General features: G+C 69.6%; 44 protein-coding genes (2 of these 44 running past the window's edge). 20 read left to right on the top strand and 24 right to left on the bottom strand.

What is annotated here, in order from left to right:
* Nucleotides 1-33 precede the first annotated feature (33 nt).
* Together H483_RS30850 and H483_RS30845 are read right to left on the bottom strand one after the other, a co-directional pair.
* Nucleotides 34-525: a DUF6542 domain-containing protein gene (locus H483_RS30850; protein ID WP_017837175.1), complete on the bottom strand. Its 492-nt coding sequence runs from the start codon at nucleotides 523-525 to the stop codon at nucleotides 34-36.
* Between the two features lie 11 nt (nucleotides 526-536).
* The gene (locus H483_RS30845; RefSeq protein WP_017837174.1) at nucleotides 537-2051 is read right to left on the bottom strand and encodes an AI-2E family transporter; all 1515 of its coding nucleotides are present in this window, start codon (nucleotides 2049-2051) and stop codon (nucleotides 537-539) included.
* 99 nt (nucleotides 2052-2150) lie between these two features.
* On the opposite strand from H483_RS30845, the gene ychF reads away from it, so the two are divergent.
* Nucleotides 2151-3230, top strand: a complete 1080-nt coding sequence (gene ychF, locus H483_RS30840; RefSeq protein ID WP_017837173.1) for a redox-regulated ATPase YchF — start codon at nucleotides 2151-2153, stop codon at nucleotides 3228-3230.
* Here the strand turns inward: ychF and H483_RS30835 are convergent.
* On the bottom strand, nucleotides 3182-4261 hold the full coding sequence (locus H483_RS30835) for a methionine synthase (protein WP_017837172.1): 1080 nt from the start codon (nucleotides 4259-4261) through the stop codon (nucleotides 3182-3184). The two genes, ychF and H483_RS30835, sit on opposite strands and share 49 nt — an antisense overlap.
* 20 nt (nucleotides 4262-4281) lie before the next feature.
* A complete protein-coding gene (locus H483_RS30830; protein WP_017837171.1) occupies nucleotides 4282-5274 on the bottom strand; it encodes a putative oxygenase MesX in 993 nt (330 codons plus the stop codon).
* Between the two features lie 125 nt (nucleotides 5275-5399).
* Here H483_RS30830 and H483_RS30825 point away from each other — a divergent pair, with 125 nt between their 5' ends.
* Nucleotides 5400-6347, top strand: coding sequence for a LysR family transcriptional regulator (locus tag H483_RS30825; protein ID WP_017837170.1), 948 nt, complete (start codon nucleotides 5400-5402; stop codon nucleotides 6345-6347).
* A 138-nt stretch (nucleotides 6348-6485) separates the two neighbouring features.
* The gene (locus H483_RS30820) at nucleotides 6486-7013 is read left to right on the top strand and encodes a DUF1877 family protein (protein ID WP_017837169.1); all 528 of its coding nucleotides are present in this window, start codon (nucleotides 6486-6488) and stop codon (nucleotides 7011-7013) included.
* A 163-nt stretch (nucleotides 7014-7176) separates the two neighbouring features.
* Here the strand turns inward: H483_RS30820 and H483_RS30815 are convergent, their stop codons facing one another.
* Nucleotides 7177-7764 carry a YdeI family protein gene (locus H483_RS30815; protein ID WP_017837168.1) on the bottom strand — a complete coding sequence of 196 codons (588 nt, stop codon included), beginning with the start codon at nucleotides 7762-7764 and terminating at the stop codon, nucleotides 7177-7179.
* Nucleotides 7765-7870: 106 nt separating this feature from the next.
* On the opposite strand from H483_RS30815, the gene H483_RS30810 reads away from it, so the two are divergent.
* Complete coding sequence (locus H483_RS30810; RefSeq protein WP_017837167.1) at nucleotides 7871-8539, top strand: mismatch-specific DNA-glycosylase; 669 nt, start codon at nucleotides 7871-7873, stop codon at nucleotides 8537-8539.
* A gap of 32 nt (nucleotides 8540-8571) precedes the next feature.
* Here the strand turns inward: H483_RS30810 and H483_RS30805 are convergent, their stop codons facing one another.
* The 3 genes from H483_RS30805 to H483_RS30795 all read right to left on the bottom strand — a co-directional run bounded on the left by H483_RS30805 (nucleotide 8572) and on the right by H483_RS30795 (nucleotide 11800).
* Entirely contained in the window at nucleotides 8572-9093 is a 522-nt protein-coding gene (locus H483_RS30805) for a nucleoside deaminase (protein ID WP_017837166.1), read from the bottom strand.
* 85 nt (nucleotides 9094-9178) lie between these two features.
* Entirely contained in the window at nucleotides 9179-9385 is a 207-nt protein-coding gene (locus H483_RS30800; RefSeq protein ID WP_017837165.1) for a dodecin, read from the bottom strand.
* Between the two features lie 180 nt (nucleotides 9386-9565).
* Nucleotides 9566-11800: an NADP-dependent isocitrate dehydrogenase gene (locus H483_RS30795; RefSeq protein ID WP_017837164.1), complete on the bottom strand. Its 2235-nt coding sequence runs from the start codon at nucleotides 11798-11800 to the stop codon at nucleotides 9566-9568.
* A gap of 294 nt (nucleotides 11801-12094) precedes the next feature.
* On the opposite strand from H483_RS30795, the gene H483_RS30790 reads away from it, so the two are divergent.
* Nucleotides 12095-12871, top strand: a complete 777-nt coding sequence (locus tag H483_RS30790; protein ID WP_017837162.1) for an isocitrate lyase/phosphoenolpyruvate mutase family protein — start codon at nucleotides 12095-12097, stop codon at nucleotides 12869-12871.
* A 25-nt stretch (nucleotides 12872-12896) separates the two neighbouring features.
* On the opposite strand, the gene arfB is transcribed toward H483_RS30790, so the two are convergent.
* Entirely contained in the window at nucleotides 12897-13340 is a 444-nt protein-coding gene (gene arfB, locus H483_RS30785; RefSeq protein WP_031264928.1) for an alternative ribosome rescue aminoacyl-tRNA hydrolase ArfB, read from the bottom strand.
* Between the two features lie 126 nt (nucleotides 13341-13466).
* Between arfB and H483_RS30780 the strand changes: the two genes are divergently transcribed.
* The 3 genes from H483_RS30780 (at nucleotide 13467) to H483_RS30770 (ending at nucleotide 16851) form a co-directional block, all read left to right on the top strand.
* On the top strand, nucleotides 13467-15230 hold the full coding sequence (locus tag H483_RS30780) for a lipase family protein (protein WP_238556299.1): 1764 nt from the start codon (nucleotides 13467-13469) through the stop codon (nucleotides 15228-15230).
* Nucleotides 15231-15337: 107 nt separating this feature from the next.
* Entirely contained in the window at nucleotides 15338-16234 is an 897-nt protein-coding gene (locus tag H483_RS30775) for an endonuclease/exonuclease/phosphatase family protein (protein ID WP_017837159.1), read from the top strand.
* Nucleotides 16231-16851: a hypothetical protein gene (locus H483_RS30770; RefSeq protein WP_017837158.1), complete on the top strand. Its 621-nt coding sequence runs from the start codon at nucleotides 16231-16233 to the stop codon at nucleotides 16849-16851. Before H483_RS30775 ends, H483_RS30770 begins: the two co-directional genes overlap by 4 nt.
* Here the strand turns inward: H483_RS30770 and H483_RS30765 are convergent.
* Nucleotides 16848-18098, bottom strand: a complete 1251-nt coding sequence (locus tag H483_RS30765; protein ID WP_017837157.1) for a cation:proton antiporter — start codon at nucleotides 18096-18098, stop codon at nucleotides 16848-16850. The genes H483_RS30770 and H483_RS30765 overlap by 4 nt on opposite strands.
* 77 nt (nucleotides 18099-18175) lie before the next feature.
* Here H483_RS30765 and H483_RS30760 point away from each other — a divergent pair, with 77 nt between their 5' ends.
* The 4 genes from H483_RS30760 to ilvD all read left to right on the top strand — a co-directional run bounded on the left by H483_RS30760 (nucleotide 18176) and on the right by ilvD (nucleotide 23689).
* A complete protein-coding gene (locus tag H483_RS30760) occupies nucleotides 18176-19192 on the top strand; it encodes an LLM class oxidoreductase (protein ID WP_042329835.1) in 1017 nt (338 codons plus the stop codon).
* Nucleotides 19193-19337: 145 nt separating this feature from the next.
* A complete protein-coding gene (locus tag H483_RS30755) occupies nucleotides 19338-20711 on the top strand; it encodes a deoxyribodipyrimidine photo-lyase (protein ID WP_202959118.1) in 1374 nt (457 codons plus the stop codon).
* Nucleotides 20712-20747: 36 nt separating this feature from the next.
* Nucleotides 20748-21890, top strand: a complete 1143-nt coding sequence (locus H483_RS30750; protein WP_031264926.1) for a PQQ-dependent sugar dehydrogenase — start codon at nucleotides 20748-20750, stop codon at nucleotides 21888-21890.
* A 50-nt stretch (nucleotides 21891-21940) separates the two neighbouring features.
* A complete protein-coding gene (gene ilvD / locus H483_RS30745; protein ID WP_017837153.1) occupies nucleotides 21941-23689 on the top strand; it encodes a dihydroxy-acid dehydratase in 1749 nt (582 codons plus the stop codon).
* 86 nt (nucleotides 23690-23775) lie between these two features.
* On the opposite strand, the gene H483_RS30740 is transcribed toward ilvD, so the two are convergent.
* The 8 genes from H483_RS30740 to H483_RS30705 all read right to left on the bottom strand — a co-directional run bounded on the left by H483_RS30740 (nucleotide 23776) and on the right by H483_RS30705 (nucleotide 28895).
* The gene (locus H483_RS30740; RefSeq protein WP_017837152.1) at nucleotides 23776-24171 is read right to left on the bottom strand and encodes a VOC family protein; all 396 of its coding nucleotides are present in this window, start codon (nucleotides 24169-24171) and stop codon (nucleotides 23776-23778) included.
* A 32-nt stretch (nucleotides 24172-24203) separates the two neighbouring features.
* Nucleotides 24204-24890, bottom strand: coding sequence for a PhoU domain-containing protein (locus tag H483_RS30735; protein ID WP_017837151.1), 687 nt, complete (start codon nucleotides 24888-24890; stop codon nucleotides 24204-24206).
* 71 nt (nucleotides 24891-24961) lie between these two features.
* Nucleotides 24962-25240 carry a Rho termination factor N-terminal domain-containing protein gene (locus H483_RS30730; protein ID WP_017837150.1) on the bottom strand — a complete coding sequence of 93 codons (279 nt, stop codon included), beginning with the start codon at nucleotides 25238-25240 and terminating at the stop codon, nucleotides 24962-24964.
* A 112-nt stretch (nucleotides 25241-25352) separates the two neighbouring features.
* Nucleotides 25353-25829 carry an FABP family protein gene (locus tag H483_RS30725; protein ID WP_193746874.1) on the bottom strand — a complete coding sequence of 159 codons (477 nt, stop codon included), beginning with the start codon at nucleotides 25827-25829 and terminating at the stop codon, nucleotides 25353-25355.
* A gap of 4 nt (nucleotides 25830-25833) precedes the next feature.
* On the bottom strand, nucleotides 25834-26370 hold the full coding sequence (locus tag H483_RS30720) for a DUF488 family protein (RefSeq protein WP_017837148.1): 537 nt from the start codon (nucleotides 26368-26370) through the stop codon (nucleotides 25834-25836).
* On the bottom strand, nucleotides 26370-27350 hold the full coding sequence (locus H483_RS30715) for a DUF808 domain-containing protein (RefSeq protein WP_017837147.1): 981 nt from the start codon (nucleotides 27348-27350) through the stop codon (nucleotides 26370-26372). The genes H483_RS30720 and H483_RS30715 overlap by 1 nt, the downstream gene beginning before the upstream one ends.
* A 90-nt stretch (nucleotides 27351-27440) precedes the next feature.
* On the bottom strand, nucleotides 27441-28319 hold the full coding sequence (locus tag H483_RS30710; protein WP_017837146.1) for an oxygenase MpaB family protein: 879 nt from the start codon (nucleotides 28317-28319) through the stop codon (nucleotides 27441-27443).
* Between the two features lie 66 nt (nucleotides 28320-28385).
* The gene (locus tag H483_RS30705) at nucleotides 28386-28895 is read right to left on the bottom strand and encodes an LGFP repeat-containing protein (protein WP_017837145.1); all 510 of its coding nucleotides are present in this window, start codon (nucleotides 28893-28895) and stop codon (nucleotides 28386-28388) included.
* Nucleotides 28896-29032: 137 nt separating this feature from the next.
* Here H483_RS30705 and H483_RS30700 point away from each other — a divergent pair, with 137 nt between their 5' ends.
* Complete coding sequence (locus H483_RS30700) at nucleotides 29033-29512, top strand: VOC family protein (RefSeq protein WP_017837144.1); 480 nt, start codon at nucleotides 29033-29035, stop codon at nucleotides 29510-29512.
* A gap of 32 nt (nucleotides 29513-29544) precedes the next feature.
* On the opposite strand, the gene H483_RS30695 is transcribed toward H483_RS30700, so the two are convergent.
* Complete coding sequence (locus tag H483_RS30695; protein WP_017837143.1) at nucleotides 29545-31242, bottom strand: fumarate hydratase; 1698 nt, start codon at nucleotides 31240-31242, stop codon at nucleotides 29545-29547.
* 65 nt (nucleotides 31243-31307) lie between these two features.
* The gene (locus H483_RS30690) at nucleotides 31308-31874 is read right to left on the bottom strand and encodes a protein-L-isoaspartate O-methyltransferase (protein ID WP_017837142.1); all 567 of its coding nucleotides are present in this window, start codon (nucleotides 31872-31874) and stop codon (nucleotides 31308-31310) included.
* Between the two features lie 130 nt (nucleotides 31875-32004).
* Here H483_RS30690 and H483_RS30685 point away from each other — a divergent pair, with 130 nt between their 5' ends.
* From H483_RS30685 to H483_RS38210, 3 genes are all read left to right on the top strand, one after another.
* Nucleotides 32005-32991 (top strand): LLM class F420-dependent oxidoreductase, encoded by a 987-nt coding sequence (locus tag H483_RS30685; RefSeq protein WP_017837141.1) that lies wholly within the window; start codon nucleotides 32005-32007, stop codon nucleotides 32989-32991.
* Between the two features lie 55 nt (nucleotides 32992-33046).
* Nucleotides 33047-34339: an acetyl-CoA hydrolase/transferase family protein gene (locus H483_RS30680; RefSeq protein WP_017837140.1), complete on the top strand. Its 1293-nt coding sequence runs from the start codon at nucleotides 33047-33049 to the stop codon at nucleotides 34337-34339.
* 104 nt (nucleotides 34340-34443) lie between these two features.
* The gene (locus H483_RS38210; RefSeq protein ID WP_017837139.1) at nucleotides 34444-35115 is read left to right on the top strand and encodes a twin-arginine translocase TatA/TatE family subunit; all 672 of its coding nucleotides are present in this window, start codon (nucleotides 34444-34446) and stop codon (nucleotides 35113-35115) included.
* Nucleotides 35116-35200: 85 nt separating this feature from the next.
* On the opposite strand, the gene aqpZ is transcribed toward H483_RS38210, so the two are convergent.
* The 3 genes from aqpZ to H483_RS30660 form a co-directional block, all read right to left on the bottom strand.
* Nucleotides 35201-35923 carry an aquaporin Z gene (aqpZ, locus tag H483_RS30670; RefSeq protein ID WP_017837138.1) on the bottom strand — a complete coding sequence of 241 codons (723 nt, stop codon included), beginning with the start codon at nucleotides 35921-35923 and terminating at the stop codon, nucleotides 35201-35203.
* Between the two features lie 223 nt (nucleotides 35924-36146).
* Entirely contained in the window at nucleotides 36147-36932 is a 786-nt protein-coding gene (locus H483_RS30665) for an NAD-dependent deacylase (protein WP_017837137.1), read from the bottom strand.
* Nucleotides 36929-37609 carry a hypothetical protein gene (locus H483_RS30660; RefSeq protein WP_017837136.1) on the bottom strand — a complete coding sequence of 227 codons (681 nt, stop codon included), beginning with the start codon at nucleotides 37607-37609 and terminating at the stop codon, nucleotides 36929-36931. The genes H483_RS30665 and H483_RS30660 overlap by 4 nt, the downstream gene beginning before the upstream one ends.
* 351 nt (nucleotides 37610-37960) lie before the next feature.
* Here H483_RS30660 and typA point away from each other — a divergent pair, with 351 nt between their 5' ends.
* The 4 genes in view from typA to H483_RS30640 are tightly spaced (at most 11 nt apart) and all read left to right on the top strand, a layout consistent with a single transcriptional unit that may run on beyond the window.
* Nucleotides 37961-39883: a translational GTPase TypA gene (gene typA / locus H483_RS30655; protein WP_017837135.1), complete on the top strand. Its 1923-nt coding sequence runs from the start codon at nucleotides 37961-37963 to the stop codon at nucleotides 39881-39883.
* Between the two features lie 11 nt (nucleotides 39884-39894).
* The gene (locus H483_RS30650; protein WP_017837134.1) at nucleotides 39895-41736 is read left to right on the top strand and encodes an ABC transporter family substrate-binding protein; all 1842 of its coding nucleotides are present in this window, start codon (nucleotides 39895-39897) and stop codon (nucleotides 41734-41736) included.
* A complete protein-coding gene (mshB, locus tag H483_RS30645) occupies nucleotides 41733-42629 on the top strand; it encodes an N-acetyl-1-D-myo-inositol-2-amino-2-deoxy-alpha-D-glucopyranoside deacetylase (RefSeq protein WP_017837133.1) in 897 nt (298 codons plus the stop codon). The genes H483_RS30650 and mshB overlap by 4 nt, the downstream gene beginning before the upstream one ends.
* A protein-coding gene (locus H483_RS30640; RefSeq protein ID WP_017837132.1) for a hypothetical protein crosses the window boundary here: on the top strand, nucleotides 42626-42951 show its 5' portion. It continues 76 nt past the right edge of the window; 326 of the gene's 402 nt are visible here — the first part of the coding sequence; it begins with the start codon at nucleotides 42626-42628; its stop codon lies off the right edge, out of view. The genes mshB and H483_RS30640 overlap by 4 nt, the downstream gene beginning before the upstream one ends.
* Nucleotides 42947-42951: the final stretch of a PH domain-containing protein gene (locus H483_RS30635; protein WP_017837131.1), read on the bottom strand. 1672 nt of this gene lie beyond the right edge of the window; only the last 5 of its 1677 coding nucleotides appear in the window; the start codon falls outside the window, past its right edge — the gene reads right to left on this strand; it ends in the stop codon at nucleotides 42947-42949. The two genes, H483_RS30640 and H483_RS30635, sit on opposite strands and share 81 nt — an antisense overlap.

Genomic DNA, 42951 nt, shown 5'->3' with positions numbered 1-42951 from the left:
CTTGTTCAGCAGTCTCCTAGAGCGACAGGCGCCTCACCGGCGAGCGTGCGCCGGGGCCGCCCGCCGCCGGTGGGCCGGCGCCGGGCGGGTGCGGCGGGGCTCAAGGACGAACGCCCGGATCAGCGCGATCGCGACCACCACGAGAGTGGTGGTGAGCATCAGTGGGAACCTGGTCGCCAACGGCAGGACCATCGAGAGCATCTGGGACCGGGAGAAGGCCGCCGCGGTCAGGCCCGCCCCCGCGATCACCGAGGCCAGCGGGACGAGCACCGCCATGATGATCGGCGGTTGGATTCCGGCGACGAACAACGCGCGCCGCGAGACCGCCAGCACCGCGATCAGGCACCCGAGGAAGTAACCCACGGTGAAGCCGGTCCCGAGGCCCCCGGAGAGCGAGTCGATCGCCACGCCGGTGAGCGTGACGGCGACCGCGAGCAGGACCGCCGACCAGGCGGGGAGGCCTCGGACGGTCGAGACGACGGACCTCTCGTCCGCCGGGACCCGTCCGCTCCTGCGTGTGTTCACGGGATGAGACTCTAACTGTCGAGACGGCGAGCGAGGAATCTGCCGAACCGCCGGAGGGCGTTGGGCTTGCTCTCCGACGGCGAGGGCCGGTTGCCGTACACGGCGTCGGGATCGACCGGACCCGTCGGTGGATTCGCGTGGTCGGTCGACGGGTCCTCAGCATCCGGGTCGGGCGGGACCACCTCGTCGTCGTCGATCGGCAGGGTTCCCACCACCGACGTGCCCTCACCTGTCGCCTCGACCGACCCGCTGTCGGGAGCCCCGTGGACGTATCCCGGCCGGGTGTCCTTGATCCCCGCCATGATGGCGCTGCTGCTCTTGCGCAGAGGCGCGAACCTCGAACTCGACATCTCGCCGAGCCAGGCCGTCAGGCGACCTTCGTCGGTGGCGGACGCGAGGTCGGAGGCGGTCACGTCCCCGGTCCGCAAGTCGATCTGCTCGCCCAGGTATCGGAGCATCACGGCGGCCACCGCCAGGATCGGCACCGCGAGGAACGCCCCGATGATGCCGAACAGGGTGCCACCGGCGGCCACGCCGAGCAGGATCACCACGGGGTGCAGGTTCATCGCCTTCGACTGGAGGATCGGCTGGAGGATGTTGCTCTCGAGTTGCTGCACCGCGATGATCACGACCAGCACGATGATCGCTGTGGTCAGGCCGTTGGCCACCAGAGCGATGAGCACCGCCAGTGCGCCGGCTGTGAACGCACCGACGATCGGGATGAACCCGGCCAGGAACGTGATGACCGCGAGCGCCCACGCCAGCGGCACACCCAGGATGACCAGTGCCAGGCCGATGAAGAAGGCGTCGACGAACGAGACGATGGCCTGTGCGCGGATGTACCCGCCGAGGGTGTTCCAGCTGCGGGTGAGGACCTCGGTGAGGTGGCGTCCGGCGTTGCGGCCGGCGATCCGGCGCACGAACGGCAGGAACCGGGGGCCGTCCTTGATGAAGAAGAACGTGAGCACCAGGACCAGGACGAAGGTGATGAGGAGCGAACCCACCGCGGTGACGCCGGTGAACACACCGTTGGCGATCTGGTCGCCCCGATCCTGCAGCGTCGAACTGAGCTGGCCCAGCACGCTGTCGAGCTGTTCGTCCCGGATGTTCAGGGGCGGGCCCCGGAGCCAGTCCTGGACCTCGACGATCGCCTCCGAGGCCTGGTCCGCCAGCTGGACGCTCTGATCGATGATCGACGGGGCGATCAGCGCGAGAACGCCCGCGACGGCCCCGAGGGATCCGAGGAGTGAGATGAGCGCGGCAAGCGCTTTGGGGACGCCGTGGCGGGTCATCCAGCCCGTCGGGGGCCAGAGGACCGTCGCCACGATGAGCGCGAGCAGGATCGGCAGGATGCCCACCCACAGCGCGCCACCGATCCGGCTGAGCAACCATCCCGCGATGAGCAGGATGGCCAGACGCAGCGCCCAGTCGGTGACCCAGCGCCCGCCGAGGCCGATGAGGACGGACCGGTCGACGTGCTCCTCTTCTGTCCCGACTGGGTGAGGCGGTTTCGGCTCGTCGCTCATGGCACACATCCTGTCAGAGGTCACGCCGACGCGCTCCCTGTGACCGCCAGGGGTGGCGGACAGCGGGGACGCGGGGTGTGGGCCGTAGACTCTGGCCTCGTGAGTCTCACCCTCGGAATCGTCGGACTGCCCAATGTCGGTAAGTCGACCCTGTTCAACGCCCTGACGAACAACGACGCGCTGGCCGCGAACTACCCGTTCGCGACGATCGAGCCGAACATCGGGGTCGTGGATCTGCCGGACCCCCGGCTGGCCCGCCTGGCCGAGATCTTCGGCTCCGAGCGGATCCTGCCCGCGGTCGTGTCCTTCGTGGACATCGCCGGGATCGTCAAGGGCGCCAGCACCGGTGAGGGGATGGGCAACAAGTTCCTCGCCAACATCCGCGAGGCCGAGGCCATCTGTCAGGTCGTGCGGGTCTTCGACGACCCGGATGTGATCCACGTCGACGGCCGGGTCGACCCGATGGCCGACATCGAGGTGATCGCCACCGAGCTGATCCTCGCGGACATGGAGACGCTCGAGAAGGCCGTCCCGCGCCTGGAGAAGGAGTCCCGCAAGGACAAGTCCCTCGTGCCGCAGCTCGAGGAGATCCGCAAGGCCCAGGCCGTGCTCGAGGACGGACGGACCCTGTTCCAGGCGCAGGACGAGGTGGACCGCACGCTACTGCGGGACCTGCACCTGATGACCGCGAAGCCCTTTCTCTACGTCTTCAACGCCGACGAGTCCGTGCTCACCGACGCCGGGCGTCAGGCCGAGCTGCGCGCCGCGGTGGCCCCCGCCGACTGCGTGTTCCTCGACGCCAAGGTCGAGTCCGAGCTCCGCGAGCTGGACGAGGCCGACGCCATGGAGCTGCTCGAGTCGATCGGCCAGGAGGAGCCGGGCCTGAACGCGCTCGCCCGCGCCGGCTTCCACACCCTGGGCCTGCAGACCTACCTCACCGCCGGGCCCAAGGAGTCGCGCGCCTGGACGATCCGCAAGGGCGACACCGCGCCCAAGGCCGCCGGCGTGATCCACACCGACTTCGAGAAGGGTTTCATCAAGGCCGAGATCGTGTCCTTTGACGACCTCGACGCCGCCGGGTCCATGGCCGCCGCCAAGGCCGCCGGCAAGGTGCGCATGGAGGGCAAGGACTACGTGATGGCCGACGGGGACGTGGTGGAGTTCAGGTTCAACGTCTGAGTCGCGGGCGAGAGCTCCTCACGGACAATGCGGGCACCCGCGCTGAGCGAGCTCAACTTCGCCAGAGCGAGGTCCCGGGAGAAGGGCGCCATGCCGCAGTTGGTGCTGGGCAGGAGTTTGTCCTCGTCGACGAACTGCAGGGCGTTGCGGAGCGTGGCGGCGACCTCCTCCGGAGTCTCGACCTTCTCGCTGGCCACGTCTATCGCCCCGAGCATGACCTTCTTGCCGCGGACCAGTCCGACGAGGTCTATCGGCACACGGGAGTTGTGGCACTCCAGGGAGATGATGTCGATGCTGGACTGCTGCAGGAGGGGGAACGACTCCTCGTACTGGCGCCATTCCGAACCGAGGGTGGCCTTCCAGTCGGTGTTCGCCTTGATCCCGTAGCCGTAGCAGATGTGCACCGCGGTCTCCGCGCGCAATCCCGCTGTCGCCCTTTCGAGCGTCGCCACGCCCCAGTCCTTCATCTCATCGAAGTAGACGTTGAACGCGGGCTCGTCGAACTGGATGATGTCGACCCCCGCCGCCTCGAGGTCTCGTGCCTCCTGGTTGAGGATCGTCGCGAACTCCCACGCCAGCTTCTCGCGGCTGGCGTAGTGGCCGTCGTAGAGCGTGTCGATCATCGTCATGGGGCCGGGTAGTGCCCACTTGATCGGTTGATCGGTCTGCTGTCGAAGGAATCTGGCGTCGTCGACGAAAATCGGCTTCGATCGGCGCACGTCACCGACCACGGTGGGCACACTGGCGTCGTAACGATCGCGGATCCGAACCGTCGCGCGCTGCTCGAAGTCGACCCCGTCGAGATGCTCGATGAACGTCGTCACGAAGTGCTGGCGGGTCTGCTCGCCGTCACTGACGATGTCGATCCCGCGATCGCTCTGCTCCTTCACGACGATACGCAGCGCGTCCTGCTTTCCCTCGACCAACTCATCGCCCTGCAACCTCCAGGGAGCCCAGAGGGTTTCAGGCTGGGCGAGCCACGAGGGCTTGGGCAGGCTGCCGACGATGGACGTGGGCAGGATGTGGTTCATGGTCGACTCTCCTCCGGTGGTCATCCGACGAGAACGGGGTAGCGGGCGGCCCACCGCTCGAGGAGTTCGCGGTGGGGCTTCACCAGGTGATCCTCCGTGTACTTGCCCTGCTTCGTCGCGAGCTGAGTGCGCTCGACCCGGTCGTAGATGATCGGGGTGGGCGAATAGTCCTGCTCTTCCAGGGTTGGTCGGTAGATCTCTGCGGCGGGGGAGGTCGCGTTGTAGATCTCCGGCCGATAGATCCGCTGGAAGGTCTCCATCACGCTCACCGTCCCGATGAGCTGCAGGTCGGTGTAGTCACTGAGCAGATCGCCGCGGAAGTAGAACGCGAGCGGGGCGACACCGCCGGGCGGCAGGAAGAACCTGACACGGAGCCCCATCTTGCGGAAGTACTCGTCGGTCAACGAATAGTCGTCCTGCTGGTACTCGACGCCGAGGGTCGGATGGTGGTGTCCGGTCCGGTGGTAGGTCCGGCTCGTGGAGACGCTGATGCAGATCACGGGATCCATCTCGAAGCGCTCCCGGTAGGCCTCGGAGTCGAGGAAGTGCTGGAACAATTTGCCGTGCAGGTCGCCGAAGTCGCCGGGCACGGAGAACTGGGAGCGTCCCTCGTTGACCGCGGGCAGCCGAACGCTGAAGTCGAAATCGCGGACGTAGGACGAGAAGTTGTTCCCGACGATCCCGGGGATGCGGGCTCCGGTGTCCCGGTCGACGATCTGGATATCCAGTACCTCGATCAGGGGGAACCGGTGGTCCGCGCCCTCCGAGGTGAACTGCAGCTCGGCGGAGACGATCTCGAGCTCGACGGAGTAGCGGTCCCCGGTCGGATTGTCCCGGCGTGCGAGGTCATTGAACCGATGGGTGATCATCGACAGGGTTCGGCGGAGATTCTGCTGACGGTGCTCGCCTCGGGCCAGGTTCGCGAAGTTCGTGGTGGTTCGAGAATTCTCCGACGGTGAGTAGTTCTCGTCGAAGCGGGTGGTGGTGATGCGATACGTGAGTTCGTTCGACATGTGCGTCCCATTCGGGTCGTGATCGGCCGGGCTCGGCGCTGCGAAAAGTCTGTGCCCCCATCCTGCAGTCGCAGCTCAGTTATCGGGTAACTACCATTTGTGATGGATTTGTATAGCCTGAGGCTATGCGTCGAGAATCCAGGGGAATCACCCTCCAGCAGCTGCACTACTACATCGAGGTCGCGGCGGAAGGGTCGATCACCGGCGCCGCGGAACTGCTCTACGTCGCCCAGCCGACCATGTCCGCCTCCATGAAGGACCTGGAGAACCGAGTGGGTCGCACCCTCCTCGTCCGATCCGCCCGGGGAGTGACGCTGACCGATGAGGGTGCGGAGTTCCTCGGTTACGCCAGGCAGGTGGTCGAGCAGATGTCGCTACTGGAGCAGCGCTACCTCGGTCAACCGCCGTCCCGCCGACTGCTCGGGGTGTCAGCGCAGCACTACTCGTTCGTGGTCGAGGCGTTCATCCGGATGGTGCGATCCGGCGAGGCGGAACAGTACGAGTTCTCGCTTCGTGAGACGCGAACCTGGGACATCATCGAGGACGTCCGGACCCTCCGCAGCGAGGTGGGTGTGCTCTACCGGAACGACTTCAACCGGAAGGTCATCGACAAGCTCCTGCGTGATTCCGGCCTGGTCTTCCACCCGCTCTTCGCCGCGGTGCCGCACATCTTCGTCTCCAGACAGAACCCGTTGGCATCCCGGGAACGCGTCACCCTCGACGACCTCGCCGACCTGCCCAGGCTCACCTTCGACCAGGGAGCGAACAATTCGTTCTACTTCGCCGAGGAGATCCTCTCCACCCGGTCGAGCAAGAGAGAGATCAGGGTGTCCGACCGCGCCACCATCTTCAACCTCATGATCGGTCTCGACGGGTACACGATCTCCACCGGGATCATCAGCGACGACCTCGACCCGGAGATCGTCGCCATCCCGCTCGACGTGGACGAGAGCATCGAGATCGGCTGGATCAGCCATTCCGGAATTCCGCTCACTGCACAGGCGCAGCGCTACCTCTCCGAGGTGCGGGCCGTCGTCGCCGACTACGGAATCGAACTGCTCGAGTCCACGTGAATCGGGCCGACGCCATGCCCTACACCGTCTCCGACGAACTTTCGAGGTTTCGCACAGGCGAGGATCATCCGCCATCGTTGTCCACAGATCGACTTGGAGGGCTTACCGGATCCCACGTTGCGGTTGAATGCTGGACGCATGGGAATCCGCTATTACGCATACGCCTTCGACGCCGAGGTCACACAGGCGGTGCTCTCCGACCCACGGGCCTACATCAGTCCGGACCCGTTCGCGGACGCCGTCGGTCTGCCCCACGGCTTCACCATGGGTACGACCGACTTTCAGCAGGGGCCTGCGGAGGAAGACATGCTCTACCTCGACAAGGCGTGGAGAAATCTCCAGAGGATGTCGGAGCCGTCCGACCCGGCCAGAGAGCCCAGGCCGGCGTACCGGATGTTCGAAGGAGAGGTGACACCTCTCGGCGGCTGGGAGGCGTGGCTGCCGTGGGTGCGAGCCATCCCGCCCGGAGACATCGCCGCGATAGCCGACGATCTGGACGCGATCACCCGCGCGGACTTCGTCCCCTGGTTCACCCGCCACAACTGCGACTCGGTCGAAGAAGTGGAATCGGAAACGCAGTACGTGGAGCTCCACCTGGGCCGGGCGAGACGTTTCCTCCGCGGACTGGAGAAATCGGGCCGGGGTTTCGCCTACATGATCGGCTAGCGAGAGTCCGAGCGTCATCGGCTGCAACGATCGGCCGTCCCCGAACACTGGGAGTGGAGATGCTCCCAGATCCCTGCGGAGAGGGAATGCGTCCCATGCGCGGGACGTCTCGCCGTGGCGACTGCCGTCGTCGTTGTCACATCACGTCGCGTGGGGGACCTGATCACGGTGACGTGAAGCGCGCGATCAGCCGTCCGACCCGTCGGGTGAGTGTGGCCTCATCCGGGGCAATGAGTAGAGGGTGAATCGCGCTGTAGCGCTCCGCGCGGGTGAGTCGGGCAAAGGCGGCCCCAGCGGCCGGCGTCGCCTCGAGCGCGGTCACGAGGACCTCCGGGAGCTCCGCGGTCGCTGAGCCGGCATACGCGCGGTCCCAGCGCCCGTCGGACTGCGCCCGCTCGATCTCGGCGACGCCTCGCGGTCGGAGCCTCTGCTCCTCGGCGAGGCGGGTGACGATCTCAACGTTCCGCAGCGACCAGATGGAACGCGCGCGGCGGGGGGTGAACCGTTGCACGAACGTCTTCTCGTCGTGCGACCTTCGCTGCCCGTCGATCCATCCGCTGCACAGTGCCTCCTCGAGCGCCCCCTGATAGGGGAGCGAGGTGGGGGAGGTGATCCCCTTCTTCGCGAGCATCAACCAGATCCCGTCGGAGGTGTCGTCGTTCGTCGCGAGCCACTGCCGCCAGTGGTCGACGTCCGCGACGATCAGGGGCGAGTCGGGGCTGTCCGTCGCGGGGCTGTCGGTCGTGCTCATGGCTCCAGCCTGACAGGAGGAGAGGTCAGAATATGTCCTCATCCCGGAAACCAGCGCCCACTCGTCCCGACGGCGCGCGCATGTCGTCCCGCGCTAGCCTCGCAGCATGGCTCAGTTGGTCGTGGCCGGCATCCCGCGGCGCCCCTCACCGATGGGCGGAAGTCGCCCGAAGCGCGACGAGCTCGCCCGGTTCGCCACCGACGACCCGCACGCGGTCGACGACGTCCTGCCCGCCGACGCCGAGCAGCTGAGACTGCTCATCGTCGGGGTCAATCCGGGCTTGTGGACCGCGGCCGTCAACGCGCCCTTCGCGCGGCCGGGGAACCGGTTCTGGCCGTCGTTGCACCGGGCGGGGCTGACAGATCATGTCGTCGATGCCGCCGCCGGGCTCTCGATAGAGGACGAGCAACAACTGCTCTCGCGGGGCATCGGCATGACCAATCTCGTCGGTCGGGCGACCGTGAGGGCAGACGAACTCACCCGCGACGAACTGCGGGCGGGTGCGGAGCGCGTGACCGCGCTCGCCGAACAACTGAAGCCTCAGGTCGTGGCCGTCGCGGGGATCACGGCCTTCCGGACCGCGTTCGCGCGACCCAAGGCCGGCTACGGGGAGCAGGACACCTCGGAGGTCGCGGGGTGGCCCGGCGAGGTGACGCTGTGGGTGCTGCCCCAGCCCAGCGGGTTGAACGCGCACGAGACCCTCGACTCCCTGGCCGCGCACTGGCGTGAGGTCTGGAGCGCGGTGGAGAGGACGGGGGACTCCGGCGCACGCTGAACCGGCCCGCCGTCACCCGGCTTCCGGCGACGTCAGCCGTCGTTTCCAAGTCGACCGGAGCGGACGGACTTCTCGACCAGAACCCGGACCTCCTCCGCCAGGGCGGGGACCGGACCGGACACGGGGATCCCCGGGGCCACGTCCCTGATGCCGAGCGGAGCGAGCGGCCCGGGCTCCATGCCGAGTTCGGATTTCCAGCTCGCATACTGAGCACCGCTGGAGGCGAAGACGATGCGCCCGAGCCCGACGAAGGCATGGGCGGCGCTGCACATCGCGCAGTGCTCGCCGGAGGTGTACACGACGCTGGCCGCGCGTTCCTCCGGCTGCATGTTCTCCGCCGCCCATTTCGCGATCGCGAGCTCCGGATGCCGGGTGGCGTCCCCGCTCGATTCGCGGTTGCGGTCCTCGAAGCGCACCGTCCCCGCTTCGTCCACCAACACCGACCCGAACGGCTTGTCTCCGGCCTCCAGCGCCTGCCTCGCGAGGTCGACACAGCTGCGCAGGTGGACGAGGTCGTCGGCCCCCACAGGGCGGGACTCGACCGTGGTGCTCACTTGGCCTCCTTGCATGGTTGCTCCGCGCGACGGTAGCAGGGCGCGACGGTGACAAGGGATGTGAGGGAGTCGGGTCCTACAGGGCTCAGGACTCGTGCCGGAACCCGACCTTGATGGTCACCTGCCAGTGCGCGACCCGGTCCCCGTCCAGCTTGCCGCGCACGGACTGCACCTCGAACCACTCGAGATTGCGCAGCGTCTTGGACGCCTCGGCGATGGCATTGGCGATGGCGGCGTCGGTTCCCTCGGGGGAGGAGCCGACGATCTCGGTGACGCTGTAGACGTGGTTCATGGTGCCCTCCAGGTTGTGTGACCTGGCTCACACTATCGCGATCGGCGTCCTCGCCGCGCCGGATCCCATCGCGCCCCACGACACCGCCCCGTATGACACCGCCATGTACAACACCGCCCCCGTCGGCGCGCGGCCGGCGGGGGCGGTCAGGTCATGCAGTCGTGCAGCCGAGCTGTCGGGTCAGCCGCCGAGGCTCTCGAGGGCGGCGTTGAAGGTCGCGCTGGGCCGCATGACCTCGCGCAGCTTGTCGACTGAGGGCTGGAAGTACCCTCCCAGGTCGACCTCCTTGCCCTGGACGTCGAGCAGTTCGCCGAGGATCGTGTCCTTTTCGGCCGTGAGCTTCTCGGCCAGCGGGGCGAAGTGAGCGGCGAGGTCCGAGTCGTCGGTCTGTTCGGCGAGCTCCTGGGCCCAGTACAGCGCGAGCCAGAACTGGCTGCCCCGGTTGTCGAGCTCGCCGGTGACGCGCGACGGCGACTTGCGGTTCTCCAGCAGCTTGCCGGTGGCGGTGTCGAGCGTCTTGGCCAGGATCGTGGCCTTGGGGTTGTCGTCCTTCCGGCCTAGGTCGTCCAGGCTCGCCCCGAGGGCGAGGAACTCACCGAGCGAGTCCCACCGCAGGTGGTTTTCCTCCACCAGCTGCTGGACGTGCTTCGGCGCCGACCCGCCCGCGCCGGTCTCATACAGCCCGCCGCCCGCCATGAGCGGCACGATCGACAGCATCTTGGCACTGGTGCCCAGCTCGAGGATCGGGAACAGGTCGGTGAGGTAGTCGCGCAGGATGTTGCCGGTCACCGAGATGGTGTCCAGACCCCGCCACGCGCGCTCGAGGGTGTACCGCATCGCACGCACCTGCGACATGATCTGGATGTCCAGGCCCTCGGTGTCGTGGTCCTGGAGGTACTTCTTGACCAGCGTGATGAGGTTGTTCTCGTGCGGCCGGTACGGGTCCAGCCAGAAGACCGCGGGCATCTCGGACGCGCGGGCGCGGTCCACGGCGAGCTTGACCCAGTCGCGGATCGGCGCGTCCTTGACGGTGCACATGCGCCAGATGTCGCCGGCCTCGACGTCCTGGGACAACAGCACCTCACCGGTGGCGGCGTCGACGATGTTCGCGACCCCGTCGTACTGCACCTCGAAGGTCTTGTCGTGGCTTCCGTACTCCTCGGCCTTCTGGGCCATGAGTCCGACGTTCGGGACGGTGCCCATCGTGGTGGGGTCGAACGCCCCGTTGGTCTTGCAGAAGTTGATGATCTCCTGGTAGATCCGCGCGAACGTGGACTCGGGGATCACCGCCTTGGTGTCCTTCTTGCGGCCGTCGGCACCGTACATCTTCCCACCGACGCGGATCATCGCGGGCATGGACGCGTCGACGATGATGTCCGAGGGGGAGTGGAAGTTGGTGATGCCGCGCGCCGAGTCGACCATCGCGAGCTCCGGCCGGTACTCGTGGCAACGGTGCAGATCCTCGATGATCTCCTCCTTCTTGGAGGAGGGAAGTGAGTCGATCTTGTTGTACAGGTCGACCATGCCGTTGTTGACATTGATGCCGAGCTCCTCGAACAGGTCGTGGTGCTTGGCGAAGGCCTCCTTGTAGAAGACCCTCACGGCGTGACCGAACACGATCGGGTGGCTGACCTTCATCATGGTGGCCTTGACGTGGAGCGAGAACATGACGCCGGTCTCCTTGGCATCATTGAGCTGCTCTTCGTAGAACTCGAGCAGCGCCTTCTTGCTCATGAACATCGAGTCGACGACCTCGCCCTCCTCAAGGGGGACCGTCTTGAGGACGTGGGTCTCGCCGTCCGGGGTCACGACCTCCATGCGCGCATCGCAGGCGCGGTCGAGGATGATCGACTTCTCGCCGGCGTAGAAGTCGCCGTGCGTCATGTGCGCGACGTGGGTCTGCGACGCCATCGACCACTTGCCCATCGAGTGCGGGTTGGCCCTGGCGTACTCCTTGACCGCCTTCGGGGCGCGGCGGTCCGAGTTGCCCTGGCGGAGCACCGGGTTCACGGCGCTACCCAGACATGCCGAGAGCCGCTCGGCGGCCTCGGCCTCCTCCGGGGTCTTGGGATCGTACGGGTACTTGGGGATGTCGTAACCCTTGGCCTGGAGCTCCGCGATCGCGGTGTTCAGCTGCGGAACCGAGGCGCTGATGTTGGGGAGCTTGATGATGTTGGTGCCGGGCTCCTGGGTCAGCTCACCCAGCTCGGCCAGGTTATCGGGCACCTTCTGCTCGTCGGTCAACCGGTCGGGGAACGCGGCCAGGATGCGGGCGGCCACCGAGATGTCGCTCGTCGTGACGTCTATGTCGGCGGCGTCCACAAAGGTGCGGACGACCGGGAGGAAGGCCTCCGTGGCCAGTCGTGGTGCCTCATCGGTGAGGGTGTAGATGATCTTCTGTCTGCCTTGGGTCATGTCGGCTCTCTTCGTTTCAGGCTGATCGTGTTCTTGTGGAACGGCATCAGCACGCCTGCACCATCATCACCCGAGCCGGGTCGGCGTCGCCATAACCCCCGGTGTGGTCGATCGGTGCACATGCGCGTTCGGTGATCGTCTCGGCGTCACCCTGCACTGTGACCGACAGCGCACGCCTTCGCGGCGTTTTCCGGAGTTGGGGACCCCGACCGGGGCGTGCCGTCCGGGTCCGAAACGCAGCGTGCCGAACAGGCCTAGGCTCGTGGGACAGCTACAACCGAGGAGGCGTCGACGATGACGAATGTGGATCAACGGGCACGGGAACTGGCCGCTCTGCACGAGTCGGGTGACCTGATAGTCCTCCCCACCGTCTGGGACACCTGGAGCGCCCGGACCGCCGCGGCCGTGGGGTTCGACGGGCTCACCGTGGGGAGCCACCCGGTTGCCGACGCCATCGGGAGCGCCGACGGCGAACAGATGGATCTCGGTGATTACCTCGAGGTGGTGCGCCGGATCGCGGGATCGGTCGACCTCCCGGTGAGCGCGGACGTGGAATCCGGCTACGGACTCGCCCCGGACGAGCTGATCTCGCGGTTGCTCGACGCCGGCGCGGCTGGCGCCAACATCGAGGACGTGGTCCACGGTGAGGGCGACCGGGTCCGCGACAAGCACGAGCACGCCGACTACATCGCCGCCGCCCGCCGGGCGGCCGACGACGCCGGAGTGCCCTTCGTGATCAACGGCCGCACCGACGCGGTCAAGTTGGGCGGAGAGGTCTTCTCCGACCCGCTCGCCGAGGCGGCCGAGCGCATCGTGCTGATGGAGCAGGCGGGTGCGCGCTCGGTCTACCCGGTGGGCCTCACCTCCGCGGATCAGGTGACCAGGCTCGTCCGGGCGGTCTCGATCCCGGTCAACGTCACCGCTCATCCCGTGAAGGGCCACGGCGCCGGTGACCTGGCCGTCCTCAGGAACCTGGGGGTGCGGAGGGTCTCGTTCGGCCCGCTGTGGCAGATGTGGCTCACGAAGGTCTCCACCGAGCAACTCTCGTACTGGGCCGACCCCGACCGGTAGCGGGTTCCCACCCCAGGAAAGGGCGTCAGTCCGAGGCGCTCGGGCGTCTCCGGGCCGCTTTGGCCTGCGAGCGTCGACTCTTCGCATCCAGTCGACGTAGGCGCGACCCGTAGATCGGCCGTGTGGGCCGCCGGACGGTGTCGGGGGCGAGCGCCTCACGGAGCAGGGTCGTGAGCCGGTCCCGCGCGGCCCGCCGGTTCTGCCTCTGGGACCGGTGCTCCGACGCGGCGACGGTGAGGACGGTGCCCGCGAGGGACGGCGCGAGCCGGTCGAGCGCGCGGGCGCGTTGGGTGTCGCCCAGCGCCGTCGTCGTGGCGAGGTCCAGACTCAACTGCACGCGGGAATCCGTCGTATTGACACCCTGACCGCCGGGACCCGAGGACCGGGAGAACTGCTCGACGAGTTCGCCCGCGGGCACGTGGAGACCGTGGGGGAGGCCCGGACCGGGCATCACTCGCAGATCGTCCATGACGTCCAGTGTGCCGCTGCTGCGTTTCCCGGCATAACCCATGACCCACGCTGGTAAGGGATATCTTCACATCTGGCGATCCGTGCCGTCGGCACGAGGATCCGAGCCGGGCGCGAGGGGATGACGATGGTCGAGCAGGTCGGCGAACGAGCCGGGGGTAACAGGCGGGTCGTCGGGGTGGTCCTGGCGCTCGCGTCGATCGCCCTGGGGGCGCTGGTGATCCTGGCCCCTCTCGACCTCCCGGAGATCGTGAGGTTGGCGGGAGTCGGCCTCGTCGTCGTCGGACTCGCGACGGTGATCGGCGTCGACGGCGCCGGACACTCACGGCGCTGGGTGCGGATCCTCACCGGTGCGGCCATGGCCGCGGCGGGAATCGTGGTGCTGGTGTGGCAGTCCGCCAGCATTCGCAGTCTGCTGTGGGTCATGGTCACCGCGCTGATCGTGCACGGTCTCCACACGCTCGTGGCGGCGGTCCGGAGCGAGACCGACCGTCGGGTGGCGGGACTGTTCAGCGGCACCGCCGCCGTCTTGTTGGGGCTGTTGTGCCTGGTCTGGCCGGTCCTCGCGATCGAGTTGATCAAGTACGCGGTGGGCGCGTGGTTGGTGTTCGTGGGGCTGCGCGGGCTCCTGGATCCGTGGCTCCACCGACGTAGGGAGCGCGCGGCCGAGAGGGCGCAGCCGGGACTCCTCCGCCGATGGGGACGGACCATCCTCGCGGTGACGGTGTCCCTGGTGGTGGCCGCGCTCGCGATCGGCAGCGCGTTGTTGCTCCGCGGGGACGAGCGCCCGGCACCCGACGACTTCTACACCTCCTCCGAGCCCCTACCCGCCGAGGCCGGGGTACTGCTCAAGGCCGAGACCCTCACCGTGGGCGTTCCCCCCGGGGCCGATGCCTGGCGCATCCTCTACACCAGCACAGCGCCGGACGACACCGTGGTGGCCGTCAGCGGCATCGTCATCGCACCGAGCGACCGGACCCAGGATGCGCTCCCGCTGCTCAGTGTGGCGCACGGGACCACCGGGATCGTCCCGCGCTGCGCGCCGTCGCTGAGCCCCACACCGTTCGCCGACGGCGCGGGAGAGGCGCTCACGCAGATGGTGACCGAGCACGGCTGGGCAGGGGTGATCTCGGACTACGCGGGTCTGGGCACGCCGGGGATGCACCCGTACCTGGTCGGCCAGGTGGAGGCACGCAACGTCCACGACGCCTCCCTCGCCGCGCAGCAACTCGGCGGACTCAGTCTGAGCAGCGACACCGTGGTCTGGGGACACTCCCAGGGCGGTCACGGTGCGTTGTGGACCGGCCAGATCGCCGAGGACTACGCCCCCGGACTCACCGTGTTGGGCATCGCGGGGATGGCCCCCGCCACCGATCTCTACACCCTCGCCGAGATGAGCAAGGGCGAGGTGGGCGGCAAGACGGTCTCCGCCTACATCGCCCACTCGTGGAACGTGGTCTTCCCGGATTTGGATCTGGCCGGGCGGCTCAACCCGGGCACCGCGCACGGCGTGGAGAAGATCGGCGACCTGTGCTTCAACGAGCAGGACGCGATCGCAGCGCTGGTCCGGGGGACCCAGATCCCGGAGCAGGTGTTCCCCGATTCGGTGCTCGACGGCGATCTGGGTGAGAAGCTGCGGGAGAACTCGCCGACCGGCCCGTGGCCGGCGCCCGTGCTGATCGCCCAGGGGCTGGCCGACTCGCTGGTCAAACCGGCGATGCAGCAGGACTGGGTGGACGCCAGATGCGCGGACGGCGAACCACTCGACTACCGGACCTTCCCGGGCCGCGATCACAACGGAGTGGTCGCCGCGGACTCCCCGCTGACCCCGCAACTCGTCTCCTGGACCCTCGACCGCTGGAACCGGGTGGCGCCCACGCCCACCTGCTGAGTGGGCGGCTCGGGACCGTCGAGAGGGGCGACGGCGGCGGCGCGACCGCCATCCTCCCCAATAGACTGGTAATCACCACCCGCTTCTCGGATTCGAGGGACCGCACGATGGCACCGCACGACCCCGGCGTCGCCCAGGCCGCGCGGCGCGAGCCGTCGGCACTCGTCGGTCGGGTGCCCGAACCGCAGATCCACGTGATGAGTTGGAACATCCGCCGACCGGTGCCGGCCGTCATGGCACGGCCCGCCGACCGGTGGGATCGACGCGCGCCCGCGCTCCGGTCGCTCCTGGCTGCCGAGCGCCCGACGCTGCTCGGCGCGCAAGAGGTGCTGCCCGAACAGGCCGCGGTGATGCTGGACGCCCTGGGCCCCGGGTTCCAGGTCATCGGCCGGGGACGGGGCGCCGACGGGCGCGGGGAGGCCTCGCCGATCTTCTACGACTCGGCGAGACTGGAGCTGCTGGACTGGGACCAGATCGCGCTGTCGGACACTCCCACCCGCGCGGGTTCGGTGTCCTGGGGAAACCTCATCCCCCGGGTCACGGTGTCGGCGACGTTCCGCGATCGTCGGACCTCGCGCCACCTCCTGATGATCAACACCCACCTCGACCCGTTCTCCGCGCGCTCGCGGCTCCGATCGGCGCGCGCGATCGGAGACCTGGTGGCCGCCGCCGGCCCGTCGTCCGCTCGGGACACCCCGGCCGTGGTGACCGGTGACCTCAACACGCGCCCGGGGGGTGCGGCGGTGAGCGAGTTAATGCGCGACGGGATTCTGGTCGACACGTGGCACGGTGCGCGGACCCGCGTGAGCGAGGAGTGGGGAACGTACTCCGGCTACCGCGCCCCCCGCAGGAACGGCTCGCGCATCGACTGGATCCTCGCCTCGTCAGCGTTCAGGGTCACCCACGCCGCGATCAACCCGGTGCGGCCCGGCGGCGTGTGGGCGTCGGACCATCTGCCCGTCCACGCCGTGCTGAGTCTCGACGAAGGAGGTGTCGACGCGTGATCGACAACTTCCTGCGACCGGCGGAGAACCGTGCGCGGATGGGGGCGGACGCCCTGCGGATCCTCGGAACCCTCAGCGTCCTGGTGGCGCTGCTCCTCCACGGGCTGACCGACGCGGCCATCGTCGCGTTCGCGCTGCCGGGCCTGATGCTCCCGCGCTTCGTGGGAATGAGGCCGTGGGCGGATAGCGCTGTGTCGGTCACGTTGCTGGTGGCGGCGTGGAGCAACGTCTTCGACCTGTACACCCGTATCTGGTGGTGGGACATCGTGGTCCACTTCGTGTGCGCCGGAGCGCTCGCGGTGGTGACCTACCTCTTCCTCGCCCACCGCGGGATCGTCCCGGCGACCGCGGACGGTGGCGTCCCGGCCGTGGCGGCGGTGGTTCTCACCACCGCGTTCGGCCTGGCCCTCGGTGCGTTGTGGGAGATGGTGGAGTGGTTCGGCTACACCTACCTGACCGACCGGATCTACGTCACCCTCGACGACACGATCGGGGACATGGCCGCGGGTGGCCTCGGCGCGCTGGCGGCCGGCCTGCTCCTGGCGTACGGGCCCCGACTGTGGGACCCGACCGCCCTGCCCACCCGTCGGTCCCCGGACGCGGCCTCGCATTGCTAGGGACGTGACGCCGGAGCACCGGCCCGCACCACCTCCGCCAGGAGGGGGAAGAGCAGGACGGTGACCGCCCCCGCCGCCACCAACACGGAGGAGATCTCGCCCGTCATCAGGCCGTTGTTCACGGCGACCTCCGTGACCGCCACGATGATCGGCAGGCCCGTCGCCGCGTACAGGCCCACCCTCGCCCGCTCCCGCGGCCCGTCGAGACCGGGGCTCGCGTGGGTGACGGTCTCGCCCAGCCACACCCCTCCGCCACGGATGACGAGCATGCTCACGACTGCGGCCACCAGCACCCAGGGCGAGGCCGCCACCGCACCCAGGTCGATGCTCATGCCCGACACCACGAAGAAGGCGGGGATGAACACGGTGTAGCCGACGGTCTCCAGCTGGCGGAGCAGGACCGCGGCCAGGCCCCGGTCCGGGGACTGGCCACCCTCGCGCAGCTGGGCACCCAGGGAGTCGACCAGCCGACGCAGGATCATCCCGGCGGCGAAGGCGCCGAGCACCACGTCGAGGCCGAACACCGTGGCCACCACCATCATGGTGGCCAGGAGCAGGATCACCGTGCGCATGGCCAACTGGCCGGTGGAGGTGGTACCTCTCAGCAATGCCCGGCCGAGCGCGGGGATGTGCAGCAGGCGGGCGGGCACCGCCAGGATGACGAGGGCGGCTAGCAGGAACAATCCGACCGCCGCGATCGACGACTCGATGCTGCGGGTGCCGAGCAGCACCGCCATCACCAGGATCGGTCCCAGTTCCCCGACCGCTCCGTGGGTGAGGACGGCCCGGCCGACGGGGGTGCTGTCGTGACCCGACCCCTTGAGGATGGGCAGGAGCGTGCCGATGGCGGTGGAGGTGAGAAGGAGCCCGATCGCCACCGCGGTCTCCCAGCGTCCCGAGACCATCCACCCCACCCCGGCCGCGAGGACGAGACTCACGACCCAGGTCCCGGCCGCCCGGCGTCCGCTGCGCCCGGTGAGGGTGGAGACCTCGAGCTCGAACCCGGCAAGGAGGAACAGCATCCCCAGACCGAGCTCGGACAGGAGCGCGACCCCGCCGGATTCCACCGCGAGACCCAGACCGTGGGGGCCGATCACCATGCCGCCCACCAGGAGCAGCACCACACCGGGGATGAACGAGCGGGTGAACCCGGACAGCACCGGGGCCGCCCAGACGGCCAGGACGATCCAGAACAACGAGACGAGTTCGGTGGGGGATGCCTCGGAGGCCAGGATGGTGGTGGTCACGTCCGGCCTCTCGCTCGATCAATCAACGCGAGCTTAGTTGATTCGCCCGTGCGCGAGGTCGTGCGAGGGTGGGGAACATGACCACCTCGCCGCTCGACGTGTCCGACGGAGACCCCCGGTTGCTCCCCGGCTACAGGCGGACCTTCGGAGCGGGTCACCTGACACTCGGTCTGGGCTTCCCGCTGCGCACGCGTGCCGATCGGGGCGACGGCTCGGACCTCACCGAACAGATCGAGGTCGCCAGGGCCGCGGAGGCCGGGGGGTTCTCCGCCCTCTACGCCCGCGACATCCCACTGCGGGTCCCGTCATTCGGCGACGTGGGCCAGATCTACGACCCGTGGGTGTTCCTCACGTACGTGGCCGCGCACACCAGCCGGATCGCCCTCGGGACGGCGGCCGTCGTCCTCCCCGTCCGCCACCCCCTGCACGTGGCCAAGTCCGCGGCCAGCCTGGACCGCCTCTCCGGTGGCCGGTTCCTGCTCGGGGTGGCCTCCGGCGACCGGCCGGAGGAGTTCCGCGCGTTCGGCCTCGAACAGGGGCGGCGAGGGGAGAGCTTCCGCGAGAACCTGACCGTGATGACCCACGCCCTGACCACCGAGATGCGGGGGATCCGCTGGTCCGGGGGATGGATGCACAGCGCGGACGTGGTCCCCAAGCCCACGGCCTCCACGGTGCCGGTGATCATGACCGGCTCGTGCCAACAGAGCATCTCCTACCTCGCCGCCCACGGGCACGGGTGGCTGACCTACCCGCGCGACTTCGATGTCCAGCGACGGACCGTCGCGCGGTGGCGCGAGGTGGTGGCGCAAAGCCAGGAGACGGAGTCCGACGACGACGAGGTGTTCAGTCCCTTCGCGCCCTTCGCGCAATCGCTCCAGATCGACCTGGCCGACGACCCGGACGAGGCGGCGTCGCCGATCAGCTTCGGTTTCCGGATCGGCCACCGGCGTCTGGTCGAGCACCTGACGGACCTGCGGGGGATCGGGGTCAACCACGTCCTGCTGGGGCTCGCGGCCTCCCGCCGGCCGATCCGGGACGTCGTGGCCGAACTCGTCGACCACGTCGTGCCCCATTTTCCCGCGCTCGCACCCTAGCTGTGCTGACACCTGGTCCCGACGGCGCTGAGCTCGGTGTCTGCGTCCGGCACCGCGCGTCTGCCACACTCGAGCCACGGAGGCGGGAGACCGGACGGACCCGGGGAACGGCCACCGCCCGAACAGATCCGGAGGCGACGTGACCATCTCGATCCTGTGGTTCCGCCGCGATCTGCGGCTGTCGGACCACCCCGCGCTCCTCGCGGCCGTCGACTCCGCGGACGAGGTCCTGCCGGTGTTCGTCCGCGATCCGGCGCTGCACGACCGCGGAGCCGTCCGCACCGGACGGCTGGAGGCGTCGCTCGCCGCGCTGTCAGCCGACACCGGCGGCGCCCTCGTTCTCCGAACCGGTGACCCGGCCGAGGTGATCGCGGAACTCGCGGAGTCGGTGAACGCCGACCAGGTGCACGTGAGTCGTGAGTCCACCCCGTACGGCCGGCGCCGAGATGACCGGGTGCGCGAGCATCTGGCGCGCGAGGGCCGGGAGCTCGTCGAGACCGGGTCGCCCTACGCGGTCGGCCCGGGTCGGGTCCTCAACAAGACCGGCGAGCCGTACCGGGTCTTCACGCCTTTCTCCAAGGCCTGGCGCGACCACGGCTGGCCCGAGCCCGGCGCCCGTCCTGACGACATCGCGTGGGCCGCAGATCCCGATCCCGACGAGTCGCACGATCCCGACCCCGGGTCCCGCGATGCGGGAGACGGGGCCGAGGCGGGCGAGCAGGCGGCCCTGGAACGGTGGAGGGAATTCCTGCGTGACGACCTGATCTCGTACGGCGACCAGCGGGACCGGCCGGACCTGGACACCACGAGCCGACTGTCGGTGCATCTGAAGTACGGGGAGATCCACCCGCGGACGATCCTGGCCGAGCTCGCCGACGACTCCGCCGCGGACACCGAGGGGGCGCGGCGGTTCGTCACCGAGCTCGCGTGGCGCGAGTTCTACGCCGACGTGCTGTGGCACTGGCCCCGCTCGGCCTGGCGCGACCTGCGCGACACGCTGTCGGGCATGGAGTACGACGAGGGCCCCGAGACCGCCGTGCTGGTCGAGGCGTGGCAACAGGGGGTGACCGGTTACCCGTTCGTCGACGCGGGGATGCGGCAGCTGCGGGCGGAGGGGTGGATGCACAATCGGGTGCGCATGGTCACCGCGAGTTTCCTGGTCAAGGATCTGCACGTGTGGTGGCCGTCCGGCGCCCGGTACTTCCTCGACCACCTGAGGGACGGCGACCTGGCGTCCAACAACCACGGATGGCAGTGGGTGGCCGGGACCGGGACCGACGCCTCCCCGTACTTCCGGGTGTTCAACCCCGTCACCCAGGGGGTCAAGTTCGACCCCGACGGGGACTATGTCCGTCGGTGGATCCCCGAACTCGCGCATCTGACCGGCGCCGCGGCGCACGAACCGTGGCGGTCGGCGGACGGGTACGACCACGGGTACCCCGAGCGAATCGTGGATCACGCCGAGGAGCGCCGCGAGACCCTTCGCCGCTATGACCGCGCCAAGGGCGACGACGACTGAGGCGACGGGCCACCAGAGGAGTCGATACCGTGGAGTATGCGACGATTTCTTGTCCCGGTGGCGGCAGCGGCCCTCGTCCTGACCGGGTGCACCGGCGGAACCACTTCCGTCGACCCCGACGTCAGGGCGGGGCAGGCGCCGACCACCGCCGACACCTCCGAGGACTTCCAGGTGACCGAACACGGTGAGTTCGATCAGGGGTGGGCGATGAGTTTCCTCCCCGGGTCCGACCACCTGCTCATCACCCAGCGCGGGGGCGAGCTCCTGCTCCGCGACCAGTCCACGGGTGAGGTCACGGAGGTCGACGGGGTCCCGCCGGTGAACGACGGCGGACAGGGGGGCCTGCACGACGTGGCCCCGGGCGCCACCTACGCCGAGGACGGCACCGTCTACCTCAGCTGGGTGCGGGACCATCCCGCCGGCGCCCAGGGAGTGGTGGGCCGCGGGACCCTCGAGGCGGACCGCGCCGAGCTGACGGATCTCGAGGTGATCTGGGAGCAGGACCCCGCGGCCGGCAACGGACACTTCGCCCTGCGCCTGCTCGTCCACGACGACCATCTCTACGTGACCTCGGGGGACCGCCAGGAGCAGACCCCCGCCCAGGACACCGCCGACAACATGGGCGCAGTGGTGCGCCTGACCCCGGACGGGGATCCCGCGCCCGGTAACCCGTGGGCCGATGCGGGAGGGTCCGCCGCGCAACTGTGGACTATCGGCCACCGCAACCCCCTGGGGATCGCCGAGGACCCGCAGGGTCGGATCTGGGTGTCCGAGATGGGGCCCCGGCACGGTGACGAGCTCAACCTGCTCGCCGAGGGTGGCAACTACGGGTGGCCGGAGGCCTCGATGGGCAGGCACTACGACGGCGGCGACATCCCGGAACACGGTGACGACGACGGGTTCGTGCCGCCCGCCGCCTACTGGGTGCCCGCGATCTCCCCGGCCAACCTCCTGATCTACGGCGGGGACCGCTTCGACGGCTGGAACGGCAGCGCGCTCGTGGGCGGACTGTCCGGCCAGGTGCTGGTCCGCGCGGAGCTGCACGACCAGACCGCGACGGTCGTCCAGGAATGGGACATGGGCGCGCGGGTCCGCGCCCTCGCCGAGGCACCCGACGGGGCGATCTGGGTCCTCGAGGACGGGCAGGGCGGCCGACTGTTGGAGTTGACCCCGGTCTGACGTGCCGAGTCTGCTGTGGCCCGCGACCCGCCACCGCCTAGGGTGGCGGTATGACGCAGCAGACGGACAAGGCGCACGCGCACGACGGTGACGAGGCACACGCGCCCGACGGCGTGGACATCAAGCCCCGCAGCCGGGACGTCACCGACGGCCTCGAGAAGACCGCGGCGCGGGGAATGCTCCGTGCGGTGGGGATGGGCGACGACGACTGGGTCAAGCCCCAGATCGGAGTGGCCTCCTCGTGGAACGAGATCACCCCGTGCAACCTCTCGCTCGACCGCCTGGCCAAGGCGGTCAAGGAGGGCGTGCACTCGGGCGGCGGGTACCCGCTCGAGTTCGGCACCATCTCGGTGTCCGACGGCATCTCGATGGGGCACGAGGGCATGCACTTCTCGCTCGTGTCCCGCGAGGTGATCGCCGACAGTGTGGAAACGGTGATGAGCGCTGAGCGGCTCGACGGGTCGGTGCTGCTCGCCGGTTGCGACAAGTCGCTGCCGGGGATGCTCATGGCCGCCGCGCGGCTCGACCTCGCCGGCGTCTTCCTCTACGCGGGGTCCACGCTGCCGGGCTTCGCGACCCTCTCCGACGGCACGGAGAAGCAGGTCACCATCATTGACGCGTTCGAGGCCGTCGGGGCGTGCTCGCGCGGTCTGATGAGCCGTGAGGACGTCGACACCATCGAACGGGCCATCTGCCCCGGAGAGGGTGCGTGCGGCGGCATGTACACCGCCAACACCATGGCGAGCGCGGCCGAGGCCCTCGGCATGTCCCTCCCGGGGAGCGCGTCCCCGCCCGCCCCGGATCGCCGTCGCGACGACTACGCTAAAGCGAGCGGAGAGGCGGTCGTCGAACTCCTGCGTCGGGGGATCACCGCCCGCGACATCATGACCAAGGAGGCGTTCGAGAACGCCATCGCCGTCGTCATGGCCTTCGGTGGATCGACCAACGCCGTGCTGCACCTGCTCGCGATCGCCAGTGAGGCGGAGGTCGATCTGACCCTCGACGACTTCGCCCGCATCGGCGCGAAGGTGCCACACCTCGCGGACGTCAAGCCGTTCGGCGCCCACGTGATGACCGATGTCGACCGGATCGGCGGGGTGCCGGTGGTCATGAGGGCCCTGTTCGACGCGGGCCTGCTGCACGGCGACTGCCTCACCGTCACCGGACGCACCGTCGCCGAGAACCTCGCGGACATCGCCCCGCCGGACCCGGACGGGTTGGTGCTGCGTGCGATGGCGGAGCCGATCCACCCGACCGGCGGCATCACGATCCTGCGCGGGTCACTCGCCCCGGAGGGCGCCGTGGTCAAGTCCGCCGGCTTCGACTCCGACGTCTTCGAGGGAACGGCCCGGGTCTTCGAGCGGGAACGCTCCGCGATGGACGCGCTGGAGGACGGCACGATCACCTCCGGGGACGTGGTGGTGATCCGCTACGAGGGGCCCAAGGGCGGCCCGGGCATGCGCGAGATGCTCGCGATCACCGGCGCCATCAAGGGCGCCGGCCTCGGCAAGGACGTCCTGTTGATGACGGACGGACGGTTCTCCGGCGGGACCACCGGTCTGTGTGTCGGCCACATCGCTCCCGAGGCGGTGGACGGCGGGCCGATCGCGTTCGTGCGAGACGGTGACCGTATCCGCCTCGACGTCTCCCGCGGGACGCTCGATCTCCTGGTCGACGAGGCCGAGCTGGCGCAGCGGCGCGCGGGATGGGAGCCGCTCCCTCCCCGGTACACCCGAGGCGTACTGGCCAAGTACTCCAAGCTCGTGCAGTCGGCCTCGACGGGCGCGATCTGCCGGTGAGACCCCGCGGCAGCAGGTGACCCGCGACGGTGGGTACGCCCACCGGTGCATGGCCCGGGCGCTCACGCCCGGGTCATGCGTTCGCCCTATCTCGCATCGGGGTCCGGCTGGTGGATGCCGAACACGTTCCCCTCGGTATCGAGGAAGTAGCCCTGCCACGCCATACCCGGCAGGGCGTGCTTGTCCATGGCCACCGTCCCGCCGGCCTCGAGGATCGCGCGGGCGGTGGCGTCGAAGTCCCCGCACCCCATCGTGAGCACCGCGCCGGTGACGGGCGATCCTGTCGCGGGGGCGTCGCCGCGGCGCTGCATGATCGCGCCGTTGATGCCCGGTTCGTCCTCGGGGCCGGAGGTCACGCCGAAGTACGGTGACCCGGCGAAGTCGCTCCAGTCCTGGTAAGTCCAACCGAAGACGGCTGCGTAGAACGCACACGCCCGGGCAGGATCGGACGCGTGGATCTCGAAGTGGATGGGACGGGACACGGCGGGCTCCTCACATCGGAGATCTGGTCGGGTCAGTCGAGTACGGTGCCGTCGTCGAGGTGCGACAGCGAGCCGCCCCCGGGGCGCTCACCGGTGGCGAGGTAGATCACGCGGTTGGCGATGCTCACCGTGTGATCGGCGAACCGCTCGTAGTAGCGGGCGAGCAGGGCCAGGTCCACGGCCGCGACCGAGCCGTGCGGCCAGTCCTCGGCGGAGATCTGCCTCATGAGCTCCGCGTGGAGTGAATCGACGGCGTCGTCCTCCGAGTCGAGCGATCGAGCGAGGCGGACGTCCTTGGTGGGCAGCAGCCGCCCGAGGTTCCGGGCCATGGCCGAATCCCGCTCGGCGAACTCACGGATAGTCGGGACGACCGGGCCGGGCACGACCGGCTTGGGGTGCCGGCGGCGGGCGACGCGAGCGATGTGTCCGGTGAGGGCGGCCATCCGGGTGAAGTGCTCGACGATGTAGATGCCGGAGACCACCTGACGCAGATCGCGGGCCACGGGCGCTTCGAGCAACAGCAGGTCGAAGGCGTGCTGCTCGCTGTCCTCCCGGAGATCCTCCACCTCGGCCGCGCCGTCGATCACCTCGGTGGCCGCGACCTCGTCCCCCTCGAGAAGCGCCACGGTGGCGAGGTCGAGGAGTCGATTGTTCATCTCGCAGAACCGGACCAGCTGGTCGGAGAAGTCATCGAGCTTGGTGTGCAGGACGGTGCGCATCCCACGACTCTAGTGGCGGGGCGCGATCACCGCGATCGGTCGCGGGACCGTCGATAGTCCGAACGCCCGGGTCAGTGGTCCCGCAGAGCCTCGATCAACTCGTCCTTGTTCATGGACGAGCGCCCCTCGATCCCGATCTCCCTGGCCCGGTCGCGGAGATCATCGACGGTCCAGTCCTCGTACGAACCGGCCTTGCCGCCCTTGTGTCCGACCTCGGACCGGGATTCCTTGGCCGAGGCGTTGGCGATCCGGGCAGCCTTCTCCTTGCTCGCCCCGTCGTCTCGCAGTGCCTGGTAGACCCTCTCGTCCTTGATGTTCGACGATTGCTGGTCGTTCTTCTTCTGGGCCACGATCCCTCCCCGGTCGCCTGCGGAACTGTGTGTGGGCTCCCATGGTCACCTCGACCGCACCCGGGAGCCACCGCTCGGACCCTATCGCGGCGTCCGGACCCGGCGCAGGCCCTCAGACCCGGCGCAGCTCGGAAGACAGGTGGTGGGTCATGGGTACCCCGACCGCGGCCATGGCGAACGACGTGACCAGCCTGTCCCCGGTGAGCTCGTACCGGCGCGTGGTGGCGTCCACCTGCTTGGCGGTGGCGCTGCTGGACACCCGGGCCGTCAGTTCCAGGACGAGCCTGTCCGCCTCGGCGACGACCGTCCCCTCCGCGAGCTCGGTCTGCCCCATAGGCTGCGCCAGGATCATCTCCGCGGTTCCGACAACGGGAATGCGCAGGTATCCCGTCTCGGTGTGCATGGGCGTGCCGTCCGGGCTCCACGACCGCTGGACGTAGTGCAGGAACGGCTTTCCGACATCCGTGAAGACCACCTCGTCGGTATAGGTGAAGTCCTCGATGGTGGGATACTCGCCCGCGCCGTCGCCTCTCCACGTCCCGAGTAGTGCGGCGACGGGGGCGAGCGACGGGACCAGTTCCATGCCCACGAGACTAGGCGACGCCGGCGTCCCACACCGGTTGACCGTGGCCGTCGAGCCGGATTCCCTCGCTCGGACTGTGCCCGGTGATCGTGCCGGTGTGCATGAGGTGTCCAACGGCCACTCCGTGGACCGTGGTGGTCACATCGGCCACGATCCTGCGATGGCAACGCCACCACACGGATTCCGAACACATGACCACTGTGCGACGGGCCCGGGCGTCCTCGACGACCAGCCCCAGCGCGTCACAGAACTCTGGGGTGCGGGTCCACTCGGAGTAGGCGCGAAACGCTTCCACGCGCCACCAGGTGTCCGGTGAGTCGCGGCGCTGCTCAGCCGTGAGGGTGCGGCGGCCCCCGAGGTGCTCTTCCCAGCGGTAGTCGATGCCGACGGCCCTGGTGAGCTCCCGGACCGCCCCCGTCGCGGCGGCGGGGTTGGCCCGGCTTCCGGGGAACCGGCGGATGTCCACCAGGAGTTCGATCCCGGCGCCGGTGAGCAACGCGCCGAGGTCGTCCCCGGCCAGCCGACCGTGCCCCACGGTGAGGAGCATCAGAGCTCCGCGCCCCCGGTCCCGGACCCCTCGGCGGGTGCGGAGCCGGACTCAGGCTCTCCCCGCCGTCGGGGGACCACGTGGGCGACGGCCACCACCACGGCACCGACGACCAGCCCGAACACCAGCGAGCAGAGGGTGTTGACCAGCCATCCGAGAACGCCCCCGACTCCCGCGACCGCGGCGGCGGGCTCCTCGAGGAGGTGGACCAGATGGTAGGGAGCGGTCGCCCCGAGCTCGTCCATTCCCACCAGCAGTATGTGTCCGCCGACCCACAGCATCGCGAGCATCCCGACGAACGAGATCACCTCGAGGACCGTCGGCATCGCCTTGACCAGGCCGTTCCCGAACCGCTGGGTACCGGGGGACGGCTTGCCGGCGAGATGCAGCCCGATGTCGTCCATCTTGACGATCACCGCGACCACCCCGTAGACGAGCGCGGTGATGAGTACCCCCACCACGACCAGGATCGCCGCGCGGATCCAGAAGGGCTCGTCGGCCACCTCGTTGAGCGCGATCATCATGATCTCGGCGCTGAGGATGAAGTCGGTGGTCACCGCGCCACGGACCATCCGCTTCTCCGCGTCCGGGCCCTTCTCCACGACCGGCGTGGCCTCCTCGTGGTGTCCTGAGATCCGCTCCCACACCTTCTCGGCGCCCTCGTAGCAGAGGTACGCACCGCCCAGCATGAGCAACGGGGTGAGGATCCACGGTACGAACTGGCTGAGGATGAGGGCGAAGACGATGATGATCGCCTTGTTGCCCAACGAGCCCATGGCGATCCGACGGATGATGGGCAGTTCCCGTGACGGCTCCACGTCGCGGACGTACTGCGGCGTCACCGCGGTGTCATCGACCACCACTCCGGCGGCCTTGATGCTGGCGCGTCCGGAGGCGGCCGCGATGTCGTCGGTGCTGGCCGCGGCCATCCGGGCCAGGACGGCGACGTCGTCGAGCAGGGCGGCGAGACCACCGGCCATGATCACCTCACTGGGGCGGGCGGGAGAAGTCCCCGCCGACGGGACTAGCCGAACCGCGGGCGGGTCGGATCGTCACAGGGTAGCCCCGAATCAGCCCTCCACGGCGTCCAGGACCCACCTGAGTGTCGACACTCCGGCCCGTCCGAGGAGCAGGGCCGCATTCCGGGAGCCGAAGGGGCCGTCTGGCAGGCCGAGCGACCCGCGTGCCCAGGCAGGTAGCGCCGCGACCGCGCCCTCACGGAGCATCGCGTAGGCGGGTCTCGCGGTCCATCCCACGGGCGGCTCGTCCAGCAGGAAGTGCCGGGCGTCGAGCGCGGCCGGGGACGCCTCGAGCTCGGGCCGGTACTCCTCGAGTGCTGCGGCGAGTTCAGCGACGGTCGTCGGGACGCTCCTCGCCCCAAGCATGATCCCGGTACGTGACGCCTGCCGCACGTACTCGTCCTGCCGCCCCGGCGTGAGAGGGGCGCGACCGTACAGGCGATGGCACTCGAGGAAGCTCCAGATCTCGGCCACGTGGACCCACCTCAAGAGGTGTGGGTCGCGGGCGTCATAGGGACGACCGCGATGGTCGACGCCGACCACGGACCGGTGCATGCCGTTGATCGCCCGGATGAGGTCGGTCGCGTCGGAGATCGTCCCGAACGTCGTCGTGGCGATGAACTGGGACGTGCGCTGGAGCCTGCCCCAGGGGTCCCCGCGGTAGTCACTGTGGTCCGCCACCCCTGCCATGGCCAACGGGTGCAGCGACTGCAGCAGCAGAGCCGTCAGTCCGGCGGCGAACATGGAGGCGTCGCCGTGCACCGCGTAGATCGCGTCCCCGGGAGAGTTCCAGCGATCGCCCTCGGAGTGCCAGATCCGTTGCCGTTGCTCGGCGGCGTCATCCCCGGCGATCCGGGAGCGCACCATCAGCCCGGCCCGGCGACGGGCAGCGGTCAGCAGTCGGGACGCCGTGGTCGTCGTCACCGGCATGTCGGGCACCACCTCGGGGGTCGGGCGTGAGGGCCACCCTACGCCCGGTGCGGCCGACGCCGACCGCTAGTCGAACTGCACCTCGGTGACCCCGTCGATGTAGGTGATGACCCCGCCCTCGAAGGTGGAGATCCATCCGCCATCGGTGGTGGCCTCGTCCGCGGTGGGGAAGCCCAACTCGCTGCCAGGCCCGCCTTCCTCGAGGTACGCGGCGAGAATCTCACCCTGCACCACGAAGGCGCGCCCCGTCGGGGTGAGGACGACCGCCCCGCGTTCGAAGTCCGTGATCGAACCTCCCTCTACATCTGAGGCGGGGCCGGTCGCCCGGCCCAGCTCGCCGGTCTCACCGCCGAGGTCGCGCCAGCGGTCCGCCACCGGCGCGGGGATGTCGATCATGGACTCGGCGGGCCCGGGAACAGGGGCGGAGGGCGTCGTGGTCAGTACCGCGGACGTGGTCGGTGACGCCCCCGCCGGCCCGGTCTGATCCTGCTGATCGTCCGACCCGCAGGCGGAGAGCCCGGCGGTGGCGGCGCCGGCGACAGCGACTGTGGCGAGGGCGCGCGTGATCATGTTCATGCACGCAGATCTTAGTCGCTGGCGGGTCGAGGCGGTTTTCGTTGCCGGATCGCGACGAGCCAGGGTGTTCCGCGAGGCGCGCGGCGGGTGGACACTGGATCCGGGCCACGCCCGCGCGGGCTGGAGGAAGGATCGAGATGACGACATTCGTCACGTGCCTGTGGTTGGACGGCCAGGCGGAAGAGGCTGCGGAGTTCTACTGCTCGGTCTTCCCGAACTCGCGCGTCATCGCGGTCGACGAGACGCCCATCGACACCCCGGGACCGAAGGCCGGCGAGGTCCTGACCGTGGAGTTCGAGCTCGACGGACGGGCATTCCTCGCGCTCAACGGCGGCCCGGGGGTCGAGTTCACCGACGCGATCTCGCTGGAGATCAGGTGCTCCGACCAGGCCGAGATCGACCACTACTGGGACGGCCTCCTCGCTGGAGGCGGACGAGAGATGCAGTGCGGGTGGCTCATCGACCGCTTCGGCGTGCGGTGGCAGGTCGCACCACACTCGCTGTACGAACTGTGGCGGTCGGGGGACCAGGCCGCCGCCGCACGGGCCTTCACCGTGATGATGGACATGGTCAGACTCGACGTGGCGGCTCTGGAGAGGGCTGCCCGGGGAGCCTGACGAGGTCGTCGGGGCGCGGACGCGCGCGCCGGTCAGAGCCCGGGGCGTTTACCGATCGTCAGCGTGACCTCGCCGGTGTGGGCGAAGAAGTCCTCGCCCTTGTCGTCGACGACGATGAACGCGGGGAAGTCCTCCACGTCGATCTTCCACACCGCCTCCATGCCGAGCTCCTCGTACTCGATCACCTCGACGTGCTTGATGCAGTCCTGCGCCAGCCGCGCCGCGGGGCCGCCGATCGAACCGAGGTAGAACCCGCCGTGGGTCGCGCAGGCATCGGTGACCTGCTTCGAACGGTTCCCCTTGGCCAGCATGACCATGGATCCGCCCGCCGCCTGGAACTGCTCGACGTAGGAGTCCATTCTGCCGGCGGTGGTGGGACCGAACGACCCGGACGGCATGCCCTCCGGGGTCTTGGCGGGGCCCGCGTAGTAGACCGGGTGGTCCTTGAGGTACTGGGGCATCTCCTCGCCGGCGTCGAGCCGCTCCTTGATCTTGGAGTGGGCGATGTCGCGGGCGACGACCAGGGGACCGGTGAGAGACAACCGCGTCTTGACCGGATGCTTGCTGAGCTCGGCGAGGATCTCGGGCATGGGCTTGCTGAGGTCGATCTTCACCGCGGCACCCTTGCCGGTACCGGACACGCCGTGGGTCGCGGCGTCGAGCTCCGCGTCGGTGGTCGCGGGCAGGAACCGGCCGGGGTCGAACTCGAGCTTCTCGAGGAACACGCCCTCCGGCGTGATCTTGGCCTTGGCCTGACGATCGGCGCTGCAGGACACGGCGATCGCGACGGGGAGCGACGCCCCGTGGCGGGGGAGCCGCACCACGCGCACGTCGTGGCAGAAGTACTTGCCGCCGAACTGCGCTCCGATCCCGATCTGCTGGGTCAGTTCGAAGACCTTCTCCTCCAGCTCCACGTCGCGGAACCCGCGGCCCGACATGGCGCCCTCACGGGGGAGTTCGTCAAGGTAGTGGGCCGAGGCGAGCTTGGCGGTCTTGACCGCGAACTCGGCCGAGGTCCCGCCCACCACGATGGCCAGGTGGTAGGGCGGGCAGGCCGCGGTGCCGATGGAGCGGATCTTCTCCTCGATGAAATGCATCATCCGCTCGGGATTGAGGATCGCCTTGGTCTCCTGGTACAGGAAGGACTTGTTGGCCGATCCGCCGCCCTTGGCCATGAACAGGAACTTGTAGCTGTTCTCGTGGCCGGGAGTGGTGTCCGCGCCGATCTCGATCTGGGCCGGGAGGTTGCTCCCGGTGTTCTTCTCGTCCCACATGGTCAGGGGGGCGTTCTGCGAGTAGCGCAGGTTGAGGCGGGTGAACGCGTCGTACACACCGCGAGCGACCGCCTGCTCATCCGGGCCCGGGGTCAACACGTGCTGACCGCGCTCGCCTTTGACGATCGCGGTGCCCGTGTCCTGGCACATCGGCAGCACCCCGCCGGCGGCGATGTTGGCGTTCTTGAGCAGATCCAGAGCGACGAACTTGTCGTTGTCACTGGCCTCGGGGTCGTCGAGGATCTTGGCGACCTGGGCGAGGTGGTCCGGGCGCAGGTAGTGCGAGATGTCGTGCATCGCCGTCTCGGTGAGCAACCGGATCGCCTCGGGGTCCACGCGCAGGAACGTCGTGCCGTCCGGGCCCTCGACCGTGGACACGCCCTCGGTGGTCAGGAGGCGGTACTCGGTGGTGTCCGCACCGACCGGGAGGAGGTCCTCATAGACGAACTCGGGCATTGACGCTCCTGATTCCTGAGACGCGGCTAACACTCCGGTCCAGGGTAATCGCCCGATCGCGCAGGTCAGAATCGGGTGTCCCGCAGGGGGACGAAGCGGTATCCGCCGTGGTCGGTGACCTCGAGGTCCCCTGTACCGCGCCGTACCCGGTGCATGACGTCCCCCCAGGGCGCGACCATCACGCCGCCGTCGGCGAGCTGATCCACCAGATCCCGCGGGAGGGCATCGCCCATGGCCGAGACGAGGATCCGGTCGAACGGGCCGTGCTCCGGCAGACCCAGCACGCCCGGCCGGGCCTGGTGAACCGACACCCAGGACTGGGGGATCGCCGCCCGCGAGCGCTCGACCAGCTCAGGCACCAACTCGACCGCGAACACAGCAGACTCCGGGCCGCCGAGCTCTCCGAGGATCGCCGAGGTCCAGCCGCTGCCGGAACCGACGTCGAGGACCCTCATCCCGGGGAAGGGTTCGAGAAGGGTCAGCATGTCCGCCACGGTGGAGGGCTGGGAGTTGGTCTGCCCGAAGCCGATGGGCAGCGGCGCGTCGCGGTGGTGCTCGCCCGCGACCTCCGGCGGAAGGAACCGGCGACGGTCCTGGGCGCGCATCGCCCGGCGGATCTCCGAGGTGGGCATGACGGCCTCCGTTCACCGGGGGTGTGGGTCCGAGGGTAGACCTCTGCGGGGTCCTGACGACGACGACACCGGGGCCCCGGGCGCGGGTGAACGGCTCTCCGCGCTCCGTAGGCGGCACTAGTGTCGTGGCATGCGCTTCGGACTCTTTCTCCCCCAGGGCTGGCGTCTCGACCTGGTGGACGTTCCTCCCGCCCGTCACTGGCCGGTCATCACCGACCTCGCCTCCCGTGCGGACGCGGGCCCGTGGGAGTCGGTGTGGGTGTACGACCACATGCACACCGCGCCGCTCACCACGGGTGAGGCCACCCACGAGGCCTGGACGCTGATGTCCGCGCTGGGCGCGGCGACCACCCGGGTCCGGCTCGGTCAGATGTGCACCTGCATGGGGTACCGCAATCCCGCGCTGCTGGCCAAGATGGCGTCGACAGTCGACCACATCTCCGGCGGTCGGGTCGAGATGGGGATCGGCGCCGGGTGGTACGAGCACGAGTGGCGGGCATACGGCTACGGCTTCCCCTCCGCGGGCGAGCGGATCGCGATGCTCGACGAGGGCGTGCGCATCATGCGCGACGCCTGGGCCGACGGCATCGTCTCGCTCGAGGGTGATCAGTACCGGGTCGACGGCGCCATCGTGCAGCCCCGACCACTGCAGGACGGCGGCATCCCGATGTGGATCGCGGGCGGCGGCGAGCGCAAGACGCTGCGGATAGCCGCCCGCCACGCCGACTACACCAACTTCGACGGCAGCCCCGAGGGGTTCGCCCACAAGTCGCAGGTCCTCGCACGGCACTGTGCCGACCTGGGTCGGGACCCGTCCGAGATCACGCGCACCGCGAACTACAACGTGGCGGTGGGGGAGACGGAGGAGGACGTCGCCGACAGACTCGGGTTCCTCCGCGACCGCATGGCCCGCCACGTCGGGCAGGACGAGGCGGACCGTCAGCTCGGCGCGTACCGCGGCCTGCCCGCGGTGGGCACGCCCGAGCAGATCGTGGACAAGCTCCGCGAACTCGAGTCGCTGGGGATGACCTACGGCGTCTTCTACTTCCCCGAGATCGCCACCGACACCTCCGGCCTCGAGCTGTTCGAACGAGAGGTCATCCCGGCCCTGGCGTGACCCGCGGCCCGAGCCGACGTCCCCATCATTCCTGACGACCGGAGTGTGACCCGCGATGAAGGACATCCACTACGAGGAACTGCCGCCCGAGGCGGTTCTCGATCACGTCACGCCGGGGATGCACATCATCTCGCCGATCCAGAACGCGGCGCCCCCGGCTCTGCTGCGCGCCCTCGACGCGGGCGCGGAGGCACTCGAGAACGTCACCGTCCACCACATGGACCCCTGGGAGTCGCTGCCGTTCATGGAGGGTGCGTACCCCGGAAAGCTCAGGCACGTGGACTACTTCCTCGGCCCGGGGTCTCGGAAGAACTTCCACGAGGGCAGGTGCGATCTGGTGCCGGTCGACTTCGCCCAGGTCCCCGCGACACTGCGGGAGTTCAGCCCACCCGGGCTCGCGATCACCACGGTGTCCGAGATCGACGAACACGGGTTCTTCTCGATGGGCACCAACGCCGATTACGTGGCGTCCTTCATCGGGCAGGTGCCGTTCTTCGTCGAGGTCAACGCCGCCATGCCGCGGACCTTCGGGCGGAATCACATCCACATCTCCCAGGTCGTGGGGGTGACCCGGAACGACGCGCCGATGATCACCATCGACCCGCCGGTGCCCGGTGAGATCGAGCACGCGATCGCTGATGTCATCGCCGAGCGGGTACCCGACGGGGCCTGCCTGCAGCTCGGCGTCGGCAAACTCCCCAACGCCGTGCTGTCCCGTCTCACGGGACACGAGAACCTGGGGATCCACACCGAGGCGCTGTCGGACGGGGTGATGGACCTCGTGGACGCCGGCGTCATCGACGGTTCGCGGAAGACCGGTAGGCCGTACAAGCACGTCACCACCTTCGCGGTGGGGTCACAGAAACTCATGGACTGGTTGCACAACAACCCCTCGGTCGCCATGTTGCCGGTGGACATCGTCAATGACCCGCGGGTGATCGGTCAGGAGCACAATCTCCACTCGATCAACGCGACGAGCGAGGTCGATCTCTACGGTCAGGCGGCATCGGAGACCATCGGGGGTCGGTACTGGTCCGGCGCCGGTGGGCAGGCGGACTTCGCGAGGGGGTGCAGGTTCTCGCCCGGTGGCCACGGGTTCATCGTCACCCCGTCCCAGACCTCCCGGGGGATCAGCCGCATCACCCTCTCGCTGACGCCCGGCAGTCCCGTGACGACCCACAAGAACATCATTGACAGCGTGGTCACCGAGTACGGGATCGCCACGCTCAGGGGTCGGTCGGTGTCCGACCGGGCGGCCGCGCTGATCGCGATCGCCCACCCGGATCACCGCGATCGTCTGAGTCGGGAAGCCCGCGAGGTCGGCCTGGTGTCGCGAACCCTGCATTGACAGGGGCCGGACCACCTCCGGCGTCCGCGCGCCCACCGGTGGCAGGTGGTCAGGCGGGGGGCTACGTTCCGGGTGGAATGTGACCCCTGGAATCGGAGGCTGTTATGGACCCCATCATCTGGATCGTCATCGGGGTGGTCGCCCTGGTCGTGATCATCGCACTCATCGCGCTGGCTACGAAGAACAGCAACCGCAAGAAGCTGGGCGAGGCCGCCGAACTGCGGAAGGACGCGCGCGAGCGGGAGCAGCAGCTCGAACGCCAGCACTCCGTCGCCCGTGAACAGGAGCACCGCGCGGGCGCGGCGGAGCAGGAGGCGAAGGCGAAGGCCGCGGAGGCGGACCGGCTCCGCGCGGAGGCCGAGCAGCATCGTTCCGTGCTCGACGAGCAGCGTCAGGACGTGCGGCGCATGGAGGAGCACGCCGACAAGCTCGACCCCAAGCACCGCGCCGACGCGCCGGTCGGTGACGCCGGCCCGGACCGGGCCGCGGACCGCGAGTCCGTCGGGCACGACAGTCGGACCGACGCCCGGAGCACGGGCCAGGCCGACGCCCGGACCACGGGCCGTACCGACGGCCTCGGGGTCGCTACGCCGACCGGGACCGCCGGCTCCGACACCGGTGGTCGGCACGCTCAGCCCGAGGAGCTCCACGGCCTCGACAAAGGCCCGGCCGGGCGTCACCCACAGGACGTGGACCCGGCCGCCCGCCCGGACGACGAGCCGGGAGTCGTGGACAAGATGCTCGGTCGGACCGGCCGGGACGACCAGACGCGCTGACCCCTCGGGGTCTTCAGCGGAGCTCGGGCCCGCGGGACGTGGTCCCGCGGGCCCGTCGCGTCCCGGTGCTCAGGTCTCGGTGGGGTCAGACCCGGTCCCCCGGAGCCGAGGCGATCTTGACCCGCTCGCCGAACAGCGGACCGTACAGGGCCCCGGCGATGAGCGCGCCGAGGATCGGGGCCACCCAGAAGAGCCACAGCTGGCCGACAGCCCCGTCGCCGTTGAAAAACGCGACGGCGGTGGAGCGGGCCGGGTTCACCGAGGTGTTGGTGATCGGGATCGAGATGAGGTGGATGAGCGTCAGCGTCAGACCGATCGCCAGCGGCGCGAATCCGGCGGGTGCCCGGCGATCCGTGGCGCCGAGGATCACCCAGATGAAGATCGCGGTCAGCACGACCTCGATGATCAGGGCCGACAGCAGACCGTAACCATCCGGTGAGTTCGCCCCGTAGCCGTTCGCGGCCATGTGCCCCGTCGCCTCGAAGCCCGCCTTGCCCGACGCCACCACGAGAATCAGTGCGCCCGCGGCGAGGCCACCGACGAGCTGGCTGACGATGTAGACGGGTGCCTTGGACCAGGGCAGGCGTCCCGCGGTCGCCGCGCCGATGGTTACGGCAGGGTTGAAGTGGCCTCCCGAGAGGTGGCCGAGGGCGTACACCCCGGTCAGGACGGTCAAACCGAAGGCCAGGGAGACCCCGAGGTACCCGACGCCCACGGGGACGTCCCCGGTGTCGGCGGTGGCCACCTGGACGGCAGCGAACACCGCGGTGCCGCACCCGCCCAGTACGAGCCAGAAGGTGCCTATCATCCCGCCGCGATCACGGCCGTCCCGGGAGGCGTGGCGGGGGAAGCGTCGGGTGGAGTACTCGGGGACGTGTCGGACATGAGCTGACCTCCGGTCGTGATCTCCCGGGGACGGGAGGCGGGACCGCGATGTTGACGACCCTCGCGGGAAAGACGCTAGCGCGGCGGTGAGGATCCCGCGCCGATTTCGCGACCCCTCGCATCGCCCAGGCGATGTGACGCCGCGGTCAGGGCGCCAGGAGAGACGGCAACGCCTGCCCGGCGGTGGCGCGCAGGTGTACGGTCGCCTGATGCGGAAAGCCCGGAGGCCCGGGGTTCACCTCGACCAGCGGTACTCCCCGGTCAGCGGCGAGGCCGGGGAGCGACGCGGCGGGGTGGACGAGGCCGGAGGTTCCGACGACGAGGACCGCGGATGCGGTCGAGATCGCGGAGACGGCGGCGTCCCAGGGCTGCCGGGGGAGCATCTCCCCGAACCAGACCACGCCCGGTCGTGCCCGCCCACCACACCGGGAGCACGACGGCGGGGCGAGCCGGTCCACGGGCTCTGACGGCGCGGGGCCCACCTCGATCGCCGTGCCACACACGTCGCACCGGTGGGCGAAGAGGCTGCCGTGGAGATGGTGGACATCGGCGGTCCCGGCCCGTTCGTGCAGGTCGTCCACGTTCTGCGTCACCACGGTCACGCGGCGCTCCCCGGCGGCCCGCGTGATCGCGAGATGTCCGGCATTCGGCTCGGCGGAACCGACGAGGTGCTCGCGCCAGCGGTACCAGGCCCACACCGCCTCCGGGTCGCGGTCCCAGGCCTCCGGTGTGGCGAGCGCGGCGGGGTCGTGGTGTGCCCACAATCCCGTCTGCGCGTCCCGGAAGGTGGGAACTCCGCTCTCCGCGCTCATCCCGGCGCCCGTGAGAACGACGAGAGGCCCGCCGCCGGCGAGGGTGAGACGGGCCTTGGTCGTCGTGTCGGGGTCCACGTCAGGGTGGGGCAGGTCGGGCCCCACGCCGCCGGGGGTCACGGGACGAACGCGGAACCCACCAGCGGCAGGGAGACACAGTTGGAGGTCCCTCCACCGGGGAGGGTGGTCGTGACGCCACCCTGCAGGAGCATCAGCACCTGGCCCGGGCCGGTGTCGGCGACGCCGTTGAGGGTCGCCGGACCACCCTCGTTGATCCCGTTGTAGGTGAGCACCGTGGTGCCCCGTCGACCGTTGTTGATGTTGAACCAGTCCACCGTCATGGGCTGCACCTGCTGCGGCGCGACCCCCTCGGTGCCGAGAGCGGTGAAGACGAAGCCGAGCTGGCCGCCCGGGATGCCGGGTAGGGGGAGACCGGCGGGGCCCGGCACGGCGGTCGCGGCGCCGACCGCGGTCTGCTCCCCGTCGATGCAGTTCTGCATGATCGTCGGATAGGCGAACTGGGCGATCACCGGCCCGTTCTCGGGGATCGGGGTGCCCGGCTCACCGGACCCCCGGAAGAATCCGACCAGTCGGGCGATGGTGCCCCGAGTCTCCTCCGGGATCCACTGCTGCGCGGAGAGGTTCTCGATGGCCTGCAGTACCGGCTCGGTCGGCCGCCCCAGCTCGTCCAGTGACTGAGCGCTCGCGGAGGCGGGGACGGCGAGCGACACCGCCATGGCGGCGGCGGCACCGAGACCGAGGGTCTTGAACGAGTTCCTGAGCGAGTGGCGGATCACTGGCGAGTCCATTCTTCGGATGAGGCGGACGGATCGGTCGGCGGGCCGACCGATCTACGGCTCGATGCTCTCACAACGGTGACAGGTGCAATACCGGAGGCCCGATTGCTGTGGCTTCTGAGGCCAGTGTGACAGATGGGGGCTGTGATGTAAATAACACTGGGCTGCCTGGCGGGTTCCCCGCGTGCTCACGATGTCGGCTCGGCGACCGATACGGGTAATGTGGATGCGCACGCGCGCCCGACCGGCCGCGCTTGTGGATCACGCGGGCGTCCCGCAGATTCCCACCACGCGCCCCGCGGCCACACAGTCGTTCGTGGCGCCGAAAGCCTCTGAGGGAGAACACACCGTATGGCCCTGACCGAGTTCCGCAACGTCGCCATAGTCGCGCACGTCGACCACGGTAAGACGACACTCGTCGACGCGATGCTGCGCCAGTCCGGAGCGTTCGACGAACGCGCGGAGCTCGTGGACCGGGTTATGGATTCTGGTGACCTCGAGCGCGAGAAGGGCATCACGATCCTCGCGAAGAACACCGCCGTGCGTCGACCGGGCGCCGGGGCGGGTGGCGCGGACCTGGTCCTCAACATCATCGACACCCCCGGTCACGCGGACTTCGGCGGGGAGGTCGAGCGTGGCCTCAACATGGTTGACGGGGTGGTCCTGCTCATCGACTCCTCCGAGGGGCCGCTCCCGCAGACCCGTTTCGTGTTGCGCAAGGCGCTCGCCGCGTCCCTTCCCGTCATCATCGTCGTCAACAAGACCGACCGGCCGGACGCCCGCATCGACGAGGTGGTCGAGGAGGCCCAGGACCTGCTGATCGACCTGGCCTCGGACCTGGAGGACCCCGCCGCCCAGGCGGCCGCGGAACATGCTCTCGAACTCCCCGTGGTCTTCGCGTCCGGTCGCGCGGGCAAGGCGTCGACCACCCAGCCCGCGAACGGCCAGGAGCCGGACGCGGAGAACCTCGACGACTTCTTCAAGCTCCTCTACGAGGTGATCCCCGCCCCCCGCGGCGATGCCGACGCGCCGCTCCAGGCCCACGTCACCAACCTGGACGCCTCCAACTTCCTGGGCCGGATCGGCCTGGTGCGCATCCACAACGGGCGTCTGCGCAAGGGCCAGCAGGTCGCGTGGATCCACCACCTCGTCAACGGCGAGACGGAGACGAAGTCGGTCCGCATCTCGGAGCTGCTGGCGACCAAGGGCGTCGAGCGCGTGCCCACCGAGGAGGCCGTGGCCGGTGACATCGTGGCGGTGGCCGGGATCAGCGACATCATGATCGGGGACACCCTCGCCGATCCGGAGAACCCGGTCGCCCTCCCCAAGATCACGGTCGACGAACCGGCGATCTCGATGACCATCGGCGTCAACACCTCGCCGCTCGCTGGGCGGAACGGCGGCAAGAAGCTCACGGCCCGGATGGTCAAAGCGCGGCTGGACCAGGAACTGGTGGGCAACGTCTCGCTCAAGGTCATCGACACCGAGCGTCCCGACGACTGGGAGGTGCAGGGCCGCGGGGAGATGGCGCTGTCGATCCTCGTCGAGACCATGCGCCGCGAGGGCTTCGAGCTCACCGTCGGCAAACCCCAGGTGGTCACCCGCCGGATCGACGGCAAGGTCCACGAGCCGATGGAGCACATGACCATCGACGTGCCGGAGGAGTACCTCGGTGCGGTCACCCAGCTCATGGCCGCCCGCAAGGGTCGCATGGAGCAGATGAGCAACCACGGCACCGGATGGGTCCGGATGGAGTTCACCGTCCCGGCCAGGGGCCTGATCGGGTTCCGCACGACCTTCATGACCGAGACGAGGGGAGCCGGCATCGCCAACTCCGTGTCGGCCGGGTACGAGCCCTGGGTCGGGGAGATCCGCTCGCGGCACACCGGCTCCCTCGTTGCGGACCGCGCCGGCAAGGCCACCGCGTTCGCCCTGCTGGGTCTGGCCGATCGCGGCGACTTCTTCATCGAACCCGGTTCCGAGGTGTACGAGGGGGTCGTCGTGGGTGAGAACCCGCGCTCCGAGGACATGGACGTCAACATCACCAAGGAGAAGAAGCTCACCAACATGCGTGCGGCGTCCTCCGACGCGACCGAGACGTTGTCCAAGCACCGTAACCTCTCGCTGGAGGAGGCCATGGAGTTCTGCGCCGGCGACGAGTGTGTCGAGGTCGGACCGGAGGCCATCCGCGTGCGCAAGGTGCTGCTCACCGCCAACGAGCGGGCCAAGGCCCGCAGCAAGTCCAAGTCCCGCGAGCAGCAGTCGGTCAGCTGACGAGGGCCCTGGTGGCGACGAAGGGGGCGTCGGGCCGTCGACGCGGCACCGCCGTGCTGGCCGGCGTGCTCTCCCTCGTCGTCGCCGCGGGGTGTGTGGCCGACCCGCCCCCGCCCACCGTGGTGGGGGAGGACCGTGCCGACGGGGAGGCCGTCAGCCTGTCGAGCAGCGGGGTCCTGCTGGCTCTCGACCGCATCGACCCGGGATTCAACCCACATCTGCTCGCCGACCAGGGGGTCGACACCGATCTGGTGGCCTCGCTGGTGCTGCCGAGCGCCTTCGTCCCCGGTCCGGATGGGGACCCGGTGCTCAACCGTGACCTCCTGGTGTCCGCCGAGCCCCGGCCCGCGGATCCCCGGACCATCCGGTACACCATCGATCCGCAGGCCCAGTGGACCGACGGTGTCCCGGTCGCGGCCGAGGACTTCGAGTACCTGTGGCGACAGATGACCACCCAGCCCGGGGTCGTCGACCCCGCCGGGTACGAGCAGATCGTCGAGGTCCGTTCGGGCGCCGGGGGCAAGGTCGTGGACGTGGTCTTCGACTCCCCGCCGGAGGACTGGCACACCCTGTTCGCCGACCTGCTGCCCGGGCACATCCTCAAGGACGCCCCGGATGGTTTCCAGGGTGCGATGGCCCGACTCCCCGCGATGAGCGCGGGGCCGTACATGATCCGCGTCGCCGACATCGGCCGCGGCGAGATCGAGTTCGTCCGCAACGACCGGTACTGGGCCAGCGCACCGGAACTGGATCAGATTCTCGTGCGACGGGCGACCGGGGCCGGGCAGTTCGGGGCGGCGTTGCGCGGCGGCCCGGGGTCGCTCGCGGTGGTCGCGGCAACGCCGCTGGCCGCGGACGTGTCGGCCACCGTCCCCGGGGTCCGCTCGGTGACCGTGGACTCCTCGGCCCAGCTCGAGTTGGGCTTCAACACCGTCGCCCCGGCGGTACGCGACCCGGCGGTCCGGCGCGGCCTCGCGGCGGCGTTGGACCCCGAGGTGGTCGGTCGGGTCGTCACGGGGGAGTCCGACCCGGGTGTCACGTCGTACCCGTTCCCGCCGGAGGCCGGTGCCACCGCGACCGCCGACCCCGGCGCCGTGGGGCGCGCGCTCGGTGACGCCGGGTTCACCCGCACGGGACCCCGATGGGAGCGTGACGGGACACCGCTGAGCGTGACGCTAGGGGTGGAGGCCGAGGACGACAGGGCGCTCACCGCCGCGTTCACTCTCGCGGACCAGCTCCGCGGCGCGGGCATCGGGGCCCGTGTCTGGGAGCTCGACGCGGTCGCCCTGTACGGGGACGCGCTCCCGCACGGCCTGGTGGACGCCGTGGTCGGATGGCAACGGGTCGACGGACGCCCCGAGGTAGCGGCGGTGTCCCGGTTCGCCTGCGCTCCCACCGCGACCACGATCCCCGCCACCACCGGCCGCACCGCACCGGCCAGATCACTCACCACGGTGACCAGCCTCGTCCCGCCGGAACCCGACACCGGTGCCACCCCGACGGCCCGTCTCGACCCGACGGCGACCACCGGGGCCCCCGCCCCCACCACCAGTACCCCGCCGCGCACCATCGGCACCTCCGCCCCGGCACGGGCGAGTGGGGTCTCCGGGGTGTGCGACCCCGAGCTCGACCGGGCTCTCGGGCTCGGGGACGCGACGGGCGGCCCCGACCTGGAGACGGCGGGCGACCTGGTCGCCGAGCAGGCCCTCCGGATCCCGTTGGTCAGACCGGCGCTGCTGCTCTCCGGGGACGGCGTAGAGGTGACGGGCACCGATCCCGGCGGTGCCGACGCCGCGCCGCCGATGGTCTCCGACGTCTTCGACTCAGCACCAACCTGGAGGAGGACTGGATGACACCCCTCGCCGCATCGCAGCCGGGCGCCGCACCCCGGGCTCTGTTCGTCCACGCCCACCCGGACGACGAGGCCATCACCACCGGCGGCTCGATCGCCGCCCTCGTCGCGGCCGGTGTGGAGGTGCGGGTGGTGACGTGCACCCTCGGAGAGGAGGGCGAGGTCCTCGGTGAGGACTTCGTCGGGCTGCCGGCCGACCGCGCCGATCAACTCGGCGGGTTCCGGATCGGCGAACTGGGGGTCTCTCTCCGCGCGCTCGGTGTCGACCGGCCCCGCTTCCTCGGGGGCGCCGGCCGGTGGCGGGATTCCGGGATGGCCGGGACGCCGTCCGCACGGCATCCGCGCGCCTTCGTGGGGTCGGGGCGCGAGGCGGTCGACGAGATGGTGGCGCTCGTCGACGACTGGCGTCCCGACCTCGTGGTGACCTACGACCCGCGCGGAGGGTACGGTCACCCCGACCACATCCGCGCCCACGAGGTCGTCCACAGCGCGATCGAGCGGGCGGCGCACCGGCCCCGGCGGGTGGCGTGGACCGTCACCGCCAGGTCCGACGTCTCGCGACGGCACCCGTCGCCGCCGGGCCACCTACGTCACGCGGTCGAGGGCGAGCTTCCCTCCGTACCGGACTCACGACTGACCCACCGGGTCCCGCTGGACGCCACCACCTATGCGGCCAAGCTGGAGGCCCTGACCGGACATGCGACCCAACTGGAACTGGTACCGGGGCCGGATTCCGCACCGTGGTTCTTCGCCCTGACCAACGGGATCCTCCAACCCGTCCCGGACGTCGAGTGGTACATCGCCCACGACCTCACCGACCCCGGCGGGCCCTACGTCAAGTGCCCGCCCGGCACCGCCCACCTGCTCGACGGACTCGCGGGGGAGAACCGGTGACCGGCCGTGCCGCCGTCGTCCAGACGACCAGGGTGATCGAACTCGCCGTCGCGCTGGTGATGCTCGCCGTGGGCGCGGCGACCAGCTGTGTGCTGGCCGTCGCCTGGCTGACGACGTACGTCGGCCCCGTCCCGTTCCCGTTCACCGTCCTGGTGGCCGGTGTGTGGTCGCTGTTCCTGGTGCGGGTCGCCTCGGCCTGGTCCGACCGGACGATCGTGGCCGTGTTCCCGGCCCTGATCTGGATCCTCACGCTGGTGACGCTCAACCTGGGCCCCGGGGGTGACATGCCCGTCCCCATCGGGTTGCGGGGCCTGGCTCTACT

Origin of the sequence: Dietzia sp. UCD-THP (assembly GCF_000349585.1) — a bacterium.
GTDB lineage: Bacteria > Actinomycetota > Actinomycetes > Mycobacteriales > Mycobacteriaceae > Dietzia > Dietzia natronolimnaea_A.
The sequence above is the reverse complement of the archived record's forward strand: the minus strand, read 5'-3'. Positions and strand labels throughout refer to the sequence as shown.

Excerpts from the sequence above, each read along its gene's own strand:
- H483_RS30795 (WP_017837164.1), bottom strand. The coding sequence starts at position 11,800 with ATGACCCAAGGCAGACAGAAGATCATCTACACCCTCACCGATGAGGCA.
- H483_RS30825 (WP_017837170.1), top strand. The coding sequence starts at position 5,400 with ATGCGTCGAGAATCCAGGGGAATCACCCTCCAGCAGCTGCACTACTAC.
- H483_RS30820 (WP_017837169.1), top strand. The coding sequence starts at position 6,486 with ATGGGAATCCGCTATTACGCATACGCCTTCGACGCCGAGGTCACACAG.
- typA (WP_017837135.1), top strand. The coding sequence starts at position 37,961 with ATGGCCCTGACCGAGTTCCGCAACGTCGCCATAGTCGCGCACGTCGAC.
- H483_RS30715 (WP_017837147.1), bottom strand. The coding sequence starts at position 27,350 with ATGGCCGGTGGTCTCGCCGCCCTGCTCGACGACGTCGCCGTCCTGGCC.
- H483_RS30690 (WP_017837142.1), bottom strand. The coding sequence starts at position 31,874 with ATGCCCACCTCGGAGATCCGCCGGGCGATGCGCGCCCAGGACCGTCGC.
- H483_RS30685 (WP_017837141.1), top strand. The coding sequence starts at position 32,005 with ATGCGCTTCGGACTCTTTCTCCCCCAGGGCTGGCGTCTCGACCTGGTG.
- H483_RS30735 (WP_017837151.1), bottom strand. The coding sequence starts at position 24,890 with ATGCGCACCGTCCTGCACACCAAGCTCGATGACTTCTCCGACCAGCTG.
- H483_RS38210 (WP_017837139.1), top strand. The coding sequence starts at position 34,444 with ATGGACCCCATCATCTGGATCGTCATCGGGGTGGTCGCCCTGGTCGTG.
- H483_RS30790 (WP_017837162.1), top strand. The coding sequence starts at position 12,095 with ATGACGAATGTGGATCAACGGGCACGGGAACTGGCCGCTCTGCACGAG.
- H483_RS30760 (WP_042329835.1), top strand. The coding sequence starts at position 18,176 with ATGACCACCTCGCCGCTCGACGTGTCCGACGGAGACCCCCGGTTGCTC.
- arfB (WP_031264928.1), bottom strand. The coding sequence starts at position 13,340 with ATGGACGATCTGCGAGTGATGCCCGGTCCGGGCCTCCCCCACGGTCTC.
- mshB (WP_017837133.1), top strand. The coding sequence starts at position 41,733 with ATGACACCCCTCGCCGCATCGCAGCCGGGCGCCGCACCCCGGGCTCTG.
- H483_RS30845 (WP_017837174.1), bottom strand. The coding sequence starts at position 2,051 with ATGAGCGACGAGCCGAAACCGCCTCACCCAGTCGGGACAGAAGAGGAG.
- H483_RS30695 (WP_017837143.1), bottom strand. The coding sequence starts at position 31,242 with ATGCCCGAGTTCGTCTATGAGGACCTCCTCCCGGTCGGTGCGGACACC.
- ilvD (WP_017837153.1), top strand. The coding sequence starts at position 21,941 with ATGACGCAGCAGACGGACAAGGCGCACGCGCACGACGGTGACGAGGCA.
- H483_RS30835 (WP_017837172.1), bottom strand. The coding sequence starts at position 4,261 with ATGAACCACATCCTGCCCACGTCCATCGTCGGCAGCCTGCCCAAGCCC.
- H483_RS30710 (WP_017837146.1), bottom strand. The coding sequence starts at position 28,319 with ATGCCGGTGACGACGACCACGGCGTCCCGACTGCTGACCGCTGCCCGT.
- H483_RS30830 (WP_017837171.1), bottom strand. The coding sequence starts at position 5,274 with ATGTCGAACGAACTCACGTATCGCATCACCACCACCCGCTTCGACGAG.
- H483_RS30680 (WP_017837140.1), top strand. The coding sequence starts at position 33,047 with ATGAAGGACATCCACTACGAGGAACTGCCGCCCGAGGCGGTTCTCGAT.
- H483_RS30720 (WP_017837148.1), bottom strand. The coding sequence starts at position 26,370 with ATGCTCCTCACCGTGGGGCACGGTCGGCTGGCCGGGGACGACCTCGGC.
- H483_RS30750 (WP_031264926.1), top strand. The coding sequence starts at position 20,748 with ATGCGACGATTTCTTGTCCCGGTGGCGGCAGCGGCCCTCGTCCTGACC.
- H483_RS30810 (WP_017837167.1), top strand. The coding sequence starts at position 7,871 with ATGGCTCAGTTGGTCGTGGCCGGCATCCCGCGGCGCCCCTCACCGATG.
- H483_RS30815 (WP_017837168.1), bottom strand. The coding sequence starts at position 7,764 with ATGAGCACGACCGACAGCCCCGCGACGGACAGCCCCGACTCGCCCCTG.
- H483_RS30775 (WP_017837159.1), top strand. The coding sequence starts at position 15,338 with ATGGCACCGCACGACCCCGGCGTCGCCCAGGCCGCGCGGCGCGAGCCG.
- H483_RS30705 (WP_017837145.1), bottom strand. The coding sequence starts at position 28,895 with ATGAACATGATCACGCGCGCCCTCGCCACAGTCGCTGTCGCCGGCGCC.
- H483_RS30800 (WP_017837165.1), bottom strand. The coding sequence starts at position 9,385 with ATGAACCACGTCTACAGCGTCACCGAGATCGTCGGCTCCTCCCCCGAG.
- H483_RS30780 (WP_238556299.1), top strand. The coding sequence starts at position 13,467 with ATGGTCGAGCAGGTCGGCGAACGAGCCGGGGGTAACAGGCGGGTCGTC.
- aqpZ (WP_017837138.1), bottom strand. The coding sequence starts at position 35,923 with ATGATAGGCACCTTCTGGCTCGTACTGGGCGGGTGCGGCACCGCGGTG.
- H483_RS30700 (WP_017837144.1), top strand. The coding sequence starts at position 29,033 with ATGACGACATTCGTCACGTGCCTGTGGTTGGACGGCCAGGCGGAAGAG.